This window comes from Cupriavidus sp. YAF13 (assembly GCF_052113425.1).
Taxonomy (GTDB): domain Bacteria; phylum Pseudomonadota; class Gammaproteobacteria; order Burkholderiales; family Burkholderiaceae; genus Cupriavidus.
This window is the reverse complement of the sequence record NZ_JBFRDD010000010.1, coordinates 55178-111492: the sequence shown is the minus strand read 5'-3', so window position 1 is coordinate 111492 and position 56315 is coordinate 55178. Positions and strand designations below refer to the sequence as shown.

The following is a 56315-nucleotide window of genomic DNA, read 5'->3' as shown; positions in this document are numbered from 1 at the left end:
GCCCGCCACCGGCGCGGGCACCGCCGCCGCCAGCAAGGCCATCGGCGTCACCAGCAGGCTGACCAGCGGGATTGCCACTGCATTGGCCAGCGGCGAAATCACCGAGATCTGCTGGAACAGCAGCAAGGTCAGCGGCACCAGCCCGATAGTGACGGACCATTGCGTGCGCGCGGCCTGCCCAAGGCTGGCGCAAACACGCTGCCAACGCGTCAGCGCGGACTGATTGGCCGGTTGCGCCGCCGCCAGGAAGATCACGCCCACCGCGCCGAAGGAAAGCCAGAAGCCGGGCGACAGCACAGCCCAGGGGTCGAGCCCGATCGCCACGAACGCCGCCCAGGCCAGCGCCAGCGAGGCCGGCGGCGTGCGCCCGCTCCAGAGTGCCAGCGCCGCCACCACCAGCATCGACACGGTGCGCAGCGCCGGCACCTGCATGCCCGCCAGCAGGCCGTAGACGAGGGCCGCGATCACCGCGCCCACCAGCGCGGCGCGGCGCGCCGGCCACCACAGCGGCAAGGGCCGCGGCAGCCATCGCCCGAGCCCGAACGAATGCCGCCACAGCCAATGAACCAAGCTGGAGAACAGGCCGGAAATCATGGTGATATGCAAGCCGGAAATGCTGATCAGGTGGCCGATGCCGGTGCGCGTGAACAAGGTCCAGTCCCGCTGCTGGATGCCTTGCTGATCGCCCACCACGAGGGCCGCCAGCACCGGGGCGAAGCGAGCATCGGCTGGCAGGCTTTGCAAGACGTGATCGCGCACCTGCGCCCGCCATCGCGCGATCCGCCACGCCAGCCGTTCGCCGACAGCGTCCTGCGGCTCGCCGATGGCATCGCGCACATGGCCAGTGGCGCCAAGCCCGGCCGCCATCAGCCAGAACTCGTAATCGAAGCCATGCGGGTTGGCCAGGCCATGAGGCTGTCGCAAGCGCACGGTGAAGACGTAGCGCTCGCCCGGCCGCAAGCCGGCCGGGGCATCCTCCCAGCCCAGCAAGACGCGGGGCGGCATGCCAGCCGCATCGTCGAGCGCGAACACGAAGCGCTGGCCGCGCGCGGCCTGCGCCGGCAGCCCGGCCACCACGCCACTCACCTGCAGGTCGACCCCTTCCAGCCCAGGCGCGAGCCGCTCTGCCAGACGAACCTCGGCGCGCCACGCCGAACAGCCGAAACCAGCCAGCAGCGACAACGCGATCCAGGCCACCCGCGCCCAGCCAGGCCGGCGCGTGCGCAGGCCCAGCGCGAGCGTGGCCGCCAGGAGCCCGGCAGCCGCCAACGCCCACACCGCGCCGCCACGCGGCAGCGAGCCTTGTTGCTGCAGCCACCAGCAGCCCGCCACGAAGGCGAGCAAAGACAGACGCATGTGGACTCCCCAACGGGTAGATGGGATATCGGATGCGTCTGCTTATACGGCCGTCACCGGCCGCCAGACTTGTCAGGATGAAACGGGTTGGTTGCCGATTGTTTCGGCCGGGGCCAAAGCAGGCAATGCCGAGGGGAACATGGTTGACGCGAACGCGCCCAGCCGCGGCAAGGCGGCCACGGAGTTGCGCCACATCGCCTGCGCCAGCGGCACGGCATCCAGCCCGCGCAACTCGCCCAGCACGCGCGCCACGCCGGCCACTTCGGCAGGCGTGTTGCGCGCCTTGTGCTGCTCGCCGAACTGGTCGTCGGACAGCCAGGCGGGCGCGATGTCGGGTGCGTCGGTTTCCAGCACGATGGCGTCGAGCGGCAGGTCCACCGCCAGGCGCCGGATCTGGTTGGCGCGGCTGAAGGTCAGGTTGCCGCCGAAACCCAGCTTGAGGCCCTGGTCGATAAATCCCCGCGCCTGCTGCACACTGCCGTTGAAAGCATGGGCAATGCCCTGGCGCACGCCGATGCGGCGCAACTGGGCCGCCACCTGGTCCTGCGACTTACGCACATGCAGCAGCACCGGCAAGTCCAGCTCGCGCGCAATCTTGAGTTGCTCGGCGTAGATCCAGGCCTGGTGCGCGGCATCGAGGCCGGGCACGAAGAAATCGAGCCCGATCTCGCCGATACCGACGAAGCGCGGATCGGCCAGCGAGGCTTGCGCCTCGCTGCGCAAGGCGTCGAGGTCGGCCTGGCCCGCGCCCGGCGTGCACAGCGGATGGATCCCCAGCGCGTAGACGCAGCTAGCGTGGCGATGCGCCAGCGCCCGCACCGCGGCAAAATTCGACACGGCCACGGCCGGCAGCACGATGCCCGTCACCCCCGCCGTGGCAGCGGCGGCGGCAACGGTGTCACGGTCGGCATCGAATTCGCCCGCGTCGAGGTGGCAATGCGTATCGATCCACATGGTGGGTTCCGCTGGCGCCAGGGCGCTCAGCGCTCGCGGTGGATATGCCCGTCGCGCAGTCGCAGCACGCGATCGCAGCGGCTGGCCAGGTCGAGGTCATGGGTCACGATGACAAAACTGGTGCCCAGCGTGCGCGACAGCTCCAGCATCAGGTCGTAGACGCCGCCCGCGGTATGGTCGTCCAGGTTGCCGGTGGGCTCGTCCGCCAGCACACAGGCCGGGCCGCCCACCAGCGCGCGGGCGATCGCCACCCGCTGGCGCTCGCCGCCCGACAGCTCGCCGGGCCGGTGCTGCGCCCGGTCGCCCAGGCCCACGCGCTCCAGCACCGTCATCGCCGCCGCGCGCGCCTCGGGCTGGCGCAGCCCGCGGATGCGCATCGGCATGGCCACATTATCCAGCGCGGTGAACTCGGGCAGCAGGTGGTGGAACTGGTAGATGAAGCCCAGCTCGCGGTTGCGCACGATATTGCGCTCGCTCTCGCGCAGCGCGGTGAAGGGCCGGCCCTTCAAGGCGACCCGCCCGCTGTCCGGGTTATCGAGCCCGCCCAGCACATGCAGCAGCGTGCTCTTGCCGGAGCCGGAAGCGCCCACGATGGCGACTTTCTCGCCCGCATCCACCCGGACATCCACGCCCTTGAGCACGGTCACGTCCAGGCCGCCCTGGCGGAAGCGCTTGGTCAGGCCTTCGGCCAGCAGCACCGGCGTATCCGAGCCGGCCTTGCCAGCGGCGTCAGCGGCATTGCCGGCCGGTGCGGCGCGCATCAGGGTTTCACTCATAGCGCAGCGCCTCCGCCGGGTTGACGCGGGCGGCACGCCAGCTTGGGTAGAGCGTGGCCAGGATGGACAGCACGAAGGAGACGATACCGATGGTCGCAATGTCGTTCACGCGGGGATCCGAGGGCAGTTCGCTAATGAAATAGATGTCGCGCGGCAGGAACTGCACATGCAGCAGCTGTTCGATAAAGGGCACGATCACATCGATGTTGAAGGCGATCAAGGCGCCGCCGGCAACCCCCGCCAGCGTGCCGATAAAGCCAATGGCAACGCCCTGCACGATAAAGATCTTGGTGATCGAGCTCGGCTGGGCGCCCATGGTGCGCAGGATGGCGATGTCAGCCTGCTTGTCCGTCACGGTCATGACCAGCGTGGACACCAGGTTGAAGGCCGCCACCGCGATGATCAGCGTCAGGATGATGAACATCATGCGCTTCTCGGTCTGTACCGCGGCAAACCAGTTGCGGTTCTGCTTGGACCAGTCCCGCAGGTAAAGCTCGCCCGAGAGCGTGCCGGCCAGCTGGTCGGCTACCTGGGGCGCACGCTGCATGTCCGTCAGTTTCAAACGCACGCCGGTGGGCCCGGCGAGGCGGAACATGGCTTCGGCGTCGCGGATATTGATCAGCGCCAGCGCATTGTCGAACTCGAAATGGCCGGACGAGAACACGCCCACCACCGTGAACTGCTTGAGCCTCGGCAGCACGCCGGCCGGCGTGATGGTGCCCTGCGGCACCACCAGCGTGACCTTGTCGCCCACCTGCACGCCCATCGCGTTGGCCAGCTCATTGCCCAGGGCAATGCCGAACTCGCCCGGAAGCAGCTGCTCCATGCTGCCGCCCCGGAACTGCTTGCCGATATCGGAAACCTTGGGCTCTTCCGAAGGCTCGACCCCGCGCAGCAGCACGCCGCGCACGGCGTCCTCGCGGGTCAGCATAGCCTGCGCGGCCACATAGGGCGCAGCACCGATCACTTCCTTGTTGCGCATCGCCTCGGCGGCGGTCTTCTGCCAGTCGGGCAGCGCCCCGGGGCCGACCACCTCGATGTGCGACAGCACCGAGAGCATGCGATCCCGCACTTCTTTCTGGAAACCGTTCATCACCGACAGCACCACGATCAGCGCCGCCACGCCCAGCGCAATGCCGAGCATGGAAATCATCGAGATAAAGGAAATAAAGGTGTTGCGGCTGGCGCGCTTGCTTGCGCGGGTGTATCGCCAACCGATCTGCCACTCGTAAGGAAAGTTCAAGAGGGTTCCTGTTGTTAAGGAGAAACGCCGGCGCCACACCGCCGACGCCGCTGATGACTTGCCGGCCGCACACCCGGGGCGCCGCTCGCGCCACTGTCGCCACTGTCGCAACCGAGGCCGGGGACGATATTTCCGCCGCCAGCCAGCCGCAAGTTTACAATCTCGGCACCATGATGACGCACCTGACCCTGATTGTGCCCTTTTCTGTCCCGCCCGGCGCCGCGATCGACGCCGACGGCGGGGGCAACGACGCCATGCTCGAAGCCCTGCTGCGGCAGTTGGAGTTGCCGGCGCTGGGAAAGTTGCTCACGCGCGCCAGCCCCGGCCCGCGCGAGCGGCACGACGACCCCTTCCTGCGCGCGCTGCCGCATGAGCGCTGGCTGGCCGGGCGCGCCAGGCTCGACACAGCCCGTGTGCCCAGCGCCCCGTACATGCGCCTGGCCGACATGACCGCCGCCGGCGCCAGTGCCACGGTGGACGATGGCCAGGCCTGGGCCTGCCTGCAGCCGGTGCATATCCACGCCGCGCGCGACCACCTGGTGCTGATGGATCCGGCCCAGCTGCATATCCGGGCCGAGGAGTCCGCCGCCCTGCACGCCGCGGTGGCGGCGCTGCTGCAGGAATCCGGCATTGTGCTTGAGACACCGCACCCGGCGCGCTGGTACATCCCGCAAGCCGTATTCGGGCCACTTGTGGCCGCCAGCCCGCTGCGCGCCACCGGCCGCAATATCGATGTGTGGATGCAAGCCGGCGAGCGCGCCCGCGACTGGCGCCGGATCCAGAACGAAATCCAGATGACCTGGTACGACCATCCGGTGAACCAGGCCAGGGAGGCTGCGGGAGAGTTCTCCGTCAATTCGGTCTGGCTCCACGGCGGCGGCACCCTGCAGCCGGTGCCGCGCCTGGCGGACACGGTATTGACCAGCGACGCCTTCCTGCGCGGCGTGGCGCTGGCCGGCGGCGCGGCATGCCAGCCCCAGCCGCCGCGTTTCAAGGCAATCCAGGCGATGCAGGGCAGCGCCATGGTGCTGCTGGAGGACGCCATCGAGTCCCATATCGCCCAGGACTGGGGCCTGTGGATCGAGCGCATGCACACGCTCGACGCCGAATGGTTCGCGCCCGCCCTGGCCGCCCTTGAAGCCGGGCAGTTGCAGGCGGTCACGCTGATGCTGTCCGGCGACAACCACTACGCCGAGTTCACCGTGCGCCGCGCCGACCTGCGCAAGTTCTGGCGCGGCCTGGGCCAGCGCGGCGACTGGCGCGCGCTGCTGTCCGACCTCGCCTATGCCGCCTGATCCCCTGGTTTTCCGCAAGACCCCGCAATGACAAAAATCGCCGTTCGTTCCTTTTCCGCCGAATATGCCGGCAAGCTGGCCGGGATCGGCCTGCATCCCACGCTGGCGCGCATCCTCTCGGCACGGGGCGTACGCGAGCCGGCCGAGCTCGCCACCGAGCTGCCCGGCCTGGTGCCGCCGGCGGCCATGAAAGGCATCGACCACGCGGCCACCTACCTGGCCGACGCCATCGCCGCGGGCCGGCGCCTGCTGATCGTGGCGGACTATGACTGCGACGGCGCCACCGCCTGCGCGGTAGGCGTGCGCGGTTTGCGCATGCTGGGGGCGCGCATCGACTACATCGTGCCCAACCGCTTCGAGTACGGCTACGGCCTGACCCCGGAGATCGTGGCCCTGGCCGCCAAGCAGCAGCCGGATGTGATCGTGACGGTGGACAACGGCATTGCCAGCGTCGACGGCGTGGCGGCGGCCAATGCGCTCGGCATCGACGTGGTGGTGACCGACCACCACTTGCCCGGCGACCAGCTGCCCGACGCGGCCGTGATCGTCAACCCCAACCAGCCCGGCTGCGAATTCCCCAGCAAGAACCTGGCGGGCGTGGGCGTGATGTTCTACGTGCTGCTGGCCTTGCGTGCCGAACTGCGCCGCCGCGGCGTGTTCGACGCGCAGACCCAGCCGCGCCTGGACACCCTGCTGGACCTGGTGGCGCTAGGCACCGTCGCCGACGTGGTCAAGCTCGACAGCAACAACCGCATCCTGGTGGCGCAGGGCCTCAAGCGCATGCGCGCCGGCCGCATGCACGCCGGCGTGGCCGCCCTCTTCCGCGCCGCCGGGCGCGAGGCCACGCGCGCCAACACCTTCGACCTGGGCTTTGGCGTGGGCCCGCGCCTGAACGCCGCAGGGCGGCTGGCCGACATGTCGCTCGGCATCGAATGCCTGCTGACCGACGACGCCAACCGCGCCTGGGAAATCGCCCAGGAACTCGACGGCATGAACCGCGAGCGGCGCGATATCGAAGCTGGCATGCAGCAGGAAGCCTTGCAGATCCTGGAAGGCCCGCTGGGCGCGCTGGATCCGGCCGCGCGCTTTACCGTCAGCGTGTTCAACGACACCTGGCACCAGGGCGTGATCGGCATCGTGGCCTCGCGGCTCAAGGAAAAATACCATCGCCCCACCATCACCTTCGCCCCGGGCGACGAAGACACGATCAAAGGATCGGGCCGCTCCATCCCGGGCTTTCACCTGCGCGATGCGCTGGACCTGGTGTCCAAGCGCCATCCCGGCCTGCTGAAGAAGTTTGGCGGCCACGCCATGGCGGCCGGACTGACCCTCGGCGCCGACAGCTTCGGGCAGTTCATGGAAGCGTTCGAGGCGGTGGGGCGCGAATGGCTGAGCGACGAGCAGCTGGCGCGGGTAATCGAGACCGATGGCGACATCGAGGATGCCTGCTTCAGCCCGGAATTCGTCTCGCTGCTGGAGCAGCAGGTCTGGGGCCAGGGCTTCCCTGCGCCCACCTTCTGCGGCGAGTTCGACGTGCTGCGCCAGAGCGTGCTCAAGGGCAAGCACCTGAAGCTGCAGCTGGGGCGCGGCAGCCAGCGCTTCGACGCGATCTGGTTCAACCATGCGGATTCGCTGGGCGCCAGCGCGCTGGTGGCCTACCGGCTCGACAACAATACCTTCAACGGCATCACACGGGTGCAGATGGTGATCGAGCACGCGCAGTAGCGCGCCCGCCCAGCGGGTGGCTTAGCCGCGCGACGGCAGCAGCCCCACCGGATCCACCGGTTTGCCGTTGTTGCGTACCTCGAAATGCAGCTCGCTGTCGGCCGTGCCCATGCGCCCGACCTCCTGCCCGCCGGATACCTGCGCGCCCTCGCTGACCGAGGGCTTGTCCAGGTTGCCATACACCGTCAGCCAGTTGTCGTCGTGCTTGATGATCACCAGCATGCCGTAGCCGCGCAGGTCGCCGACGTGGATGGCCTTGCCGGCGGCGGCCGCGCGCACCACGCTGCCGGGCGCCGTGTTGATGCGCAGGCCCTTGCTGGCAGGCGGCCCGTAGCCGGCGGTCACGCGGCCGTCGGCCGGCCATTGCAGGCGGATGCTGGTGGCGGGCGCGCGCGACGGCGCGCTGTTGTCCACCCGCGGCGTGTCCCCGACCGCCACCGGGCCGTTGCCGGCCCCCGTGCCGGCGCTGGCGCCAGCCGGCGGGCGGACCCGCAGCAGTTGCCCGACTTCGATCCGGTCCGCGCTGGGCAGCTGGTTCCAGCGCACCAGGTCGCGCACGGCGCGCTTGTGCCGCCGGGCCACGGTGTACAAGGTGTCGCCGCTCTGCACCCGGTAGTAGCCATCCGGCGCGGGTTCGCTGGCCAGGGTGCCGCAGCCGGCGGCCAGGCACGCCGCAGCGGCGGCGGCCAGCAGGCCAAGCGCGCGGCGCCGCGCGCTCGTCTTGTCGTGGTTGCTTTGCTTCATCACGTACTTATCGTCCCTCCCTGTCCTTAACTTGAAGCCTGCCTGGTGGCCGGTCTTGGGCCGACGGCACGTTCGAGTCTGCCATGATGCACCCGCAACTGTAGACCCTCCAGGGGGCAAACCGTTCGAAATCGCGCAACAGACACGATCACAACCGGGGCAAAAGCCCCCGATCCGCTATAATTCAAGGTTTTGAAAGCGCAGGAACATCATGGAAGCAGAACGCCTCAACGCCATCTCCGGTGCCATCTCTGATCTCCGTTCGCGAACGGAAGATCTACGGGGGTATCTTTGACTACGATGTCAAAGTAGGACGACTCGACGAAGTCAACGGCGAACTCGAGGACCCCGAGGTCTGGAACAACCCCAAGCGGGCCCAGGATCTCGGCAAGGAAAAGAAGATGCTGGAGGGCGTGGTCAGCGTGCTCGGCAAGCTCACGGACGACCTTAGCGGCGCCGACGAGCTGTTCGAGCTCGCCCGCGAAGAAGGCGACGACGACACGCTGGAAGCCATCGAAACCGACGTTGCCGGCTTCGAGGCCATCGTCGCCGACATGGAATTCCGCCGCATGTTCTCCGGCGAAATGGACCAGGCCAACGCCTTTATCGACATCCAGGCCGGCGCCGGCGGCACCGAAGCCTGCGACTGGGCCTCGATGCTGCTGCGCCAGTACCTGAAGTACTGCGAGCGCAAGGGCTTCAAGGCCGAAGTGCTGGAAGAGTCGGAGGGCGACGTGGCGGGCATCAAGAGCGCCACGATCAAGGTCGAGGGCGAGTACGCGTTCGGCTACCTGCGCACGGAAACCGGCGTGCACCGCCTGGTGCGCAAGTCGCCGTTCGATTCGTCGGGCGGCCGCCACACGTCGTTCTCGTCGGTCTTCGTCTACCCCGAGGTCGACGAATCGTTCGAGGTCGACGTCAATCCGGCGGACCTGCGCGTGGATACCTACCGTGCCTCCGGCGCGGGCGGCCAGCACATCAACAAGACCGATTCGGCCGTGCGGATCACGCACATCCCGACCGGCATTGTGGTGCAGTGCCAGAACGACCGCTCGCAGCACCGCAACCGCGCCGAAGCCATGTCGATGCTGAAGTCGCGCCTGTATGAGCACGAAATGCGCAAGCGCCAGGCCGAAGCCGACAAGCTGGAGTCGTCCAAGACCGATGTGGGCTGGGGCCACCAGATCCGCTCGTACGTGCTGGACCAGAGCCGCATCAAGGATCTGCGCACCAACGTGGAAATGTCCAACACGCAGAAGGTGCTGGACGGCGACCTGGATCCCTTCATCGTAGCCAGCCTGAAGCAAGGGCTGTAACACGCAGCGGCGCCGCGCCGCCGCCACGCGCTCCCGGCAGGGATCGGCGTGTGGCGGCGGCAGGTGCGGCCACTCACCTGCCGGGACAATCTTGACCATGACCGCAGCATCGACCGCAGCAACGCATCTGATCATCATCACGGGCACCTCGCGCGGGCTCGGTGCCTCGCTGACGCAGGCATTGCTCAAACCGGGCAACCGCCTGGTGTGCGTGTCCCGCAGCCGCAATCCCGAGCTGGAACGGGCGGCGTCCGCCAGCGGCGTCAAGGTAGCCTGGCACTTGCAAGACCTCTCCCAAGCTGGCCCGTCGGCAACCTGGCTCGGCAGCGTCCTCGATGTCGTCGAGGAGACGCTTGCCAGCGTCACGCTGATCCTGAACGCGGGCGTGATCGATCCGATCGGCCCCATCGCCAATCTGCGCGAACCGGCGGTGGTGCAGCATCTGCTGACCAACCTGGCCACGCCGATGACCATGACCGCGGCCTTCCTCTCGCACACCGAGCGCTTTGGCTGCCCGCGCAAGATCCTGGCGATCTCCTCCGGCGCGGCGCGCCGCCCGGTCGAAGGCTGGAGCGCGTATTGCGCTGGCAAGGCGGGCCTGGACATGTTCGTGCGCTCCATCAACGCCGAATACGCGCAGGCGCCGGCCGAACGCGCCGTGCGCGCGGTAGCGCTGGCGCCGGGCGTGGTCGATACCGGCATGCAGGCCACCATCCGCAACGCCGACTTTGCGCAGGTGCAGCGCTTCCGCGACCTCAAGGACAACGATCAGCTGGCCTCGGCCGACGACACCGCGCAGCGTATCGCTGCGTACCTGCAGCGGCCTGACTTCGGCAGCACCGAGCTCGACGACATCCGCAATACATGAACCTCGCGCGGGCCTGGCCCGAGCGACCCACCAAGACATCATGACCGAATCCAACCGCGCTCCCGCCGAGACCAACGTCCCGGCCGCAGCCGACGAAAACAAGATCATCGCGGAACGGCGCGAGAAGCTCCAGGCCCTGCGTCAGCAAGGCCCGGCCTTCCCCAACGACTTCCGCCCGACCCACCAGGCCGCCGCGCTGCACACGCAGTACAGCGAGACCGAGCAGGCCGTGCTCGAAGCCACCCCGGTGGAAGTCGCCATCGCCGGGCGCATGATGCTCAAGCGCGTGATGGGCAAGGCCAGCTTTGCCACCGTGCAGGACGGCTCGGGCCGCATCCAGTTCTACATCAGCCGCGATGCGATCGGTGAAGACGTGTACGCCGCCTTCAAGAAGTGGGACCTGGGCGATATCGTGGCGGCCCGCGGCACGCTGATGAAGACCAAGACTGGTGAGCTGTCGGTGGCGGTGACCGAACTGCGCCTGCTGTCCAAGAGCCTGCGCCCCCTGCCCGGCGACTACTACGGCCTGGCCGACCAGGAACAGAAATACCGCCAGCGCTATGTGGACCTGATCGTGTCGCCGGAAACGCGCGCCACCTTCCGCGCCCGCACCAACGCCATCAGCTCGCTGCGCCGGCACATGGCCAGCAACGACTTCATGGAAGTCGAAACGCCGATGCTGCACCCGATCCCGGGCGGCGCCACGGCCAAGCCGTTCATCACCCACCACAACGCGCTGGACATGCAGATGTTCCTGCGCATCGCGCCCGAGCTGTACCTGAAGCGCCTGGTGGTGGGCGGTTTCGAGCGCGTGTTCGAGATCAACCGCAACTTCCGCAACGAGGGGGTGAGCCCGCGCCACAACCCTGAGTTCACCATGATGGAGTTCTACGCGGCCTACACGGACTACCGCTGGCTGATGGACTTCACCGAGGACCTGATCCGCCAGGCCGCGATCGACGCGCGCGGCAGCGCCGTGCTGACCTACCAGGACCGCGAGCTGGACCTGTCCAAGCCGTTCCATCGCCTCACCATCACGCAGGCCATCCAGAAGTTCGCGCCGCAATATACCGACGCGCAACTGGCCGACACGGAATTCCTGCGCGCCGAGCTGAAGAAGTTCGGCATCAACACCGGCGCCCCGCAATTCCTTAATGCGGGCCTGGGCACGCTGCAACTGGTGCTGTTCGAGGAAACCGCCGAAAGCCAGCTGTGGGAGCCGACGTTCATCATCGACTACCCGGTGGAAGTCTCGCCGCTGGCGCGCGCCTCGGATACCCAGCCGGGCATCACCGAGCGCTTCGAGCTGTTCATCACCGGCCGCGAGATCGCCAACGGGTTCTCCGAGCTGAACGACGCCGAAGACCAGGCCGAGCGCTTCCGCAAGCAGGTTGACCAGAAGGATGCTGGCGACGAAGAAGCGATGTACTTCGACGCCGACTACATCCGTGCGCTGGAATACGGCATGCCCCCGACGGGCGGCTGCGGCATCGGCATCGACCGCCTGGTGATGTTGCTGACCGACAGCCCGAACATCCGCGACGTCATCTTGTTCCCGCATCTGCGCCGCGAGGACTGACGCGGCGCGGCAGCCTCGCCGGGCTGCCTCGCACAGCAAAAAGCCCCACCAATGTTTGGTGGGGCTTTTTGCTTGTGGCTGCGAGCTTGTTACAAACACAGCCCGCGAAGGCCATGCAGTTTCGCTGCCAAGCCTATGATTTAAAAGAAAATTTCAGACTACAGAAACTTACAAAATCAAACGGAAAATGGCAGTGAATTGGGCCAAACTAGGTCCATCGAACCGCTAGCCATCAGTACCGCTGACCGGCTGCGTTTGCGAGGAAAATAATATGTCGAATCCAACCTTGCACCAATCCAACGAGCCTGCCATGCCCGCTTCCCTGCCCACCCAACGCCGCCTGCATCCGCTGGTCGGCGCCGCCGCGGTAGCCATCGTGATCGCCAGCCTGACCGCGGTCGCCGCCATGACTGGCGTGCTGCCTACCAGCAAGGCCACGCAGGGAACGCAGCAATCCCTGACTGCGCCTGTCGCCGCCAATGCCACCGTCAATGGCGCCGACACCGCGCAACTGCCGGCACCGGGCAGCACCACGCGGCCGCCCGAGACCGCGAACCTGGCACAAGCGCCCATCGCCCCGGCCGCACCGGCACCGGCACCGGCACCCGCTGCACGCCGCGCCCAGGAGCGCAGCAGCGCCAGCCGCGATGCAGGCTATGGTCCCGCGCCCAGCCGCAATGACAACGGCGCCTATGCCGAACGCCAGCCGGCGCAAGGCAGCGCGTATGCCGGCCGCGTCGTAGCCATCACCCCGATCGAAGCGCCCAAGCCGGCCAGTGGCCTGGGCGCCGTCGGCGGCGCGGTCATCGGCGGCCTGCTCGGCAACCAGATCGGCAAGGGCAATGGCCGTATCCTGGGCACCGTGGCCGGTGCTGTGGGCGGCGGCTTTGCCGGCAACCAGATCGAGAAGACCGTGCGCAAGGACACCAGCTACCAGGTCCGCGTGCAGATGGACAACGGCAGCCACCGCACCTTCACGTATCAAGCCGACCCGGGCGTGCAAGTCGGGGAACGTGTGCACATGCAGGATGGCCAGCTGGTCGCTGGCTGAGCCGGCATCCGCAACAGCAAAAAAAAACCGCGTGAGACGCGGTTTTTTTTCGTTCCAGCCTTTATTCCGCTTCTTCAATCCAGGCGGATTGAATCGCTTCCAGGATCTTCTCGCCCGAGCGATCGGCCACATCGGCAAAGCCGTCCAGCTCCATGACCCAGCGGTGCAGGTCGGTGAAGCGGATGGTGGTGGGATCCACGTCCGGGTACTTGTCGTACAGGGCGGCGGCGATGTCGTAGGTGTCGGTCCACTTCATGGGAATTCTCTCCGGTCAGCTCTGGTCAGGCCAGCAAGTCAGCGAGCGCGCCGCGCTCAATGCTCTTCCTTGGCATGGTTGATCGTGTACTTGGGGATCTGCACGGTGAGGTCGCCGTCGGCCACCAGGGCCTGGCAGGACAGGCGCGAGTTGGGCTCCAGGCCCCAGGCCTTGTCGAGCAGGTCTTCCTCTTTTTCTTCGGCCTCTTCCAGCGAGTTGAAGCCCTCGCGCACCACCACGTGGCAGGTGGTGCACGCGCAAGACTTCTCGCAGGCGTGCTCGATCTCGATGCCGTTGCTGAGCAACGCGTCGCAAATGCTGGTGCCGGCTTTGGCTTCGAACACGGCCCCTTCGGGGCAGAGTTCGACGTGGGGCAATACGATGATCTGTGGCATGGAATGTCCTGGGATATAAATAGGGTGCGATTGGCCTCGGGGATCAGCCCAGGTCCTGCACCTTGCGGCCGGCCAGCGCGCTCTTGATCGAGCGGTCCATCCGGCGGGCAGCGAATTCGTCGGTGCCGCGGGACAGCGCTTCCACCGCCGTCTTGATGGCGTGGTGATCTTCGCCTGCGGCAACGTCGCTCGCGGCCGCGATCAGGCGCTCCACGTCGGCGCGCTCCTCGGCCGAGAGCAGGTCGCCATCGAGTTCCAGCGCGCGGCGCGTGGCTTCGATAAGGCGCGCGGCATCCACGCGTTCCTCCGCCAGCGCACGGCTCTTCATGTCGTGCTCGGCTTCGCGGAAGCTGTCCTGCAGCATGCGCGCGATCTCGTCGTCGGCAAGGCCGTAGGACGGCTTGACAGCGATAGTCGCCTCCACGCCCGATTGCGTCTCGCGCGCGAAGACCGACAGCAGCCCGTCGGCGTCAACCTGGTACGTCACGCGAATGCGTGCCGCGCCGGCTACCATCGGCGGAATGCCGCGCAACTCGAAACGCGCCAGCGAGCGGCAATCGCTCGCCAGTTCGCGCTCGCCTTGCAGCACGTGGATGGCGATGGCCGTCTGGCCGTCCTTGAACGTGGTGAATTCCTGCGCGCGGGCAACCGGGATGGTGCTGTTGCGCGGGATGATCTTCTCGACCAGGCCACCCATGGTTTCCACGCCCAGTGACAGCGGGATCACGTCCAGCAGCAGCCAGTCCTCGCCGGGGGCGCCGTTGCCGGCCAGCAGGTTGGCCTGCATGGCCGCGCCCAGGGCCACGACCTTGTCCGGATCGAGGTTGGTCAGCGGCGGCTGGCCGAAGAAGTCTCCCACCGCCTTGCGGATCGAGGGGATGCGGGTTGCGCCGCCAACCAGCACGACGCCCTTGACCTCGTCCGCCGCGACGCCGGCATCGCGCAGCGCCTTGCGCACAGGCGACAGGGTCTTTTGCACCAGCGGCGCGGTCAGCTCGACAAAGGTCGAGGCCGAGAGCGTCAGGTGCACGATCTCGCCGCTGTTCAGCACGGCATCGATCACGGTCGAATCGGCCGCCGACAACGCTTCCTTGGCCGCGCGGGAGCGCACCATCAGCAGGCGCATATCCTCGGCAGACAGCGGTTGCAGGTTAGCCTGCTCGACGATCCAGCACATCAGGCGCTGGTCGAAATCGTCGCCACCCAGGGCGGAATCGCCGCCGGTGGCCAGCACTTCGAACACGCCCCGGCTGAGCTTGAGGATGGAGATATCGAAGGTGCCGCCGCCGAGGTCGTACACCGCGTAGATGCCCTCGGAAGCATTGTCCAGGCCATAGGCGATGGCAGCCGCGGTGGGCTCGTTGAGCAAGCGCAACACTTCAAGGCCCGCGAGCTGCGCGGCATCCTTGGTGGCCTGGCGCTGGGCGTCGTCGAAATAGGCGGGCACCGTAATCACCGCGCCGACGAGTTCGTCGCCGAGCGAATCCTCGGCACGCTGGCGCAGCGTGGCCAGGATTTCCGCCGAGACTTCCACCGGACTCTTCACGCCGGCCACGGTCTTGATCTGCACCATGCCGSGCGCATCGACGAAATCGTAGGGGCTGTGCTCGATATGCGCGACGTCGCGCAAGCCGCGCCCCATGAAGCGCTTGACCGAGACGATGGTGTTCTTGGGGTCGTGCACCGCTTCTTCCTGCGCGCGGTAGCCGATCTGCGCACCCTTGGGCAGGTAGCGCACGACCGAAGGCAGCAACGCGCGGCCGCTTTCGTCGGTCAGGACTTCGGGAATGCTGTTGCGAACCGCTGCCACCAGCGAATTGGTGGTGCCAAGGTCGATGCCGACCGCGAGCCGCTTCTGGTGAGGTGCCGGCGACATGCCGGGTTCGGAGATCTGGAGCAATGCCATGATGAATCTTCTTTAATCGTGCGGTGGCAAAAACGGCCCGTCACACAGGCCGGCTTTGCGCCGGGGCGCCATTGTGGCATGGCTGAGGTGAACTTGCCTGGCGGCGCTGGGGTCCCTCGGGGACCCTAGCCTTCCAGGCGCTCGATCGCCTCGCTGGTGTCGTGCTCGATTTTCTCGATGAACATCAATTGCCTGGCCGCGCTGCCGGCACCCGCGTTATCGCCGGCATCGAGCAGCGCACCCAGCGCCGCGTGGCGCTCGCGCTTCTCGCCACGCAGCTCACGCAGCAGCGCATCGAGGCGCGCGACATCTTTCTCTTCAACCGCTTCCTGGAGGGCCTCGCGCCATTCCATCTGCTGCATCAGGAAGGCGGGCGCCATGGCGGTATTGCTCTCGGCCTGGATGTCCACGCCACGCAGCGTCAGCAGGTAGATCGCGCGCTTGAGCGGCTGGCGCAGCGTGCGGTACGCCTCGTTGGCATGCGCGGCCCATTGCATGGCCACGCGCCGCTCCGCATCGCCGGCATTGGCGAAGCGGTCCGGATGCGCCTGCGATTGCACGGTCAGGTAGGCTGCGTCCAGCGCCCCCTCGTCGACTGCATATCCGACCGGCAGGCCGAATAGCGCGAAATAATCGTCTTTCAACACCTTCCCCAACAAAAAGGAGCGGCTGCGCCGCCCCTTTGAACTGCCTTCAGCGTGAAAGCGGCACGCTGACCGCGCGGCACAGGCCGCAGCAATGTGGCGGCTGATCCGGTCAGGCGGCGCGCTTCGCGCTGCTGCCCGCCCAATCCGCCGGCGGCTCCGCCCGATCACATTTCAGGCAGTTCACCAGCGCGCCCATCCTGGCCGCCCGCCCCTGCGGCGTCAGCGTCCATGGACGCATCTGCCAGGGCGGGTCATGGCGCATATGCTGGCCATGCCCGCAATCGAGTTCCGCCACCCAGTGGCTTTCCTCGTCCTGGTGAAAGCCGACAATGCTGCGTTTCATCGTATCCGGCGTGCTGATGCCAGCACGCTCAAACCCGGAACGACTCTCCGCAACCGCACTCATCCTTGACGTTGGGGTTGTTGAAACGAAACCCCTCGTTCAAGCCTTCACGCGCAAAATCGAGCTCGGTGCCATCGATATACGGCAAGCTCTTGGGATCGACGATCACCTTGATGCCGTGCGACTCGAACACGCTGTCTTCCGGCAACAGGTCGTCGACGTACTCCAGCTTGTAGGCCAGGCCCGAGCAGCCGGTGGTCTTGACGCCGAGGCGCAGGCCAACGCCCTTGCCGCGGCGGTCCAGGTAGCGCGCCACATGCTTGGCGGCCTTCTCGGTAAGCGTGATCATCGCTGCTTCATCCCTTGATTGAACGCGGAACTCAGGCGGCCTTCTGCTCGGCGCCTTCGTGCTTCTTCTTGTAGTCCTCGACCGCTGCCTTGATGGCATCTTCGGCCAGGATGGAGCAGTGGATCTTCACCGGCGGCAACGCCAGTTCTTCGGCGATGTGCGTATTCTTGATTTCCAGTGCCTGATCCACGGTCTTGCCCTTGACCCATTCGGTCACGAGCGAGGAGGACGCGATGGCCGAGCCGCAGCCATAGGTCTTGAACTTGGCGTCTTCGATCACGCCAGCTTCGTTGACCTTGATCTGCAGCTTCATGACGTCGCCGCAAGCGGGCGCGCCAACCATGCCGGTGCCCACCGCGTCGTCGTTCTTATCGAACGAGCCAACATTGCGGGGGTTTTCATAGTGGTCGAGAACCTTGGTGCTGTATGACATTTTGGCTACCTCTTGGCGTATCGGTATTTATGGGGTCTTGCGTGGGTCTTGGCGCTTGGTGCTTAGTGCGCTGCCCACTGGATGGAATTCAGGTCCACACCGTCCTTGAACATTTCCCACAGCGGCGACAAATCGCGCAGCTTGGAGATCTTGCTCTTGAGCAGTTCCACGGTGTAATCGACTTCTTCCTCGGTGGTGAAACGGCCCACCGTGAAGCGGATCGAACTGTGCGCGAGTTCGTCGTTGCGGCCCAGGGCGCGCAGCACGTACGAAGGCTCCAGCGACGCCGAGGTGCAGGCCGAACCCGACGACACCGCCACGTCCTTGATCGCCATGATCAGCGATTCGCCTTCGACGAAGTTGAAGCTGACATTGAGGTTATGCGGCACGCGTTGTTCCAGGTCGCCGTTCAGGTAGACCTCTTCCATGCCCGACAGGCCACGCCACAGGCGATCGCGCAGCATGCGGATACGCTCGTTTTCCGTAGCCATTTCCTCGCGGGCGATGCGGAAGGCTTCGCCCATGCCCACGATCTGATGCGTGGCCAGCGTGCCCGAACGCATGCCGCGCTCGTGACCGCCGCCGTGCATCTGCGCTTCCAGGCGCACGCGCGGCTTGCGGCGTACGTACAGCGCGCCCACGCCCTTCGGGCCGTAGGTCTTGTGTGCCGAGAACGACATCAGGTCGCACTTCAGCGTGTTCAGGTCGATCGCCACCTTGCCGGTGGCCTGGGCCGCGTCGCAATGGAAGATGATGCCCTTGGCGCGGCAGATCTCGCCGATCTGCGCCACGTCCTGGATCACCCCGATCTCGTTGTTGACCAGCATCACCGACACCAGGATCGTGTCAGGGCGGATCGCCGCCTTGAGCACTTCGATGTCGACCAGGCCGTTTTCCTGCACGTCGAGGTAGGTCACCTCGAAGCCCTGGCGCTCCAGCTCACGGGTGGTGTCGAGCACAGCCTTGTGCTCGGTCTTCACCGTGATCAGGTGCTTGCCCTTGCCCGAATAGAAATTGGCCGCGCCCTTGATGGCGAGGTTGTTGGACTCGGTTGCGCCCGATGTCCACACGATCTCGCGCGGATCGGCGCCCACCAGTGCCGCCACCTGCTCACGCGCTTCTTCCACCGCGCGCTCGGCATCCCAGCCGTAGGCGTGGCTGCGCGAAGCCGGATTGCCGAACTGTTCACGCAAGTACGGAATCATCTTGTCCGCCACGCGCGGGTCTACCGGCGTGGTGGCTGAGTAATCCATGTAGATGGGGAAATGTGGGGTGCTCATCGTTATGACTGCCTTTTAGGGACCGCTATGCTTGACGTTGCTCTCTATTCTCTCGCCGGCTGCCCGTCTTACGACTGAGCCAGGCTGAAAACCGAATTCACCACCCGCGGACGCGCGGGCTTTTCCTGCTTGTCCGCCTTGCCGATCGGCGCGGCCACGGTTTGCGCCGCCGACTCCTCGCGCATGTCGTGCAACACCGCGGGACACTTGGCGCGCTGCTGGTCGACCAGGTTCTTCAGGGAGACGGAATCGAGATACTCGACCATTTTCTGGTTCAGCGTGGCCCACAGCTCGTGGGTCATGCAGCGACCGGTTCCCTCATCTCCGTTACAATTACCCTTTCCGCCGCATTGCGTGGCGTCGAGCGGCTCATCGACTGCGATGATGATATCGGCCACCGTCACGTCTTCCGCCTTGCGGGCAAGACTGTAGCCGCCGCCCGGGCCGCGCACGCTTTCCACGATCTCGTGGCGGCGCAGCTTACCGAACAGCTGCTCTAGGTAAGAGAGGGATATTTTCTGGCGCTGGCTGATGCCCGCTAGCGTAACGGGGCCCTGATCCTGGCGCATGGCCAGGTCAATCATGGCGGTTACCGCGAAGCGGCCTTTGGTCGTCAGTCTCATGATGCTGGGGAGTACTTGATCATTTTGGTCAAGTATAAAAGAAGTCGACTAATTCAGTCAAGTACCCCTGCCGCATCGCATCAAACCCGCCCCTGCTCCGCCGAGGCCGTGCCAACGGGCGCGCGCGGCGGCACGATCAGCGACCAGGGGTGTTTCAGGATGCGCCGCCGCACGGCCGAACTTAGCGCCCGGCGATCCACCCGGCGCAGGCTGCGTGAGCCCAGCGCCATATTGAAGGCCAGCGCGAAACTCACAGCAACGTTCAGCAGCCCCATCAGCGCAATGCCCGCCACCGCCAGCCAGAACGACGGCAGCTTCAGCACAGCGAAGCCCAGCACGCCGATCGCGGTGCCCACCGAGCCGGTCGACAAGGTGACGTGCCGCACTTCCATGTGGGGGCCGAAGAAGCTGAGTATCTCCGGCCCCAGCCCGARCAGCAGCCCCAGCGACACATTGGCGGCGATCCCCGACATATTGCGCTTCCAGAAGTCCGCCATCCGCGTGGCTCCCTGCGCACCCAGCACATAGCGCAGGCGGCGGTTGTACACCATCACGTCATGCACCTTGTGCAGCGCGAACCAGTTGTCGGCCCAGCCCGCCACCAGGCTGGACAGCCACAAGAGTACCCCGGTAAAGATGGCGTAGACCGGCGTGGGGCCAAGGATGGAAAACGACTCGATGGTGGCGATCGCCTTGGCGGGTGTGATCAGGTTGGCGCCCAGGATGCGGTTGGCAAGCCACTGGATGCCCATCGCCACCGGGAACACCACCGCCAGGTTGCCGAAAATCGCCGCGGCGTTTGAGCGGATCATGGCGATGGTGTCGTCAACGAAGATCTCCCGGCCCTCCGGCCTGCCGACCGCATCGAGCCGGTGCGCCAGTGCCGGGCCGGTCATCGCCGGCTGCTTGGTGGCCAGTGTGAAATGCGCGAAGTGGATCACCAGGAAGCTGCCCGCATAGTTGAGCGAGGCCAGCAGGCCCTCGATGAACTTGTCCAGGTGCAGCCCATAGATCAGGAACTTGAGATAGACCGTGCCAACGGTGATCAAGCCGCCACCGGCGGCGGCCCGCATCAGCTCGCGATACTCGCGGCGATCGCGCGTGATGTAGTGCTCGCCGGTCTCGGCCGAGCGCTCAACCACCTTGCGCGCCAGTTGCGAAAACGAGGTGCCCGCCAGGTGCCCGATACTGCGCCGCGCCTGGGTGGAGCGGATCAGCGCCGCGATCAGGTGGGCATGCCGGCCGCGCCGCTGCGGCTCGACCCAGGTCGCCAGCAACAGCTCGATGCGCGCGAGCCGGACCTTCATGCGCTCGATCTGGAACACCACCTCCACCGAAACGCCGTTCTCCTCCAAGTCGTCGTACACGCGCTGAGCCGCCTGGTGGCAGCCATCGAGCAGCGCGCGGAAATAGTTGAGCCGGTGCGCGAAAGCCTCGCCGCCGTGCGCCGCCTCCTCCTCTTCGCACAAGGCTTGCACGGCGCTGTCCAGCCGAAAAAACGGCGTGTCCTGCACCTTGCCCTTGAGGCGCGAACGGATTGCCTGGCTCAGTCCGGTAGCACGCACCTGGCTGACCAGCACCTGGATGCTGGTGGCCAGCGTGCGGTCGAAACGATCCCATTCGGGCGGCGCGGCGGCTTCGCCCCGCGCTTGCGGATCGTCGGCGCGTAGCACGGCACCCAGCCGATCGAGCAGGTCGCCATCGAGCGCCTCGACCCAGTCGGCATCGTTGCCATCGATAAACAGCAGTGCGAACAGGCCCGCCATATCGCTACGGTTGGGCGGCGGCGGCAGGAACCGCGCCTGCAAGCGGTTCAGCACCTCGCTCCAGAAGCCCGGGTGGGAAGCCACACCGGTGTCGCACAGCAGGGTGACCGGATCGTTATCGCGCACGATGGAACGCACCATGCGGGCAAAGCGTCCCGCCACTTCCGGATTGCGGCCAAGCACCTGCAGCAGGTAGCGCAGCCGCACGTGCTCCCGGCGGCTCTTGTCAGCCGCCACGCCTTCGGCGCCCGGCAGCCCGTCGCGCCGGATCCAGTAGCCCAGCTCGATCAGCCAGCCGTTGCGGTCGGCCAGCGGCGCCTCCGGGTCCGCTGCCGCCAGGATTGCGTCGAGTTGCAGGCTGGCATTGCGCGACTCGCGCCATTTGCGGAACAGGGAACGAAACATGAATCCTCGTGAAAGTGATGGAAAGGCTGCAAGGGCGGCCGAGCGCAATCAGGTAGCGCCGCCAAGCCCCTTGGCACGGAGCATGGCGATCACGCCATCGCAGGCGTCCTCGACATAGTCGAGCACGCGCTCGAAGCCATCACCCTCGCCGTAGTAGGGATCCGGCACTTCGTCCGTGGCGTGCCGGCTGGCGAAGCTCATCAGCAGGCGCAGCTTGTCCTGGCTGCCAGGCGGGCAGATGGCACGCAGCGCCGCCAGGTTGTCCTGGTCCATGGCCAGCAGCAGGTCAAAACGGGCGAAATCCTGCACCACGGCCTGGCGCGCGCGTTGCGCGGAGAGGTCGTAGCCACGGGCTAGCGCATGACGCTGGGAGCGCGCATCGGGCGCGCGCCCGATGTGATAGCCATGCGTGCCGGCGGAATCCAGCTCGACCAGATCGGCCAGTCCGACCGCCTCCAGCTTGGCGCGCAGCACGCCCTCGGCGGTCGGAGAACGGCAGATGTTTCCCATGCAACACATCAAGATGGCGTATTTCTTCATAGGGGTGTGGCGCTATCCAGCGCCGAAAGCAAGACGACAAAAGGCGGCACGTGCGACGGGCTTGCAGCCACCGCACCGGGCACGGCTGCCACAACGAAGCCGGATTCTACAGCCCTGCCCGCGGGACCACGCTCACGGGAGCGCCAGCATGCCGGTTGAAGCCACCAGGCAAAAAAGATGACGCGAAGGTGCCGCCCACCGCATAATCGCGCGGTGAACCTCCGCCTCAGCCCACTCCTCCTGGCACCCCTTCTGCTTTGCGCAAGCCTGGCCAACGCCGCCGAGCCATCCGCGGACGCCGCCTCCGGCGCAGGCTGCGAAAGCCTGCTCACCGTGGTCCGGCATAGCCTGGAGAAAGAAATCGGTGCCGCCTGCCCTGCCTCGGCCCCTGCCCCTGTCCCTGCCTCGGCACCGGCGCCAGCCACCACATGCGCCGCGCAACGCGAACCGCTGCGCGCCATCGTGGACTTCATCAGCACGCGCGAGGCCGCCAGCGCGGACAAGTGCGACACCCTGCTGGAAGTCAACAAGCGTTTGCGCTCGCTGCCCCCGAAGGTCTGATAAGACTAGCAGGCAAGCAGGCAAATCGGCTCAGGGCAGCTTGGCCGCCAGCACATCCAGCTTTTCGATAGAAGGCGGCTTGGCGAACAGGTCGGGCGCCTTGGCCATCAGGGCCTCGGCCACCTTGCCCGACAGATGGGCGTTGCGCCCGGCCTCATCGGCAAACGCATCGAAGATGCCGAACGTGGATGGCCCGAGCCGCAGCGCAAACCATGCCGTGGTGCCGGCTTCGGCCTGCACCAGCGGCAAGCCGGCGAGCAGGAATTCCTCGACTTCCTTTTCCTTGCCGGGCTTCGCATGCAGCGGAACCCACAGAGCGAGCTTGACCATGGAACATCTCCTCACCACTGTCCGGGATTCCAACTATAGGCGGTAGCCAAGCCGCGCGCCTGCATCCCGCAGGCGTGTGGCCGAGGCAGGGCCCACGCCCTCAGGACGCGGCCGCGGCAGGCGGCGGCAGGTGCTCCCCATCGCCGCTGGCGCCAAAGACCTGGCGCTTGAGCTTGGCCAGCTGGTCGCGCACCTGCCCGGCCTTCTCGAACTCGAGATTCTTGGCGTGCTCGAACATCTGCTTCTCCAGCCGCTTGATCTCCTTCGCAACCTGCTTCTCGCTCATGTCCTCGTACTTGGCGCGCTCCTCCGCGGCCAGCAGCTCGGCCTTGACCTCGCCAGGGTCGTAGACCCCGTCGATGATGTCCTTGATGCGCTTGACCACGCCGCGCGGCACGATGCCATTGGCTTCGTTGAACGCGATCTGCTTGGCGCGGCGGCGTTCCGTCTCACCGATCGCCCGCTTCATCGAATCGGTCATCCGGTCCGCGTACAGGATGGCGGTGCCGTTGACGTTACGGGCTGCGCGGCCGATGGTCTGGATCAACGAACGCTCGGCGCGCAGGAAGCCTTCCTTGTCGGCGTCGAGAATCGCCACCAGCGAGACTTCCGGAATATCCAGGCCCTCGCGCAGCAGGTTGATGCCGACCAGCACGTCGAAGGTACCCAGGCGGAGGTCGCGAATGATCTCCACGCGCTCCACCGTATCGATGTCCGAGTGCAGGTAACGCACCTTGACGCCGTTCTCGGTCAGGAACTCCGTGAGCTGCTCGGACATGCGCTTGGTCAGCGTGGTCACCAGCACGCGCTCGCCGACGGAGACCTTCTGGTGGATCTCGGACAGCAGGTCGTCGACCTGCGTGGTCGCGGGACGCACGTGGATGATCGGATCAACCAGGCCGGTGGGCCGGACCACCTGCTCCACCACCTGGCCCGCATGCTCGTTCTCGTAATTGGACGGCGTGGCGGAGACAAACATCACCTGCCGCATCTTGCCCTCGAACTCCGAGAACTTGAGGGGGCGGTTGTCCAGGGCGGACGGCAGCCGGAAGCCATAGTCGACCAAGGTCGTCTTGCGCGCCTTGTCGCCGTTGTACATGCCGTTGAACTGCCCCATCAGCACGTGCGACTCGTCCAGGAACATCAACGCGTCCTGCGGCAGGTAGTCGACCAGCGTTGGCGGCGGATCGCCCGGCTTGGCGCCCGACAGGTGCCGCGAGTAGTTTTCGATGCCCTTGCAGAACCCGAGTTCGGAGAGCATTTCCAGGTCGAAGCGGGAGCGCTGCTCCAGCCGCTGCGCCTCCACCAGCTTGTTCTCCTTATAGAAGAAGTCCAGGCGCTCGCGCAGCTCTACCTTGATGTCCTCGATCGCCCGCAGCACGGTCTCGCGCGGGGTCACGTAGTGGCTCGACGGATAGACCGTGAACCTCGGGATCTTCTGCCGCACCCGCCCGGTGAGCGGGTCGAAGAACTGCAGGGAATCGATCTCGTCGTCGAACATGTCGACGCGCACCGCCAGCTCGGCATGCTCGGCCGGGAAGATATCCAGCGTATCGCCGCGCACGCGGAAGGTGCCGCGCTGGAAATCGGTCTCGTTGCGCGTGTACTGCATGGCGATCAGGCGTGCGATCACATCGCGCTGGCTGATCTTGTCACCGGTGCGCAGCGTCAGGATCATCTTGTGGTACTCGGACGGGTTGCCGATACCGTAGATGGCCGACACGCTGGCCACGATGATGGTGTCGCGCCGCTCCAGCAGGCTCTTGGTGGCCGACAGCCGCATCTGCTCGATATGCTCGTTGATCGAGGAATCCTTCTCGATGAACAGGTCGCGCTGCGGCACGTAGGCTTCTGGCTGGTAGTAGTCGTAGTAGCTGACGAAATACTCCACCGCATTGCGCGGGAAGAACTCGCGGAACTCGGAATACAGCTGTGCGGCCAGCGTCTTGTTGGGCGCGAACACGATGGCCGGACGGCCCATGCGGGCAATCACGTTGGCCATGGTGAAGGTCTTGCCCGAACCGGTCACCCCCAGCAGGGTCTGGTAAGACAGGCCGTCCTCCACCCCCTCGACCAGCTGGCGGATCGCCTCGGGCTGATCGCCCGCCGGCAGATAGGGCTGGTAAAGCTGGAACGGCGAGCCGGGAAAGGTCGCGAACTTCTCTTCATCCAGCGCGGGCGCGACTTCAACGAGATTCGACATAAGCTGGTAGGGGAAAACCTCAGGAAAACGGGCAGATACGCTAGAATCTTGGGGTTGGCGGCCCGGTATCAAGATGGGGGCCGCCCGCACTCCCGAGCGCAGTCCGGAGCATTCTACGCCTTCCCGTTTTGTTACATAGCTGACCACGAGATCCCAAATGAGTTTGTTTTCTGCCGTCGAGATGGCCCCGCGCGACCCGATCCTGGGCCTGAATGAAGCCTTCAATGCCGATACCCGTGCCACCAAGGTCAATCTGGGTGTTGGCGTGTACTTCACCGACGAAGGGAAAATCCCTCTGCTGCGCGCCGTGCAGGAAGCCGAAAAGGCCCGCCTGACCACCGCCACCCCGCGTGGCTACCTGCCGATCGAAGGCATCGCCGCCTATGACCAGGCCGTGCAGACCCTGCTGTTCGGCAAGGAATCGCCGCTGATCACCGAAGGCCGCGTTGTGACTGCTCAGGCACTCGGCGGCACCGGCGCGCTGAAGATCGGCGCCGACTTCCTCAAGCGCCTGTACCCGGACGCCAAGGTCGCCATCAGCGACCCGAGCTGGGAAAACCACCGCGCCCTGTTCGAGGCAGCCGGTTTCCCCGTGATCAACTACGCCTACTACGATGCTGCCAGCCACGGCCTGAATTTCGCCGGCATGGTGGAGTCGCTCAAGTCGTACGCCGCCAACACCATCGTGGTGCTGCACGCCTGCTGCCACAACCCGACCGGCGTCGACCTGTCGGCCGAGCAGTGGAAGCAAGTCGTGGAACTGATCAAGGAACGCAACCTGATCCCGTTCCTCGACATGGCCTACCAGGGCTTCGCGGAAGGCATCGAGCCGGACGGCGCCGCCGTGCGCCTGTTCGCCGAATCCGGCCTGCCTTTCTTCGTGTCGAGCTCGTTCTCGAAGAGCTTCTCGCTGTACGGCGAGCGCGTGGGCGCACTGTCGATCGTCACCACGGGCAAGGAAGAAGCCCAGCGCGTGATGTCGCAGGTCAAGCGCGTCATCCGCACCAACTACTCCAACCCGCCGACCCACGGCGGCACCGTGGTCGCCACCGTGCTGAACAGCCCGGAACTGCGCGCCATGTGGGAGCAGGAACTGGGCGAGATGCGCGACCGGATCAAGCTGATGCGCCATGCGCTGGTGGACAAGCTGGCCGCCAAGGGCGTGCCGGGCGACTTCTCCTTCGTCAAGTCCCAGCGCGGCATGTTCTCGTACTCGGGCCTGAACTCGGCCCAGGTCGACGTGCTGCGCAACGAGCACGGCATCTACGCCGTGGGCACCGGCCGCATCTGCGTGGCCGCGCTGAACAGCCGCAACATCGATGCGGTGGTCAACGCCATCGCCGCCGTGCTGTAACGCAAAACGCGTAAAAGTGCACAAAAAGGCGACTTCGGTCGCCTTTTTCGTATCTCATGGCAATTTTTCACGTTCTTTTGCATTTGTCATCGAGAAGTACGGTGTTTGTCCTATTGTCTTTTTCCGACGCGAGCGTACCTTAGGGTATATGCTGCATCGCACGATCGTTCGATTACGCGCATAATCGGTAACACATTAGCAACTGTATTTGTTGTATTTGTATTGTCCAGGCGTTGAATTCCAGCTTCGCCCCCAGCCTGATAGGGACCACGTCATGCTTTACCAGCTGCATGAATTCCAGCGCTCGATGCTGCACCCGCTTACCGCATGGGCGCAGGCTACGGCCAAGACCTTTACCAACCCCCTGAGCCCGATGTCCCTGGTGCCCGGCGCCACGCGACTCGCCGCCGGCTACGAGTTGCTGTACCGACTCGGCAAGGAATACGAAAAACCCGAATTCGATATCAAGTCGGTACGCTCCAACGGCCGGGACATCCCGATCGTCGAACAGACCATCATCGAAAAGCCCTTCTGCAAGCTGGTGCGCTTCAAGCGCTATGCGGACGATCCGGAGACCATCAAGCTGCTCAAGGATGAGCCGGTGGTGCTGGTGTGCGCCCCCCTGTCGGGCCACCATGCCACGCTGCTGCGCGATACCGTGAAGACCTTGCTGCAGGACCACAAGGTCTATGTGACCGACTGGATCGATGCCCGCATGGTCCCGATCGAGGACGGCCGTTTCCGCCTGGCGGACTATATCCACTACATCCAGGACTTCATCCGCCATATCGGCGCTGAGAACCTGCATGTGATCTCCGTGTGCCAGCCTACCGTGCCGGTGCTCGCGGCCATCTCCCTGCTGGCATCCGCTGGCGAGAAGACGCCAAAGACCATGACCATGATGGGCGGCCCGATCGACGCACGGCGCAGCCCGACGGCCGTGAACTCGCTCGCGACCAACAAGTCGTTCGAGTGGTTCGAGAACAATGTGATCTATACGGTGCCGGCGAATTACCCGGGCCATGGCCGCAAGGTGTATCCGGGCTTCCTCCAGCACGCTGGCTTCGTGGCGATGAACCCCGACCGCCACCTGTCCTCGCACTACGATTACTACCTGAACCTGGTCGAGGGCGATGCCGACGACGCGGAAGCCCACGTGCGCTTCTACGACGAGTACAACGCCGTGCTCGACATGGACGCCGAGTACTACCTCGACACCATCCGCGAAGTGTTCCAGGAATTCCGGCTTGCCAACGGCACCTGGGAGATCGATGGCCAGCCGGTGCGCCCGCAGGACATCAAGGGCACCGCGCTACTGACGATCGAGGGCGAGCTGGACGACATTTCGGGCGCCGGCCAGACCGCCGCCGCGCATGAGCTCTGCGCGGGCATTCCGAAAACGCGCAAGCAACACATCACGGCTGCCAAGTGCGGCCACTACGGGATCTTCTCCGGCCGCCGCTGGCGCCAGGAGATTTACCCGGAGCTGCGCGATTTCGTGCTCAAGCATCGTTGAGCCACGGCGGTTAAACCGCATGCCGCACCCATGAAAAACGCCCGCAAGCCGCGGGCGTTTTCTTTTGGGGCCGCAAGTTGCCTCAGCGGCGTTCCAGGTAAGCCAGCAGCATATCGGTGTGCAATTCGGCAAAGCGCTCATGCTCATCCTGCGCCGCCACGTCGCGCCCGATCACCGCGCTGATGGTGTAACGGTTGGACAGCACATAGTAGCCAAGCGCGGAGATCGTCAGGTAGAGCTGCGAGACATCGACGTTGTCGCGGAACACGCCCTGCCGCTGGCCCCGCTTGACGATTTCCGCAAGCACGTTAACCACGGGGTTGATCAACTGGTGCAGCTGGGTGGACTTCTTCAGATGGCGCGCCTCGTGCAGGTTCTCGCTGTTGACCAGGCGGATGAACTCGGGATTGCGGTAGTACCAGTCCCAGACAAAGCGAGCCAGCGTGCGGACCGCCGCGACGGGATCCTCCTCGACGATGTGCAACTGCTCCTCAGCGGCGCGAAACTCCGCATATTGTTTTTCAAGGACGGCCAGGAACAAGCCTTCCTTGCTGCCATAGTAGTAATACAGCATGCGCTCGTTGGTCTCGGCGCGGCGCGCGATCTGGTCGACGCGCGCCCCTGCCAGGCCACCCTTGGCAAATTCCTCGGTGGCTGCATCAAGGATGCGGCGGCGTGTTCCCTCGGGGTCCCGCTTGGTTCTGGTTTCGTTTCGCATGCGACGGCTGGTGAATCGTTGCGCGGATTATGGCACAGGGCAACTTGCGCGCAGCGGCCCCGGCAAAGGGCGCATCATCGCGCGTTTCTGCACTGCGGCGAAATCGGGGATAATCCCTGCCGCGTGCCCGTTCCGGCCAGGAAAAAAGAGAACGGCATCCGCGCCGTACCCGCAAACCCCAAAAGCTGTCGTGACCGCCATTTCCCAGACCCTCGCCGATCGCCTCGAAGCCCTGCTGCCGCAGACCCAATGCACCAAGTGCGGCTTCGACGGCTGCCGTCCCTATGCCGAAGCCATGGCAGCGGGCGAAGCAGCCTGCAATCGCTGCCCGCCGGGCGGGGAAGAGGGCATCCGCCGCCTGTCGGCGCTGCTCGGCACGCCGCTGCAGCCGCTGGACCCGGAGCGGGGCGTGGAGCAGGCGCGCGCGGTGGCAGTGATCGACGAAGCGCTGTGCATCGGCTGCACGCTATGCATCCAGGCTTGCCCGGTCGACGCCATCGTTGGCGCGCCCAAACAGATGCATACCGTGCTGGCGGACTGGTGCACCGGTTGCGACCTCTGCGTGGCCCCCTGCCCCGTCGACTGCATTGCCATGGTTCCCGTCAGCGCGCAGCGCACCGGCTGGGCCGCCTGGTCGCAGGCGCAAGCGGACGAGGCCCACGCGCGCTACCTCGCCCGCCGCTCGCGGCTCGTGAGCGAGCGCGAGGAGAACGATGCGCGCTTAGCGGCCAAGGCCGCCGCCAAACTGCAGGCGCTGCAAGCCGAAGCCCCGCAAAGTGAAGAGGAACGCTCGGCGCAGGCACGCAAGCAGGCCATCATCCAGGCCGCCATCGAGCGGGCGCGCCTGAAGCAACAAGCGGTGCAGCCACGCAATACCGAGAACGTCTCCCCTGCCGTGCAGGCACAGATCGACGCCGCCGAGGCCCGCCGCGCCAAGGCCGGCCTCACCGCCACACCGTGCCAGCCCGATCCGGATGCCGTGCCCGGCTCCAACCCAGCCCCCAAGGACTCATGAACGCTGCCAAGTGCCGCGCCCTGTTCGAGACACTGCGCGAAGTCAACCCGACCCCGGTCACCGAGCTGGAATACAGCTCGCCGTTCGAGCTGCTGATTGCCGTGCTGCTGTCCGCGCAGGCCACTGACGTGGGCGTGAACAAGGCCACGCGCAAGCTCTACCCCGTGGCGCACAGCCCTGAGCAGATGCTGGCGCTGGGCGAGAACGGGCTGATCGAGTACATCAAGACCATCGGCCTGTACAAGACCAAGGCCAAGCATGTCATCGCGACCTGCCGCATCCTGGTCGAGCAGCACGGCGGCCAGGTGCCGCGCGACCGGGCCGCGCTGGAGGCTCTGCCGGGCGTGGGCCGCAAGACGGCCAACGTGGTACTCAATACCGCGTTCGGCGAGGCCACCATTGCCGTCGACACGCATATTTTCCGGGTAGCCAACCGCACCGGCCTGGCGCCCGGCAAGAACGTGCAAGTGGTGGAGCAGAAGCTGCTCAAGACCGTGCCACAGGAGTTCATGCACGATGCGCACCACTGGCTGATCCTCCATGGGCGCTATGTCTGCAAGGCGCGCAAGCCCGAGTGCTGGCACTGCGCGATCGAGCCGCTGTGCGAATACCGCGAGAAGACCGAGGCGCCGCGCATCTGAGCAAAGGCACAACGGACAGGCAAAAAAAGACCCGCGCGAGGCGGGTCTCTGTCTATCTGGAAGTGCTTGCGCTCAAACGATGCGGCAGGCTTCGTCGAACGACAGGCGCGGGCTGCGCGGGAACAGCTTGTCGGCCTCGCCATAGCCCAGGTTCACGAGGAAATTGACCGACCACTTGCCATCGGCGAAGAAGGCGGCATTCACCTTGCCAGCATCGAAACCAGCCATCGGGCCGCAATCCAGGCCGAGGGCACGCGCGGCCAGGATGAAATAGCCACCTTGCAGCGAGCTGTTCATCAGCGCATCGCGGGCGATCTTTTCCGGCTGGCCGGCGTACCACGAACGCGCATCAGCGTGCGGGAACAGCTTGGGCAGCTGATCGTGGAAAGCGTTATCGAATGCGACGATGGCGGTGACCGGTGCCGAGCGGGTCTTCTCGACGTTGCCTGCGGACACGCACTCGACCAGGCGAGCCTTTTCCGCCGCGCTCTTGACGAACACGATGCGGGCCGGCGAACCGTTGGCAGCCGTCGGGCCAAACTTCATCGCGTCATAGATCTGGTGAAGCACGGCATCGTCCACCTGGCGGTCTTGCCACACGTTGTGGGTACGCGCTTCGGTAAACAGCTGGGCGATTGCAACCTGGTCGATCGGTTTCATGCGGTCGGTTCCTGAACAAGAAGTGAGAAGCGGATTGTATCGAAGACGCCGCCCTCGCCACGCAAGCGATTTGAGCAAGGGGTTCAATTCTGTTGCACATCCTGCGCGCCGGAACCCTTGCTGGTCAGCCAAAGCACGCCCGCCAAGATCAAGCCGCCGCCCAACGCCTGCGTCATCCCGACATGCTCCCCGAGCAAAAGCGCCGCCAACACCACTGTCACCACCGGCTCCAGGGTGGACAACATCGAAGCCCGCGCCGCGCCGAGCCGTTGCAAGCCGGCGAAGAAGGTCAGGATCGCCAGGACCGTGGACAGCAACGCGATCGCCAGCAGCGCCAGCCAGCCTGCGGCGCTCAGCGGGAACTGCGGCGGCACGCCAGCGCCCGCGCGCAACACCCCAGCCACGACATAGACCACCGCGGCCGCACTGCACACCACGGTGGTAGTGGCCAGCGGATTGACGCCCGCCGTCACGCGCGCACCCACGATGATGTACACCGAGTAGATCGCGGCCGAGGCCAGGCCAAGCCCGATGCCCAGCGCCGAGCCCTGGCCGCCCCCCACCGTTAGCCCCGCACCCACCGAGCACAGCACGAGCGCGATCACGGATGCGGTGCCGAGCCGTTCCTTGAGGAAAACGGCGGCGAGGATGGTGACAAAGAGCGGATACAGGTAAAGCAGCAGGGCCACCAGGCTGGCCTGGGCATGATTGAGCGCGGTGAAAAAGCAGAACGACTGGCCAACATAGCCGATGCCGCCCATGGCAGCCAGAGCCAACACCTTGCGCCAGCCCGGCAGGCTGACGCCGCGCAGGCGCATCGCCAGCGCCAGGGCGCCCGCGGCCAGCACGAAACGCACCGCCAGCAGGCCGTAGACATCGGTGCCCGCGTCGTAAGCAAAGCGCGCGAAGATGGCCATGGCGCCAAAGGCGCTGGCCGACAGGGCGATCAGCAACACGCCCGCGAGTTGCTCGCGGGCGTGTTGCTGAGGCTGCCGGACACGGGCGGCGGAGGAACGGGGAGCGGACATGGTGGCGCGCTGGCAGGAAATGGACCCGGCGACGCCGGGCAACGCCGCATTCTAGTGGCTGGCAGGCCGATTCGGTCAGCTTGCGAGGGGGCCGCTTCGCGCTGCGCTGCAGCAGTGGAAGCGCTCGTTTACAATAGCGCCATCATGTTCAATCCCTCCCGCGAAGAAGTCCGCCGTTTTTTCTGTGAAGCCTGGCAGAAGCAACGCGCAGGCAGCGTCCTCACCCCGCTCGAAGTCATTGCGGTCGACTGGATCGGCGAGCATCCTGAGTATCACAGCCTGCTCACCGACACGGAAGGCGCGCTGGCTCAGGACTACACGCCTGAAGGCGGCCAGACCAATCCCTTCCTGCACCTGGCCATGCACCTGTCGATCTCCGAGCAGGTATCCATCGACCAGCCCCCCGGCATCCGCCGCGCGTACGAATCCCTGGCGCAGCGCCTGGATTCACCGCACGAAGCGCAGCATCAGGTCATGGAATGCCTCGGCGAAATGCTCTGGCAGGCGCAACGCACAGGCATGCCGCCGGATGGCGAGCAATACATTGCCTCGATCCAGCGCCGCGCTACCCGCTAGGTGACGTCCCAGCCCTGCCCGGGCTGCGTACAAATCATCACAAGATTCTGCCGCATGGCGTGATAGGCACGTGATAGGCTGTACCGCGTCGCAATACCCTGCCGCGTGCGCATCACCTCTTCACGAGGGTGCGCTGCCGCCTCCCATGCTGCTCAGCACGCTCAAGCCCGAGATCTGCCGCGCCACGGCCAGGCCCCCCGCGCTCCTGCTCGCCCTCGCCCTCTTGGCCGCCGGGCCGCTATCGAGCCATGCTGCCGTGGCGCTGCTGCAACCGCCGAAGGTGGTCGACGGCACCAAGCCCCTGACCCTGACCTTGTTGCTCAGCGCCGACGGTGCGAACCGCAGCTTCCTGGTCCCCCAGGCGATCGACGTCACGGTTTCGGCCGATCTGCAGGCCCCTGTCAGGCTCAGCATGCAGCGTGTCAGCGCCGGCCCCTCGACGATCAAGTTGCGCAAGGGCGAGCACCGCACGGTCGAGTACAGTGCGCCATTGCCGCCCAACCTGCGCGGCGTGGTCCGGCTGGATCCCGTGGACATCGACGCCGCGCCCGTGCTGGTCACGCTCAATCGCGCCCCGCGCGCCGAGGATCCGCCGTCGGCCCAGGTCGCGGCGACCCCGGCACCCACCACAAGCGCCGAAAGAAGCACCTCGCCTGTGCCGGTTGTCCCTGTCATTCCGGTCGCCGCCGCCAGCCAGGCGTCGCCCGTCCCGGCAGACCTGCGAGACGAGGGCCGGCTGACCTTCAACGATCCGATGTACTTCATGGTCGGGGCGCACGGCGGGGCCAACGCCAAGTTCCAGTTCAGCTTCAAGTTCCGCATCTACCAAGGCGAGAATCCGGCTTCGCACGGTTTGCTCGAGAACCTGTACTTCGGCTACACGCAGTTTTCCCTGTGGGATCTGTCGAGCGACTCACGGCCGTTCCGCGACACCAACTACCGCCCGAGCCTGTTCTATTACCTGCCGGATACCGGCGTGCAGAACCGCGTGATCAGCCGGCTCTCGCTTGCGGCTGGCCTGGAACATGAGTCGAATGGCCGCGATGGCGCCCAGTCGCGCAGCATCAATATGGTGTTCGTCAAACCCACGTTTTACCTGGGGGACATGAGCAACTGGCACTGGAGTGTGTCGCCCAAGCTGTACTACTACGTCGAGAAGAACGACAACACTGACATTGCCAGCTATCGCGGCTACATGGACCTGAAGCTGGCCTATGGCAAGCCGGACTCATGGGAGTTCGCTACCACCCTGCGCAAAGGCACGCAGAAGTATTACGGCAGCGTCGACGCATCGGTGACGTATCCGTTGGCCAGGCTGATCCCCGGCACGGCGGGTTACCTGATGGCAGGCTATTTCGTCGGCTATGGCGAGAGCTTGCTGGACTACAACCGCAAGCTGCCTTGGCAATTCCGGCTGGGATACGCGCTGTCACGCTGACGCGCGGACGCGCCTAGCCGGCCAGCGGCTTGCCGCCAGCCTTCAGCCGTGCATTGGCTACCGCCGCGGCAAACTGGCCCTGCCCATGCCAGCCGGTGGCCCGCCCCAGCCTCTTGCCCTTGTGGAAGAACATGAAGACCGGAATGCCGTGCAGGCCGAATCGCTTGCCCATATCCGGGTGCGCATAGACATTGGCGTGCAGCCAGTGCAGCTCCAGCGCCCGCACCGGGTCTGGATTGGACAGCATGGCTTTTTTCGCCATTTCGCAATTGAAGCAGTCCACGCCCCAGAAAAAAACGCAGACCAGCGCGTCGCCAGCAGCAGCGATGGCGCCATCGATGCCGGCGCTGTCCACCTCGCGCATGCCGAACGCGTCGAAGGCGCGATGGTCGAGGTGCGCCGCCGGATCCACGGCGGTGTCGGGCGTGGCGGGGTTGCCTGGCTCTGTGGACATGGACATCTCCAGCAATGAAAAACGCCCGGGCCAGCGGCACCGGGCGTTGCTTGTGCCAGCCCGCCGGGCGGACCGCAAAGAGGTGGCGCTTACTTGGGCGCGGACACCGTGACCAGCGCCGGGCGCAGCACGCGATCGGCGATCGTGTAGCCGCGCTGCAGCACCGTGACCACGGTGTTCGGCTCCTGCGGCGCCGGCACCATCGAAATGGCCTGGTGGCGGTGCGGGTCGAACTTCTCGCCAACCGGGTTCAGCTCGACGATCTTGCCCTTCTCGAAGGCGCTGACGAGCTGGCGGGCTGTCAGTTCGACCCCTTCGCGCAGCTTGGCGATATCGCCCGACCCGTCGGCCAGCGCCGCCTGCAGGCTGTCCATCACAGGCAGCAGGTAGTCGGCAAAGGTCTCGATAGCAAATTTATGGGCCTTGGCGACGTCTTCCTGGGCACGGCGGCGGATGTTCTCGCCTTCCGCGGTAGCCCGCAGAAACATGTCGTAGTTTTCCTTGGCCTTGGCTTCAAGCGCGGCCAACTGGGCCGCCACGTCCACGGTGGCGGCGTTATCGGCCTGGCCGGCCGGGGCGGTGTTCAGCTCCTCGCTGGCTGGCGTGAGCGGCGGCGTGGTGGATGGCGTCTGCTTCTGTTCTTCCATGTCGATCCGTATCAAACAAAGGCGCGGCCTGTCTAGCGCAGGCCGCCGGGTGGTCAATCGGCAAATGTAGCCTGCAATTGGTGGCAGGCCCCCGGATTTTCAAGTGCGCACCGCGACGGTGCAGTGAAATACAAGGTTACAAAGAGGGGGTCTACGGAAATAGGGGTCATATTGCTTTGCTGCAGCGCACCCCCTAAGATGAAACCGTATAAAAATGACAAAAATAACGGGGTCGAAGATGCAATTCAAGTGGGGCCACTCTCGAAAGGTTAGCCATGCATAAGCTGCCTGTTCTGACGGTCTTCCTTCTCGCCGCATTATCGGTGATGACAGTCTTCATCTGCCTCTCCGGCGCCTTCACGCCGCGAGACACCGAATACGGCAGTGGCAAGGCGGTATTCAAACACTACATCATTCCCTACGTTCGCTGACCCGGCCGGGGAGTCCGTACAGCCTGAATCGCTGTCCGCCTCATCCCCTGACGCCGTCGATCTGGCGGCGATCGCGCTTGGTCGGGCGCCCCTGCAGCTTCGATGCAGGCTCCACGTTAAGCCGCCGATTCTCGGCATCCTGCCGCCGGCGCGCCTCGCTGGCCTCGGTTTCCGCATAAAGCGTCTGGGCTACCGCGGCCGGGCCGCGTACCGCTGCAATGCCTTTTACGACCACTTCCCAGCGCTGCTGATGCGCCTCGAGGACGACGGTGTCGCCCGGCTTGACCTCGCGCGAATTCTTGCATGCCTGGCCGTTGACCTGCACCTTGCCACGGTCCACCGCCTCGGCAGCCAGCGAGCGAGTCTTGAAGAAGCGCGCGCACCACAGCCATTTGTCGATGCGCAGGCGGGCATCGGCCTCGAAAGATACACTCATGTCGTCACCTCCATCCGTTGGGCAGCGCCACGCTCATGCCGCGGCGCCACGCGTCTGCGCGTGCGTGCGGCGGGCCTCCAGCTCATGCGGATGCGGCAGCCGCAGCGGCCAGCCCTGCAAGTGCTGCAAGCCAATCTCCGCCAGCCCGGCAATCCAGCTCTCCGAATCGTTGAGGCAGGGAATGTAGTGGAACACCTTGCCGCCTGCCACATGGAACTCGGAGCGCCCTTCCATGGCGATCTCTTCCAGCGTCTCCAGGCAATCGGCCGGAAAGCCCGGGCAAAACACGTCTACCCGGCCAGTGCCGACCTTGCCGAGTTCCTGCAGGGTGGGCGCGGTATAGGGCTGCAGCCACTCCGCCTTGCCAAAGCGTGACTGAAAGGTGACCTGGTACTGCCCGGGCTGCAGGCCCAGCGCCTCGCCCAGCAGGCGCCCGGTCTTGAGGCACTCGCAATGGTAGGGGTCGCCGAGCTCCAGCGTGCGGCGCGGCACGCCGTGAAACGACAGGATCAGCTTGTCGCCCCGCGCGAAATCCGGCGTGCCATGCTGCGCCCAGTATGCCCCCACCTGCTGGTGCAAGGCGGCAAGATAGGCCGGATGGTCGTGGAAATGCTTGACCAGCCGCAGCTCCGGCTGGTTTCGCCACTGCTTGAGTACCCGGAACACCTCGTCGAAGCCCGTCGCCGTGGTGGTGCCGGAGTACTGTGGATATAGCGGCAGCAGCAGGATGCGCTCGGTCCCCTGGCGGCGCAGCGCTTCCAGCACCGAGCCGATCGACGGATTGCCGTACCGCATGGCGCACGCCACTGTCACCTCATGGCCTTGCTGGTTCAGCAGCAGTTGCAAGGCGTGAGCCTGGCGCTCGGTGTGCACCAGCAGCGGGGAACCCGTCATATGCGCCTCCCGCAGCCAGATCGACTCGTACTTCATCGCCGAAGCGCGCGAGCGCAGCGGCACGATGATGCCGTACAGCAGCGGTAGCCACGCCGCGCGTGGGATCTCCACGACGCGCGGGTCGGACAGGAACTGCTTGAGGTAGCTGCCGACCGCCTTCGGCGTTGGCGCATCCGGGGTGCCGAGGTTGATCAGCAGGATGGCCGTGCGCGGCGCCTGGCCATGCTGGTAGGCCGGTTCAGGGGTAAACGTCATGTAATTTCCGGTGTGGCGGGGCGGCGCGGGCACAGGACGCGCGGCCGCCAGGTTTCGCCGAGCTTACAGGATGCGGGGAACAGGCAGTTTGTAAGACAGGGCCGAGCCAACACTAGTTCTGGCTGAGCGCGCTGGACAACAGGCGCGCGGTGATGTCGACGATCGGGATCACCCGTTCGTAGGCCATGCGGGTCGGCCCGATCACCCCGAGCGTGCCGACGATCTGGCCGTCGACTTCATAGGGCGCGGTGATGACCGCCATGTCTTCGAGCGGCACCAGTTTGCTCTCGCCGCCGATGAAGATCTGCACGCCCTGGGCGTGGCTGGAGACATCGAGCAGCTTGAGCAGGCCGGTCTTGTGCTCGAACACGTCGAACAGGCGGCGCAGCTTTTCCATGCTGGACGACAGGTCTTCCACCTCCAGCAGCTTGCGCTCGCCCGAGATGAAGACATGGTCGTCTTCCCCCTCGGCCATGGCATTGCTCCCCGCCTCCACCGCGGCCTGCATCAGCTGCGACATATCCATGCGCAGCGCCCGCAGCTCGCCGCGCAGGTGGTCGCGCACATTGTCGAAGCTCATGCCGGCAAAGTGCGAGTTGATGAAATTGGCGGCTTCGACCAGTTGCGACGGGGAATACGGCAGCTCGGTCTGGATGATGCGGTTCTGCACGTCGCCCTCGGGGGTGACGATGATCAGCAGGATGCGCTTGTCCGAAAGCCGCATGAATTCGACCTGGCGGAACGCCTGGGCGCGCCTGGGGGTCATCACCACGCCGGCGAACTGCGACAGGTTGGACAAGGTGTGCGCCGCCGACGTGATCATCCGCTGCGGCCCGAGCTGCTGGCCCTCCAGCTGGCCCCGGATCTTGCCGGTCAGCTCGGCCAGGTTGAGCGCGCCATCCAGCGGCTGGGCGGTCAGCATGGTGTCCACGAACAGCCGGTAGCCGCGCGGCGTGGGAATGCGCCCGGCCGAGGTATGCGGGCTGGCAATGAACCCCATTTCCTCCAGGTCGGACATCACATTGCGGATGGTGGCCGGAGACAGGTCGAGCCCCGAGTACTTCGACAAGGTCCGTGAGCCCACGGGCTGCCCCTCGGCGATGTAGCGCTCGATGAGGGTTTTGAGAAGCGTTTTCGCACGTTCATCCATGATGCTCCTGATTTTACGCAAGTTTTCACCATTCGGGCGGCTCATCGGCGATCCGGCCCGGCGCCAAGCGCCCTCCTGCTGACAATGGTCACGGCGGTATGGTCTAATCCCGGCATGTCTTCGCTCCCCAAGCCCGGCGCCGCGCGCGCCCCATTTCGCACCGTCGCCCTGATCGGCAGGTACGCCACAGCCGGCATCGAGGGCCCGCTGGAAGAGCTGGCCGCCTGTATCCTCAGGAACGGCCAGGATGTGGTGTTCGAGCGAGACACGGCCCTGGCCACCGGACTGACCGACTATCCGGCGCTGGCGCCCGACGAGATCGGCAAGCATGCCGATGTGGCGGTGGTGCTCGGCGGCGACGGCACCCTGCTGGGCCTGGCGCGCCAGCTGGCCGGCTACCCGGTGCCGCTGATCGGCGTGAACCACGGGCGCCTTGGCTTCATGACCGACATCCCCTTGCAGGACGTGCACTCGGTGCTGCCCGACATGCTGGCGGGCCGCTACGAGTCCGAGACCCGCATGCTGCTGGAGTCCCAGGTGGTGCGCGACGATGGCGTGATCTTCTCCGCGCTGGCCTTCAACGACGTCGTGGTCAACCGTTCCGGCATTTCCGGCATGGTCGAGCTGGCGGTGTCGGTGGACGGCCACTTCATGTACAACCAGCGCTCCGATGGCCTGATCGTCTCCACGCCGACCGGCTCGACCGCCTATGCGTTGTCGGCGGGCGGCCCGATCCTGCACCCGACCCTGTCGGGCCTGGTGCTGGTGCCGATTGCCCCGCATGCGCTGTCCAACCGCCCGATCGTGCTGCCGCACGATGCCGAGGTGTCGATCGAGGTCGCCACGGCGCGTGACGCCAGCGTGAACTTCGACATGCAGTCGCTGACCTCGCTCTTGCCCGGCGACCGCATCGTGGTGCGGCGCTCGGCCAAGACCGTCAACCTGCTGCACCCGATCGGCTACAACTATTACGCCACGCTGCGCAAGAAGCTGCACTGGCACGAGTACCCGAGCGAAGACAACCGGCTCTGATCCGCCCCGGCCCGCACCGATCCGGCCCAGATCCGTCCCCTGACATCACCCAGCCCCGACCCGTCGACCACGATGCTGCGCAGCCTGTCCATCCGCGATTTCGTCATTGTCGATACCCTCGACCTCGACTTCTCCCCGGGCTTCACCGTCTTCACCGGCGAGACCGGCGCCGGCAAGTCGATCCTGATCGATGCGCTGGCCCTGGTGCTGGGTGAGCGCGCCGACGCCGGCGTGGTCCGCGAAGGCGCCGCCCGGGCCAGCATCAGCGCCACCTTTTCCACCCCGGCCGGGCTCGACGCCTGGCTGGCCGAACACGATCTCACCGGCGACGAAGGCACGGTGCTGCTGCGCCGCACGGTCGACGCCAGCGGGCGCGGCAAGGCCTTTATCAATGGCGCCGCCGCCACGCTGGGCCAGCTGCGCGACATCGGCGACCGCCTGGTCGATATCCACGGCCAGCATGCCCATCAGTTGCTGCTGCGCCCGGACGCCCAGCGCCTGCTGCTCGATGCCCATGCCGGGCTCACCGCGCAAGCCGGTGCGGTGGCCGAAGCCTGGCGCTCGTGGCGCGCGTGCGTGCGCCAGCGCGAAAACGTCGAGCACCGCTCGCGCGAGATGCAGCTGGAACGCGAGCGGCTCGAATGGCAGGTCGGCGAGCTCGAGAAGCTGGCGCCGCAACCCGGCGAATGGGAAGACATCCAGGCCGAGTACAACCGGCTGTCGCACGCCGCCGGGCTGATCGAGGGCAGCCGCGCCGCGCTCGAGGCGCTGTCCGAGGCCGATGGCTCGGTGCTGTCCGGGCTTAACAGCGTGGTGCAGCGCCTGCGGCAGATGGCCGACGTCGACCCCGCGCTGGGCGACGTACTGGCGGCGCTGGACCCGGCGCTGGTCCAGGTCGAGGAGGCCGCGCACTCGCTCAACCGCTATGTCGACCGGATCGACCTGGACCCCGAACGCTTGCAGGTGGTGGAGGCGCGCATGCAGGCGCTGCACACCACCGCACGCAAGTACCGGATGCCGCCCGAGCAGTTGCCGGACGAACTGATGGCGCGCCGCCAGCAACTGGACGATCTCCAGTCCGCCCAGGACCTGAACAAGGCGATGGCGCGCGAGGCCGCGGCCCGCGCCGCCTACCTCACCATCGCCCAGCACCTCGGCGCCGCACGCAAGGTGGCGGCCGAAAGCCTGTCGGCCGCCGTGACGGATGCCATGCAGGGCCTGTCCATGGCGGGCGGCAGTTTCGCGGTGGCGCTGCACCCGCTCGACGAAGGGCAGAGCCACGGCCTGGAACAGGTCGAGTTCCTGGTGGCAGGCCATGCCGGCGTCAGCGCGCGCCCCCTGGCCAAAGTGGCGTCGGGCGGCGAGCTGGCCCGGATCAGCCTGGCAATTTCCGTCATTACCAGCGAAGCCGCGCCCACCCCCACCCTGATCTTCGACGAAGTCGACACCGGCATCGGCGGCGCGGTGGCCGAGGTAGTGGGCCGCCGCCTGCAGGAACTCGGCCGCGCCCGCCAGGTGTTGTGCGTGACCCACCTGCCGCAGGTGGCCGCCCAGGCCGGCGCCCACCTGCTGGTCAGCAAGGAGACCAGCCAGCGCGACGGCACAGGCTCGGTCACCCGCTCGCGCATCCGTGCCCTCGACGCCGCCGGCCGCGTGGTCGAAACCGCACGCATGCTGGGCGGGACCACGGTGACGGCCACCACAGTGCAACATGCCGAGGAGATGCTCGCGCAAGGCCTGCGCGGCACCACCGGCACGGCCCGGGAGGCGCGCCGCTCGCGGCGCAGCGCAGGCTGATAGCCTGCGCCCTGGCCCGTAACCATTCAGGAGTTTCCCCATGTCACTCGGCAAACAGCCGCACTCCCGCTCACTGGCTCGCCCGCTGCGGATCACCGCCGCCTGCGGCCTGCTGGCCCTGCTGGCCCTGACCGCTTGCCAGGCGCAGCAGCGCCCGTCGGCGCCACCGCTCAACAGCATCAGCGCCGATCGCGCCGTCGGCGATATCATGGTGCGGTTCTCCGCGCCGCCGGTCACCGTGTCCGAAGACGCCGATCGCTTGCTGGCCTCGATTGCCGGGCCGATCCGCTTCGTCGTCAAGCGGCCCATGTCGGGCGGCGTGTGGTTGGTCACCGCGATCTCCGCGTCGGCCGATGCGACGATCGACCAGGCGCTTGCCACGCTGCGCGGCACCCCTCGCATCGAACTGGCCGAACCTGACCGCGTGCTCAAGCCGAACCGCACCCAGCCCATCGGCCGCGACATGCCGCCGAGCTGAATCCGGCGGTGGCCCGGTTTCTGTCGTCGGAATGCATGGCTTGGACGTTGAAGGCTGAAGGTTGAAGGCTGAAAGTTGAATGCTGTAACCGCGGTCAGTCCGAAGCGGGCTCAACGGGAGAACCTAGACATGCAGGAACAGCGTCAATTCCAATCTGGCGAAACGCGGCGCGTGGCGCCCCATGCCGCCCTGCTGCTGGCACTGGGCGCCGCCCTCTGGCTGGGTGTGCCGGCCGCAGCCGGCGCGGCCCCCGACCCCGCCGCGCGCCCCGCGCCGCATTACACCGGCAACTTCATCGTGCGCTGGCGTGACGGCAGCACAAGCACAACCACCGGCGCGAACGTCACCAGCGCGAGCGACCGCGCTGCTGCCAGCGGCTTGTCCGAGCGCATGCTGAGCGTGCGCCAGAGCACCGGCGTGGCGCTTTCGGTCAAGCGCCAGATGGGCGGCAGCTTGCAACTGCTGAGCGTCTCCGGCAGCGATGCCGCCGACCCGGAAGGCACCGCCGCCCGGCTGCGCCAGGATCCGCGCATTGCGGAAGTGGTGCCGGACCGCTGGCTGCGGCTGCACGACACCGTGCCCAACGATCCCGAGTTCGCGCTCAACCAGCCCTACCTCGGCACCCCTGCCCAGGTGGTGGGCGGCGTGAACCTGCCCCCCGCATGGGACCGCACGCGCGGCAGCAGCAGCCTGGTGATCGCCGTGCTCGATACCGGCTACCTGCCGCACCCCGATCTCGCCGGCCGCATTGTGCCCGGCTATGACTTCATTACCGACCCGAAGATCGCCAACGACCCTGATGGCCGGGACGCGGATCCCACCGACGCCGGCGACGGCGTGCCGGCGGGCTTCATCTGCCCAGGCACCACCACGGCGACCACGACCGCAACCAACAATAGCTGGCACGGCACCCGCGTGGCAGGCACGCTTGGCGCACTCACCAATAACGGGGTGAACATCGCCGGTGTGGACTGGAACGCCCGCATCCAGCCGGTGCGCGTCTCCGGCCGCTGCGGCGCGCTGCTCTCGGACACCGTGGATGGCATGCGCTGGGCTGGCGGCCTCTCCGTACCCAATGCGCCGGCCAACCCCACCCCGGCGCGCGTGATCAACGTGAGCCTGGGCGGCGGGACCTGCTCCAGCATCGAGCAACAAGCCGTGGCCGACCTCGCCGCGAATGGCGTGGTGGTGGTTGCCGCCACGGGCAACAGCGCCGGCGCGGTCGAGGCGCCTGCCGACTGCACCGGCGTGGTCGCCGTAACGGCACATGCCAATGACGGCGAGAACGCCAGCTATGCCAACGTGGGGCCGCAGGTTGCGCTGAGCGCGCCCGGCGGCGGCTGTGGCAACTCCAAGGTATCGGGGGGCAAATGCACAGTGGCGGAGTCGTTCATCCGGACCCTCTCCAATGACGGCACCACCTCGCTTGGCAACTACAACGTCATCAACTCGCAAGGCACCAGCTTTGCCGCGCCGCTGGTATCGGGCGTGGTGTCGCTGATGCTCGCCGCGAACCCGGCCCTCACACCTGCCCAGGTGCTTGCCACCTTGAAGAGTTCGGCGCGGCCCCATCCGGCTGGCACCTATTGCACGGCCGCAGCCAATGCCGGCATCTGCGGCGCGGGCCTGCTCGATGCCAATGCCGCCGTGGCCGCCGGCACGCAGGTGGTCCAGCCGGCGCCCGCCGCGCCCGCCGCCTCGTCGGGTGGTGGTGGTGGCGCGATTTCGTGGCCGCTCGCGCTCGGGCTGGGCGCGCTTGGCTTGCTGCTGAACTGGGTCGGACGCCGCCGGCGCCCGGCGCCCGGCGCGGTCGCGCTGAAACCACGCCGAAAACACGCCGAAACCACGCAAAGACCGCGCTGAATTTGCGGCGACCACGGGGCACCGTCCGGCCTGCGCCGGCCGCGCCCCTTGCCCGCGCGCCTATGCCGGCGGCTCGCCCCGGCGGCGCTGCCACCACTCCTGCACCAGCCATAGCCCCAGGCCGGCCAGCGCGCCGGCCGCGTGCGAGATGCGCACGACCCCGAACCCCCACTGCGCGTCGAACACCACGGGCGCGAGCCACGACTGCTCAAGCCAGGTCTTGACCAACACGCCAAGGCAGAGCGCCACGCCGAGCACGCGCGACACGCCGCTGCCATAGAGCAGCCTCAGCCCGCCCCACAGGGCCAGCCCGTGCAGCGCGCCGGACAACCCGCCGTACCAGCCCACCGACGGCACCCGGCATAACGCCAGCTGCACCGCGACGCCGCAGGCGAGCAGGACCGCCAGCATTGCGGCGGCGCGCGCCTCGCGGCCGATCAGCAGGAACAGGCCCGCTGCTGCCAGCAGGTCCGCCAGCCAATGCTGCCAGCCAAGGTGGACCCACATTGCCGTCAGCAGCCGCCACCACTGGCCCCCCACGCCGCGGCCCATGACCGCATCGCGCAGATAGAGCCCGTGCGCGTGCAGCCACGGAATAAAGGTAAAAGCGGCACCCAGGGCGGCCGTGAGCGCCAATACGGCCAGCACGCCCGGCCATCCCGGCTGGCGCGCCGCGCCAGCCGCCTGCGCGTTCATTTGCCGCCGCCGGCAACCGGCTCGCCGAACACCGCTTGCCAGAGGGTGCGCACGTGTTCCGCCTGCGGCGCCACCGCGGCCGGCGCTACCCGTGCGTGGACCTGCCCGTCCAGGCGCAACTGGTGCTGGCGGGCACGGAACAGGCGATAGGCGTCGCCCACTTCGCGCGCCAGCGTGGCATCGATCAGGCCGATTTCGCCGGCCGTGCGCAGCAGCGCGATATTGCCGGCATTGCGCGTGAGCGCGGGATGATCGTGGCTGTGCAGCAGCACGAGGTATTGCACCGTGAATTCGATGTCAACCATGCCGCCGCGATCATGCTTGAGGTCGAACAATCCGTTTGGGTTGGGATGCCCATCGGCCACCTTGTGGCGCATGGCGACGATCTCGCCGCGCAGCGTGGCGGCGTCGCGTGGCTGGCGCAGGATCTCGTCGCGCAGGCTTTCGAAATGCGCGCCGATCTCGGGGTCGCCCGCGCAAAAACGCGCGCGGGTAAGGGCCTGGTGCTCCCACACCCATGCGGTGTTGTCGCCCTCGCGCTGCTGGTAGCGGCGAAAGCCCTCGAAGCTGGTCACCAGCAGCCCGGCCTCGCCGTTGGGGCGCAGGCGCGTGTCGACATCGAACAGCGTGCCGGCGGCGGTATGGCTGGTCAGCCAGGTGATCAGGCGGCGCGCGTAGGCGGCATAGACGTCAGGCGCGCGCTCGTGCTCGTCTTCGTAGAGGAAGATGATGTCGAGGTCGGAGGCATAGCCCAGCTCCTTGCCGCCCAACTTGCCGTAGGCAATCACGGCAAAGCGCGGCTGCTCGGCGTGCCGCGTGGCAAGCTGGCGCCAGACCGCCTGCAGGGTCACGTCGAGCATGGCGTCGGCCAGGTCCGACAGCCGGTCGGCGATCTGCTCCACCGTCAGCATGCCTTGCAGGTCTTGCAGCAGGATGCGGAAGGTCTCGGCGTGGTGCTCGCGGCGCAGGATGTCCATCTGCGCTTCGATCTGCCCGTCGGCCGCGTCGAGGCGCGCGGCCAGGCGGCTGCGAAAGCCGGTCCAGTCAGGCGCGCCCGCCAGGGCATCGCTGTCGAGCAGTTCGTCAAGCAGTTGCGGGTGGCGGGTCAGGTAGGCGGCGGCCCAGCTCGATGCGTGCAGCGTGTCGGCCACGCGCGCCATCGCCTGCGGGTACTCGGAAAGCAGCGACAGATAGGACGCGCGGCGGCTGATGGCATCCAGGAAATCGACAAAGCGGGCGATGGTGCGGTCGGCATCTTCCTGGCGCGAGGCCAGGTCAAGCGCGCGGTTGACCAGCAGGTCAAAGCGCACGCGGCTGGGCTCGGACAACRCGCGGTAGCGCAGCGAGGCGCCGATGGCGCGCAAGCGGTCGAGCAGCCCGGTGCAATCGCCGAAGCCGGCTGAGGCCAGGCGCTCGCACGGCGGTTCATCCTGTTCTTCCTGTATCAACGCCGGCCACAACGCCTCGCACGGTGCGTGCGCTTCATCGGGGTCCGAGAAGGTGGCCTCGAACTGTTGCGCCACCGGATCCTGCAGCGACGCCAGCCGCTCGAGCAAGGCCGGCCAGTCGGCGCAGCCCATCATCTTCGCCACCGCCAGTTGCTCCTCTTCCGAGGTTGGCAGGTGGTGTGTCTGGGCATCGTCGCGATACTGCAGGCGGTGCTCGAGCTGGCGCAGGAAGCGGTAGGCATGCGCCAGTTGCTCGGCCTGGCCCGCAGGCAATAGCCCATGCTCCACCGCCACCGTCAACACCTCCAGGGTGGGCCGGATGCGCAGTGCCGGGTCCTGGCCGCCGCGGATCAGCTGGAAGACCTGGGCCATGAACTCGATCTCGCGAATGCCACCGCGGCCGAGCTTGATATTGAAGGCACGCTGGTTGACGCGCTGGCCGCCGCCTGGCGCCGCCAGCCCGCCGCTGCGCTTGGCCGCCTCGGCGCGGATCTGCGCGTGCAGCGAGCGGATCGCCGCGATCACGCCGTAATCGAGGTAGCGGCGGAAGACGAAGGGCGTGGTCAGGCTGGCCAGTTGCGCGGCGGTACGCTGCGCATGCGGGGTATCCAGCGCCGACACCACCCTGCCCTTGATCCAGGCGTAGCGCTCCCACTCGCGGCCCTGCACCATCAGGTATTGCTCCAGCATGCCGAAGCTGCAGGCCAGCGGTCCGGCGTCGCCGTTGGGGCGCAGGCGCATGTCGACGCGGAACACGTAGCCATCTCCGGTCACGTCGGCCAGCAGGTTGATCAGGCGCCGTCCCAGGCGGATGAAATATTCGTGATTGGACAGGCTGCGTTGCCCGCCACGCGTGTCGCCGTCTTCGTCGTACAGGAAGATCAGGTCGATATCGGACGACACATTGAGCTCGCGGCCACCCAGCTTGCCCATGCCGACCACCACCAGCTCCTGGACTTCCCCGCTGCTCTCCCCGACTGGACGGCCGTAGGTCGGGGCGAGGTCCGCTTCGAGCATGGCCAGGCCGTATTGGATGCCGAGCTCGGCCAGATCCGTCATCGCACCGGTGACTTCGCCCAGCGTCGACTGCCCGCGCAGATCGCGCTCGATCACCACGCACATCACTTCCGCACGCAAGCGGCGCAGCGCGCGCTTGACGGCGTCGTCCACATCGGCCGACGGCTCATGCAGGACCTTGAGCCGCGCCTCCATCCAGGCGCGCGTGAGCAGCTGGTCGCGCGCGAGCGCGACGATTTCGGCCAGCTCGGGACGGGCCTGCACCATGCGGCGGGTGTAATGGGAATAGGCGGGCGAGTACAATGCCATGCCGGCGCAGTCGACCGGCACGAGTTCCACGGCGGCTACCACCGCGAACGGGCCGGTGGCCATGTCGGCCACAGCCTGCCTGGCAGCGCTGGAAGTGTTGCCGGGCGCATGTTCGCTGGCAGCGCCATCGGTTGCAGCGGTATCGGGCGCGGCTGCGGAACTCGTCGGATCAGTGGAAGTCATTCCTGTTACTTGGTAGCGCGTGAGCCGGCCCCGGGGCCGGCGCGCGCGTTATGCACGGCCGGTCAGGCACCGAATTGGAGAGCGCCTAGTATTGTCGGATAATCTGCGCATGTCCAGCCGCGCCACCCCACCTGCCGATCCCTCCGCCGCCACCGCCGGCGGCACGCCGGCACTCGAAGGGGCCGCCGGTGCAGGCTCCCCCCCATCGCAGCAAGGCAACCTGCGCGCGCTTGCGTTTGCGCGTGCTTGCGGCCGCGCCCTGCTCGCAGGCTTGCGCCATCCCGTCTGGCGCGGCCTGGGACGCGTGCTGGTGCGCCTGGCCCTGGCGCTGGTGCTGCTGGCGCTGCTCGCCGGGCTGCTGATCCGCTTCGTGCTCTGGCCGCAGGCCTCGGCCGCCCGCACCTGGCTCGAGCAGCGCGGCTCGGTGGCGCTCGCGGCCCATTTGAGCATCGGCCAGCTGGATACCTACTGGGATGGCTGGCACCCCGCTTTCCATGCCCGCGACGTCAAGGCCGTCGATGCCGAGCAGCGCGTGCTGCTGGCGGCGGGCGAGCTTGACGGCAAGCTGTCATGGCGCTCGCTGTTCAGCATGGACGTGCTGTTCCAGCGGATCTCCGCCAGCCGGACCGACCTGCTGATCCGCCGCTCCGCCGACGGCAAGCTCAAGGTAGCCGGCATGGCCGTGGACACCACCGGCGCCCAGCCGCAGGACAACCGGCTGTTCGACTGGCTGCTGGCCCAGGGCAAAGTCGAGCTCACCGACGGCAAGCTGCGCTGGCTCGACGACAAGAACAAGCTGCCGCAACTGGATGTGGGCGACATTCAGCTCAGCGTGCAGCGCCACGGCTCGCGCCACACGTTCAAGCTCGAAGCGCAGTCGGCCACGCTTGCGCCACGCCCGCTCGTGGTGCAGGCGGACTTCCGCCATGAATACCTGCATCGCACCGGCGACTGGCACAACTGGTACGGGCAGGCCAGCTGGGACCTTGGCCGGCTGGAACTGCCGGTGCTGCAACGCTATCTCGCGGTCTTCGACCGGGTCACGCGCGGCACCTTCAGCACCGACGGCACCATCGAATTTCGCGGTGGCCAGATCACCCGCAGCCAGGCCCGGCTGCGCGCCAGCAGCGTGGACCTGAAGCTCTCCGGCGCGCCCGAGGCGCTCAAGCTCGCCAGTGCCCAGGCCTTTGTCCTGCACCGCGCCGGGCGCGACCGCGACAACATCCTCACTATCGACACCCTGCTGTGGCAGCCAGAGCCCGCGGAAGGGCCGGCCGTGCCGCCGGCACAGCAAGCGCAGGCGGCCTCCGCAGCCGCGGCCTCCCCCGGCGGCGCCAGCGGGGCTGCCGGTCTGGCCAGCGGCGAAGGCGCCTGGCGCGAAGGCATGCGCAAGGTAGTGGTCGGCTGGGCCACCGACAACAAGGGCGCCTTGCGCAAGTTCACGCTCAAGGCACCCACCTTCGACCTGAACACCGTGCGCGCGCTGGCCACCTCGCTGCCGCTCGACACCGCTTTGTCGCGCCAGCTGCGCGCGCTCCAGCCCTCCGGCCATGTCGACAACCTGGACGTGAACTGGACCCGGGATCGCCAGGGCATGCTGAGCCGCCGCGATGGCCAGCGCCACTTCAACGTGCAGGGCACGCTGCGCAGCGTCTCGGTGCTTGGCCAGCCCGCCAACCCGCCCGTCGGCGCGAATGGCAAGCCCCATCTGGGCGTGCCGGGCTTTTCGCGGATCTCCGGCAGCTTCAGTTTCGACGAACGCCAGGGCAGCGCCCGTTTTGAAGGCAACAACGCCGCGCTGATGCTGCCGGGCATGTTCGAGGATCCGCGCCTGTCGTTCGACCAGATCAATGGCGAGGTGCGCTGGACCAACGACAACGGCAAGCTGGCGGTGCGCACCGACGGCGTGCAATTCGCCAACGCGGATACCGCCGGCAGCGTACGGGGCACATGGCACGCCGGTGGCGACGGGCACGGCGGCATTGCCGACCTGACCGGCGAACTGACCCGCGCCCAGGTCAGCCGCGTGCCGCGCTACCTGCCCATGGGCATACCCGCCTCCACGCGCCAGTACCTGGCTGGCGCCCTGGTCGGCGGCGAAGCCAGCGACGTCAAGTTCCTGGTCAAGGGCGACCTGGAGCACTTCCCCTTCCACAGCCCGTTCGAGGGCGCCGGCGACTTCCGGGTCGAGGTGCCAATCCGGCATGTCAGCTACCAGATCGCGCCCCATGTGAGCGCGCCGGCGGGCAGCGCCGCCAGCGCCAGCAATGGCGGCAAGGCCTGGCCTAACTTCACCGACATCAGCGGCCACTTGCTGTTCGAGCGCGGCGGCCTGTCGTTCGTCGCGCAGCGCGCCAGCGTGCAAGGCGCCACCGGCGTCACGCTGCAGGACGTCAATGGCCGCATCGCCGACCTCGGCGAGCATGGCCGCCTGGTGCTGGACGGCAGCGCCAGCGGGTCGATGGCAGGCTTCCTGCGCTTCGTCGCCGCCAGCCCGGTGCGCGACTGGACCGGCCAGGTGCTGACGGATATGCGCGCCCAGGGCAACGGCGAGCTTCGGCTCAAGCTTGACCTGCCCCTCACCGAGGCGCAGGCAACCAAGGTCGACGGCCAGTTCCGGCTGCCCGGCAACGAGGTGGTGCTGATACCGCAATTGCCAGTGCTGGCCGGCACCACGGGCGTCGTCGCCTTCAACGAGCACGGCTTCCAGCTCAACGACCTGCGCGCCCGCTTCCTGGGCGGCGAGATCCGCGCCGGCGGGGGCAGCCAGCCCGACGGCACGATCCGGGTCAATGCCGGTGGCAACCTTACCTCGCAGGGCATCCGCGAGGCGTTTGGCGCCTCGCCCGCGGCCGGGCTGGTACAGAAACTGGAAGGCAGCACCGCCTACAGCGCTGTGATCAGCGTGCGCGATCACCAGCCCGTGATCACGGTCGCGTCGGAGCTGGCCGGGCTGGCGCTGAACCTGCCCGCGCCGATGGCCAAGAGCGCGGCGCAGGCCGTGCCATCGCACTTTGAGCTGCGCCCGGCCGCCGCCCGCGCCGGCAGCGAGGAAATGCTGGTGCAGTATGGCAACGTGCTCAATGCGCGCTACCTGCTGCGCCGCAATGGCGACGCCGTGGAAGTGCAGGCTGGCGGGATCGGCATCGAGCAGCCCGCGCCGCAGCCCGCCAGCGGCGTCACCGCGGCGCTTACGGCCAGCCGCTTCGACCTGGACGCGTGGCGCACGCTGCTGGCGGAAGCCGGCAAGGCCAGTGCAGGCAATGCCGCGCCGGTGTCCGCCTACCTGCCCGAGCGCATTTCCGCGCGCACGCGCACGCTGCACGCTTTTGGCCGCGAGCTCGACGATGTCGTGCTCGAGGCCACCCGCGAAAGCGCTGGCTGGGACATGCAGATCGAGTCCCGCCAAGTGGCGGGGACCATGCGCTGGCGCAGCGATGCCGCCACGCCGGCAGGCGCGCTCACGCTGCGCCTGTCGCACCTGAACCTCCCCGACACGGGCGACGCCGCCAACGCCGCCGACCCGCTCGACGGCAACACCGGCGACCTGCCCGCGCTGGACCTGGTGGCCGACCGGTTCGAGCTGCACGGCCGCGACTTCGGCAAGCTGGAGGTCAAGGCGCGCGCCAGCGAAGACGGCGGCGAGCCCGTGTGGACGCTGGACCGTCTGGTCATCGAGCAGCCGGGCGCGACATTCACCGGCAGCGGCAGCTGGCGCTTGCCGCGCCGGATGCGCGAAGGCGCTGCCGCCGAGCGCCGCACGCTGCTCGACTTCAAGCTCGACGTGCGCAATGGCGGCCAGGTGCTCGAACGCATGGGCCTGCCCCATATGCTGGCTGATGGCCACGGCACCTTCGAAGGCCGGATCGCATGGCGCGGCTCGCCGCTGTCGATCGACTACCCCACCTTGTCGGGCCGGATGAAGCTGCAGCTGGAGAACGGCCAGATCCTCAGCGTGGACCCGGGCGCGGCCAAGCTGCTGGGCGTGCTTAGCCTGCAAGGCCTGATGCGGCTGGCCACCTTCGACTTCCGCGGCGTGGCGGGCCAGGGCATGGTGTTCGACGAGATCACCAGCACCGGCACGATCGAGAATGGCGTGGCCAGCACCAAGGACTTCGCGCTCAAGGGCGGGCAGCTGCGCGCCTCGATGACCGGCAGCGCGAACATCCCGCGCGAAACGCAGGACCTGGACGTGACGGTAGTGCCGCGCATCAACGCCACCTCCGCCTCGGTGGCTGCGGCGTTCATCAATCCCGCGCTCGGCATCGGCACACTGGCGGCCCAGTTGCTGTTCGCCGACGAATTCTCCAAGGCCTTCAGCCGCCGCTTCCGTATCAGCGGTGGCTGGGCGAACCCGCAGATCACCAAAGTGGGGGAGAATAAATCCGACTCGCCGCCCGTGCAGGGTTTGTTCAATCATGTCTACCCGGCGCCATAACCGCGACTGGCCCTGCCGTCCGAGCCCCGCCGCGCAGCCGCCGCAAGCCAAGGAAACCGCTTCATGACCGCAAACGCCTCCGCATCAGCACCCAGCGCGGCCCCCGGCGCGACCCCTTTTCGCGTCGCGGCCATCCAGACCATCAGCGGGGTTTCGCCCGAGGCCAACCTGGCCCGCGCCGACGCGCTGATCGCGCAGGCCGCCAAGGGCGGCGCCGAGCTGGTGCTGCTGCCGGAGTACTTCTGCATGATGGGCCTGCGCGAAGGCGACAAGGTGGCGATCCGCGAGCGCGACGGCGACGGGCCGATCCAGTCATTCCTGGCCGATGCCGCGCGCCGCCACCGGATCTGGCTGGTCGGCGGCACCCTGCCCTTGTGGTGCGAGGACGAGGCCCGCGTCTACAACACGTCGCTCGTCTACGACCCGCGCGGCGAACGCGTGGCGCGCTACGACAAGATCCACCTGTTCGGCTTCACGCGCGGCACTGAAAGCTACGACGAATCGCGTACCATCCTGGCCGGCCAGACCCCGGTCAGCTTCGAGGCGCCCTGTGGACGGGTCGCCATGTCGGTCTGCTATGACCTGCGCTTCCCGGAGCTCTACCGCCAGCTCGCCGAGAGCGGCGGCACCAGCTTGATTTTGATGCCGGCCGCCTTCACCTACACCACCGGCCAGGCGCACTGGGAGATCCTGCTGCGCGCCCGCGCTATCGAAAACCAGTGCTATGTGCTGGCTGCCGCACAGGGCGGGAAGCATGAGAACGGACGGCGCACCTGGGGCCACTCGATGCTGATCGATCCCTGGGGCGAGGTGATGGGGGTGCTGCCGGAAGGCGAAGGCGTGGTGAGCGGGCTGATCGACCCCGCGCGCCTGGACGAGGTGCGGCAGAACCTGCCTGCGCTGCGCCATCGGGTGCTGTAGCATGTACAAGCAATGACCTGGCCGATTCCCCGGAATCGCCAGCATCCCAGATTTTTATGCGGCGGCGCCATTTCGCCACCGCGGCACGACGATAAAGGACAACCATGAACGCCGGCGACCTCGGAATCCGCAACCTCGCCACCGCCCAGCAACTGCTGCTGGCGCCCTACGGCCTGGACGAAACCAACCTGCAGCGCGTGCTGGCGGACATCTTCACGCATAAGGTCGACTACGCCGACCTCTACTTCCAGTACACCCGCAACGAGGCGTGGAGCCTGGAAGAAGGTATCGTCAAGTCGGGCAGCTTCAGCATCGACCAGGGCGTTGGCGTGCGTGCCGTGTCCGGCGACAAGACCGCCTTTGCCTACTCCGACGACATCAGCCTGGACGCCTTGCTCAAGGCCGGCGCCGCGACCCGCACCATCGGCCGCGCCGGCAGCGGCCGCGTCAAGGTGGCGAGCAAGATGGCCTCCCAGGGCGGGCGCAACCTGTACTCGCCCAATGACCCGCTGGACTCGATGGACGCCGCCGAAAAGGTGGCGCTGCTCGAGCGCGTGGAACGCATGGCCCGCGCCAAGGACCCGCGCGTGGTGCAGGTGATGGCAGGCCTGGCCGGTGAGTACGACGTGGTACTGGTGGCGCGCAGCGACGGCGTGATCGCCGCCGACGTGCGCCCGCTGGTGCGGGTCTCGGTCACGGTGATCGCCGAGCAGAACGGGCGCCGCGAGATCGGCTCCTCCGGCGGCGGCGGGCGCTATGCCTACGGCTATTTCACCGATGAGCTGCTGCGCCAGTACGTGGACGAGGCCGTGGCCTCGGCGCTCGTCAACCTCGAGGCGCGTCCGGCTCCGGCCGGTGCCATGACCGTCGTGCTCGGCCCGGGCTGGCCCGGCGTGCTGCTGCACGAGGCCATCGGCCACGGCCTGGAAGGCGACTTCAACCGCAAGGGTTCGTCGGCCTTCGCCGGCCGCATGGGCGAGCGCGTGGCGGCCAAGGGCGTGACCGTGGTGGACGACGGCACGCTGGCCAACCGCCGCGGCTCGCTCAACCTCGACGACGAGGGCAACCCGACTCAGTGCACCACACTGATCGAGGACGGTATCCTCAAGGGCTATATCCAGGACACGCTCAACGCGCGCCTGATGAAGATGCCGGTGACCGGCAACGCGCGCCGCGAGAGCTACGCCGCGCTGCCGATGCCGCGCATGACCAACACCTATATGCTCAACGGCAACCGYGACCCGCAGGAGATCATCGCCAGCGTCAAGCGCGGCCTCTACGCGGTCAACTTCGGCGGCGGCCAGGTCGATATCACCAACGGCAAGTTCGTCTTCTCCGCCAGCGAGGCCTACCTGATCGAGGACGGCAAGATCACCGCCCCGGTCAAGGGCGCCACCCTGGTCGGCAATGGCCCGGAATCGCTCAAGGACGTCACCATGATCGGCAACGACATGCGCCTGGACTCGGGCGTGGGCGTGTGCGGCAAGGAAGGCCAGAGCGTGCCGGTGGGCGTGGGCCAGCCGACCCTGCGCATCGAGAACATGACGGTGGGCGGCACGGCCTGATTGCCGTCCCGCAGGTCCCGCACGTCGGGCGCGGCGCCTTGCCGTTCAGGGCCGCGCCTCGTAGATCAGGTTGAACGGCGTTTGCGCCGCCCGGCGAAAACGCGAAAAACCGCCCTGCTGCACCACCGACCGCATGCGTGCCTCGCCCGACTGGGCCCCCAGGCACAGGCCCACCTCCTGCGAGCGAGACGCTGGCGTGCAGATGAAGGTCGAGGCCGAGTAAAAGACCCGCCCGATCGGGTTCAGGTTGTCTTCGAGCCGGTCGTTGGCGAAAGGCTCGACGATCATCCAGGTGCCATCCGGGCGCAAGGTCTCGCGCACATGCGCGGCGGCGCCGACCGGATCGCCCATATCGTGCAGGCAGTCGAACACGGCCACCAGGTCGTAATCCTTGCCGCCATATTCCTTGGCTTTTGCCACCTGGAAATGCACGCGGTCCTGCACGCCGGCGCGCGCCGCCGCTTCGGTGGCGAAGCGGATCGACGGCTCGTGGTAGTCAAAGCCGTAGAACTCCGATGCCGGATACGCCTGCGCCATGATGATGGTAGAGGCGCCATGCCCGCAGCCCACGTCGGCCACGCGAGCGCCGGCCCGCAGCTTGGCCTGCACATCCTCCAGCGCGGGAATCCATTCCGCTGTCAGGTGCGCCGCATAGCCCGGGCGGAAAAACCGCTCGGTGCCGTGAAACAGTGACGGATCGTGTTCATGCCAGCCCAGCCCGCGCCCATTGCGAAAGGCGTCCACGATCTTGGGAATCGCCTTGAACTGCGCGACGGCGATCTGGAAGGCGCCGGGAATAAAGGCAGGGCTGCCCTCCTGGGCCAGCGCGAAGGCCTGCTCCTCGGTCAGGCTGAACAGATCGGTGGCCGGATCGTACGCGACATAGCCGCTGGCCGCCTGCGCGGACAGCCACTCGAGCAGGTAGCGCTCATCGGTATGGGTTTTCTCGGCCAGCACCTGCGCTGTCATCGGTTTCTCGGCCAAGGCTTTGTAAAGGCCCAGCGTATCGCCGACCACGATGGTGGCAGCATGCATCACCGCGCCCAGATCCTGGACGAACTGCCCCATGAAGGCGTTTAGCCTCCCCTCATCGATCGCCATGATGCTTCCCTCCCCCTCGCCTCAGCCCCGCGTGCCTGAGCTGCCCGGCACGCCGCGTTCGCCTGTTTTCCCCCGGGCAAACCCGTGCAGGTGCCGCCGCCGCACTGCGGTGCGCGCTGGCGACGCCTATACTGGCCTCATTCATGTTGGTTCACGCACGGGATGGCGCCAATACGCAGCATTGCGTAGCTGCGCGCCACCCAAGGCCGCCGCAATGCTCACATCCAGCCGCTGCCAGGATGGCCAGGCGCTCTCCATGCTCGCCAGGCTGACCGCGCGCGAGCAGCAGGTGCTGCGCTGGCTGGCGCACGGCAAGACCGACCGCGAAATCGCGGGCATGCTCGGTATCAGCGCCCGCACGGTGCAAAAGCACCTGCAGCATGTGTACGTGAAGCTAGGCGTGGAAAACCGCACCGCCGCCGTGATGCGCGGGCTGGAACTGGATCCGGGCCCCGCCATGGAACGGCCGGAAATTGTGGCCGGGCCGATGCCGGACGCTTGCCAAGCCCCTTAAAACGCGCTATAAAGATGCTTCGTTACTCGATGGTCAACGGCCTCAGCCGGCAGAATTGGCAAGGCCAGCGCAATTTTCTGCCATCTCGTGACGCGTTGCCGCAAATAACCGACGCCATTTGAGCCGCATCCCATCCATGTCCGCTAAGTTTTATTTTTACTTTTTTAGCGATCTCGCACCGCTGGCGGATGGAGAGGGACGATCGTAAGTGCCTCCAGAATTCAAAAAAAAGCCGCCAGCGAACCTGGCGGCTTTTTTTATACCGGCCCGCACCCAGCTCTAGCCCAGACACCCCAAACACACGACCCTACAAAATCCGGAGCCATCATGCTGAAGAACACCGACGACCTGCGCATTCGCGAACTCAAGGAATTGTTGCCCCCGGCGCACCTGATCCGCGAGTTCGGCTGCTCCGAAAAGGCGTCCGACGTGATCTACGGCGCGCGCCAGTCCATGCACCGGATCCTGCACGGCATGGATGACCGCCTGATCGTGATCATCGGCCCCTGCTCCATCCACGACACCCGCGCCGCGCTCGAGTACGCCAAGCTGCTCAAGGTCCAGCGCGACCGTTTCGCCGGGGAGCTGGAGGTCGTGATGCGGGTGTATTTCGAAAAGCCGCGCACCACCGTGGGCTGGAAGGGGCTGATCAACGACCCGCACATGGACGGCAGCTTCAAGATCAACGACGGCTTGCGCACCGCGCGCGAGCTGCTGCTGAACATCAGCGAACTGGGCGTGCCGACCGGTACCGAATACCTCGACATGATCAGCCCGCAATACATCGCCGACCTGG

Annotated in this window: 52 protein-coding genes (2 of these 52 running past the window's edge); 23 read left to right on the top strand and 29 right to left on the bottom strand. The window is 66.8% G+C overall.

The annotated features are described in order from the left end of the window. The 4 genes from AB4061_RS11160 to AB4061_RS11145 form a co-directional block, all read right to left on the bottom strand. Nucleotides 1-1356: the 5' portion of a DNA internalization-related competence protein ComEC/Rec2 gene (locus AB4061_RS11160; RefSeq protein WP_441633660.1), read on the bottom strand. 1083 nt of this gene lie to the left of the window's left edge; 1356 of the gene's 2439 nt are visible here — the first part of the coding sequence; its start codon is at nucleotides 1354-1356; its stop codon lies off the left edge, out of view. Nucleotides 1357-1428: 72 nt separating this feature from the next. Further along, nucleotides 1429-2310 carry a TatD family hydrolase gene (locus AB4061_RS11155; RefSeq protein WP_441633658.1) on the bottom strand — a complete coding sequence of 294 codons (882 nt, stop codon included), beginning with the start codon at nucleotides 2308-2310 and terminating at the stop codon, nucleotides 1429-1431. A 26-nt stretch (nucleotides 2311-2336) separates the two neighbouring features. Then, nucleotides 2337-3086 (bottom strand): lipoprotein-releasing ABC transporter ATP-binding protein LolD, encoded by a 750-nt coding sequence (lolD, locus tag AB4061_RS11150; RefSeq protein ID WP_441633656.1) that lies wholly within the window; start codon nucleotides 3084-3086, stop codon nucleotides 2337-2339. Continuing rightward, nucleotides 3079-4329, bottom strand: coding sequence for a lipoprotein-releasing ABC transporter permease subunit (locus tag AB4061_RS11145; protein ID WP_441633654.1), 1251 nt, complete (start codon nucleotides 4327-4329; stop codon nucleotides 3079-3081). Before AB4061_RS11145 ends, lolD begins: the two co-directional genes overlap by 8 nt. Nucleotides 4330-4499: 170 nt before the next feature. Here AB4061_RS11145 and AB4061_RS11140 point away from each other — a divergent pair, with 170 nt between their 5' ends. Both AB4061_RS11140 and recJ read left to right on the top strand, forming a co-directional pair. After that, nucleotides 4500-5624, top strand: coding sequence for a hypothetical protein (locus AB4061_RS11140; RefSeq protein ID WP_441633652.1), 1125 nt, complete (start codon nucleotides 4500-4502; stop codon nucleotides 5622-5624). A gap of 27 nt (nucleotides 5625-5651) precedes the next feature. Then, entirely contained in the window at nucleotides 5652-7349 is a 1698-nt protein-coding gene (gene recJ / locus AB4061_RS11135; RefSeq protein ID WP_441633650.1) for a single-stranded-DNA-specific exonuclease RecJ, read from the top strand. 21 nt (nucleotides 7350-7370) lie between these two features. On the opposite strand, the gene AB4061_RS11130 is transcribed toward recJ, so the two are convergent. Further along, complete coding sequence (locus AB4061_RS11130; protein WP_441633648.1) at nucleotides 7371-8093, bottom strand: peptidoglycan DD-metalloendopeptidase family protein; 723 nt, start codon at nucleotides 8091-8093, stop codon at nucleotides 7371-7373. A 211-nt stretch (nucleotides 8094-8304) separates the two neighbouring features. Here AB4061_RS11130 and prfB point away from each other — a divergent pair. The 4 genes from prfB to AB4061_RS11110 all read left to right on the top strand — a co-directional run bounded on the left by prfB (nucleotide 8305) and on the right by AB4061_RS11110 (nucleotide 12907). Continuing rightward, nucleotides 8305-9409 (top strand): peptide chain release factor 2 gene (gene prfB, locus AB4061_RS11125; RefSeq protein WP_441633646.1). Its coding sequence is split into 2 segments (ribosomal slippage): nucleotides 8305-8385 and nucleotides 8387-9409, totalling 1104 coding nucleotides; the frame shifts between segments, so codons are not numbered across the junction. A 97-nt stretch (nucleotides 9410-9506) separates the two neighbouring features. Beyond that, nucleotides 9507-10277, top strand: coding sequence for an SDR family oxidoreductase (locus tag AB4061_RS11120; protein ID WP_441633644.1), 771 nt, complete (start codon nucleotides 9507-9509; stop codon nucleotides 10275-10277). Nucleotides 10278-10317: 40 nt separating this feature from the next. Next, complete coding sequence (lysS, locus tag AB4061_RS11115; protein ID WP_043344898.1) at nucleotides 10318-11856, top strand: lysine--tRNA ligase; 1539 nt, start codon at nucleotides 10318-10320, stop codon at nucleotides 11854-11856. Between the two features lie 271 nt (nucleotides 11857-12127). After that, nucleotides 12128-12907: a glycine zipper 2TM domain-containing protein gene (locus tag AB4061_RS11110; RefSeq protein WP_441633641.1), complete on the top strand. Its 780-nt coding sequence runs from the start codon at nucleotides 12128-12130 to the stop codon at nucleotides 12905-12907. Nucleotides 12908-12968: 61 nt separating this feature from the next. On the opposite strand, the gene iscX is transcribed toward AB4061_RS11110, so the two are convergent. The 11 genes from iscX to AB4061_RS11055 form a co-directional block, all read right to left on the bottom strand. Next, nucleotides 12969-13163 (bottom strand): Fe-S cluster assembly protein IscX, encoded by a 195-nt coding sequence (gene iscX, locus AB4061_RS11105; protein WP_006160183.1) that lies wholly within the window; start codon nucleotides 13161-13163, stop codon nucleotides 12969-12971. A gap of 56 nt (nucleotides 13164-13219) precedes the next feature. Continuing rightward, nucleotides 13220-13558: an ISC system 2Fe-2S type ferredoxin gene (fdx, locus tag AB4061_RS11100; protein WP_441633639.1), complete on the bottom strand. Its 339-nt coding sequence runs from the start codon at nucleotides 13556-13558 to the stop codon at nucleotides 13220-13222. Nucleotides 13559-13601: 43 nt separating this feature from the next. Then, nucleotides 13602-15464, bottom strand: coding sequence for a Fe-S protein assembly chaperone HscA (gene hscA, locus AB4061_RS11095; protein WP_441633637.1), 1863 nt, complete (start codon nucleotides 15462-15464; stop codon nucleotides 13602-13604). A gap of 125 nt (nucleotides 15465-15589) precedes the next feature. Next, the gene (gene hscB / locus AB4061_RS11090) at nucleotides 15590-16108 is read right to left on the bottom strand and encodes a Fe-S protein assembly co-chaperone HscB (protein WP_441633635.1); all 519 of its coding nucleotides are present in this window, start codon (nucleotides 16106-16108) and stop codon (nucleotides 15590-15592) included. Between the two features lie 112 nt (nucleotides 16109-16220). Next, a complete protein-coding gene (locus AB4061_RS11085) occupies nucleotides 16221-16454 on the bottom strand; it encodes a DUF3565 domain-containing protein (protein WP_441633633.1) in 234 nt (77 codons plus the stop codon). Nucleotides 16455-16482: 28 nt separating this feature from the next. Beyond that, nucleotides 16483-16803, bottom strand: coding sequence for an iron-sulfur cluster assembly protein IscA (gene iscA / locus AB4061_RS11080; protein ID WP_017229301.1), 321 nt, complete (start codon nucleotides 16801-16803; stop codon nucleotides 16483-16485). A 31-nt stretch (nucleotides 16804-16834) separates the two neighbouring features. Beyond that, nucleotides 16835-17236 carry a Fe-S cluster assembly scaffold IscU gene (iscU, locus tag AB4061_RS11075; protein ID WP_006160178.1) on the bottom strand — a complete coding sequence of 134 codons (402 nt, stop codon included), beginning with the start codon at nucleotides 17234-17236 and terminating at the stop codon, nucleotides 16835-16837. Between the two features lie 62 nt (nucleotides 17237-17298). After that, entirely contained in the window at nucleotides 17299-18522 is a 1224-nt protein-coding gene (locus tag AB4061_RS11070) for an IscS subfamily cysteine desulfurase (RefSeq protein ID WP_441633762.1), read from the bottom strand. 62 nt (nucleotides 18523-18584) lie between these two features. Then, a complete protein-coding gene (iscR, locus tag AB4061_RS11065) occupies nucleotides 18585-19139 on the bottom strand; it encodes a Fe-S cluster assembly transcriptional regulator IscR (protein WP_174422841.1) in 555 nt (184 codons plus the stop codon). Between the two features lie 80 nt (nucleotides 19140-19219). Beyond that, entirely contained in the window at nucleotides 19220-21310 is a 2091-nt protein-coding gene (locus tag AB4061_RS11060) for a site-specific recombinase (RefSeq protein WP_441633630.1), read from the bottom strand. 48 nt (nucleotides 21311-21358) lie between these two features. Then, nucleotides 21359-21850: a low molecular weight protein-tyrosine-phosphatase gene (locus AB4061_RS11055; protein ID WP_441633628.1), complete on the bottom strand. Its 492-nt coding sequence runs from the start codon at nucleotides 21848-21850 to the stop codon at nucleotides 21359-21361. Nucleotides 21851-22063: 213 nt separating this feature from the next. Here AB4061_RS11055 and AB4061_RS11050 point away from each other — a divergent pair, with 213 nt between their 5' ends. Further along, nucleotides 22064-22411, top strand: a complete 348-nt coding sequence (locus AB4061_RS11050; protein WP_441633626.1) for a hypothetical protein — start codon at nucleotides 22064-22066, stop codon at nucleotides 22409-22411. 30 nt (nucleotides 22412-22441) lie between these two features. Here AB4061_RS11050 and AB4061_RS11045 read toward each other — a convergent pair whose 3' ends face one another. Together AB4061_RS11045 and uvrB are read right to left on the bottom strand one after the other, a co-directional pair. Then, nucleotides 22442-22741 (bottom strand): putative quinol monooxygenase, encoded by a 300-nt coding sequence (locus tag AB4061_RS11045; protein WP_441633624.1) that lies wholly within the window; start codon nucleotides 22739-22741, stop codon nucleotides 22442-22444. A 100-nt stretch (nucleotides 22742-22841) separates the two neighbouring features. Then, a complete protein-coding gene (uvrB, locus tag AB4061_RS11040; protein WP_441633621.1) occupies nucleotides 22842-24944 on the bottom strand; it encodes an excinuclease ABC subunit UvrB in 2103 nt (700 codons plus the stop codon). A gap of 157 nt (nucleotides 24945-25101) precedes the next feature. Here uvrB and AB4061_RS11035 point away from each other — a divergent pair, with 157 nt between their 5' ends. After that, on the top strand, nucleotides 25102-26298 hold the full coding sequence (locus AB4061_RS11035) for an amino acid aminotransferase (protein ID WP_043344875.1): 1197 nt from the start codon (nucleotides 25102-25104) through the stop codon (nucleotides 26296-26298). A gap of 274 nt (nucleotides 26299-26572) precedes the next feature. Beyond that, on the top strand, nucleotides 26573-27814 hold the full coding sequence (locus tag AB4061_RS11030; RefSeq protein WP_441633618.1) for a polyhydroxyalkanoate depolymerase: 1242 nt from the start codon (nucleotides 26573-26575) through the stop codon (nucleotides 27812-27814). A gap of 82 nt (nucleotides 27815-27896) precedes the next feature. Here the strand turns inward: AB4061_RS11030 and AB4061_RS11025 are convergent, their stop codons facing one another. Further along, complete coding sequence (locus AB4061_RS11025) at nucleotides 27897-28532, bottom strand: TetR/AcrR family transcriptional regulator (protein ID WP_441633616.1); 636 nt, start codon at nucleotides 28530-28532, stop codon at nucleotides 27897-27899. 190 nt (nucleotides 28533-28722) lie between these two features. On the opposite strand from AB4061_RS11025, the gene rsxB reads away from it, so the two are divergent. Continuing rightward, nucleotides 28723-29547 carry an electron transport complex subunit RsxB gene (gene rsxB, locus AB4061_RS11020; RefSeq protein ID WP_441633614.1) on the top strand — a complete coding sequence of 275 codons (825 nt, stop codon included), beginning with the start codon at nucleotides 28723-28725 and terminating at the stop codon, nucleotides 29545-29547. Next, nucleotides 29544-30188: an endonuclease III gene (nth, locus tag AB4061_RS11015; protein WP_441633612.1), complete on the top strand. Its 645-nt coding sequence runs from the start codon at nucleotides 29544-29546 to the stop codon at nucleotides 30186-30188. The genes rsxB and nth overlap by 4 nt, the downstream gene beginning before the upstream one ends. A 72-nt stretch (nucleotides 30189-30260) precedes the next feature. Here nth and AB4061_RS11010 read toward each other — a convergent pair whose 3' ends face one another. Both AB4061_RS11010 and AB4061_RS11005 read right to left on the bottom strand, forming a co-directional pair. After that, nucleotides 30261-30848: a malonic semialdehyde reductase gene (locus tag AB4061_RS11010; RefSeq protein WP_043344864.1), complete on the bottom strand. Its 588-nt coding sequence runs from the start codon at nucleotides 30846-30848 to the stop codon at nucleotides 30261-30263. 83 nt (nucleotides 30849-30931) lie between these two features. Then, a complete protein-coding gene (locus tag AB4061_RS11005; protein ID WP_441633610.1) occupies nucleotides 30932-31876 on the bottom strand; it encodes a DMT family transporter in 945 nt (314 codons plus the stop codon). Between the two features lie 144 nt (nucleotides 31877-32020). Between AB4061_RS11005 and AB4061_RS11000 the strand changes: the two genes are divergently transcribed. Beyond that, on the top strand, nucleotides 32021-32452 hold the full coding sequence (locus tag AB4061_RS11000; RefSeq protein ID WP_441633608.1) for a DUF1841 family protein: 432 nt from the start codon (nucleotides 32021-32023) through the stop codon (nucleotides 32450-32452). A gap of 145 nt (nucleotides 32453-32597) precedes the next feature. Continuing rightward, a complete protein-coding gene (locus AB4061_RS10995) occupies nucleotides 32598-33890 on the top strand; it encodes a phospholipase A (protein ID WP_441633606.1) in 1293 nt (430 codons plus the stop codon). A 13-nt stretch (nucleotides 33891-33903) separates the two neighbouring features. Here AB4061_RS10995 and AB4061_RS10990 read toward each other — a convergent pair whose 3' ends face one another. Then, on the bottom strand, nucleotides 33904-34344 hold the full coding sequence (locus AB4061_RS10990) for a thioredoxin family protein (RefSeq protein ID WP_441633604.1): 441 nt from the start codon (nucleotides 34342-34344) through the stop codon (nucleotides 33904-33906). An 89-nt stretch (nucleotides 34345-34433) separates the two neighbouring features. Continuing rightward, nucleotides 34434-34991: a nucleotide exchange factor GrpE gene (grpE, locus tag AB4061_RS10985; RefSeq protein WP_043344862.1), complete on the bottom strand. Its 558-nt coding sequence runs from the start codon at nucleotides 34989-34991 to the stop codon at nucleotides 34434-34436. A gap of 275 nt (nucleotides 34992-35266) precedes the next feature. On the opposite strand from grpE, the gene AB4061_RS10980 reads away from it, so the two are divergent. Further along, a complete protein-coding gene (locus AB4061_RS10980; protein ID WP_006160162.1) occupies nucleotides 35267-35422 on the top strand; it encodes a hypothetical protein in 156 nt (51 codons plus the stop codon). Nucleotides 35423-35462: 40 nt separating this feature from the next. On the opposite strand, the gene AB4061_RS10975 is transcribed toward AB4061_RS10980, so the two are convergent. The 3 genes from AB4061_RS10975 to hrcA all read right to left on the bottom strand — a co-directional run bounded on the left by AB4061_RS10975 (nucleotide 35463) and on the right by hrcA (nucleotide 38157). Further along, nucleotides 35463-35858, bottom strand: coding sequence for an RNA-binding S4 domain-containing protein (locus AB4061_RS10975; protein ID WP_441633602.1), 396 nt, complete (start codon nucleotides 35856-35858; stop codon nucleotides 35463-35465). A 33-nt stretch (nucleotides 35859-35891) separates the two neighbouring features. Further along, nucleotides 35892-37007, bottom strand: a complete 1116-nt coding sequence (gene hemH / locus AB4061_RS10970; protein ID WP_441633600.1) for a ferrochelatase — start codon at nucleotides 37005-37007, stop codon at nucleotides 35892-35894. A 112-nt stretch (nucleotides 37008-37119) separates the two neighbouring features. Beyond that, the gene (gene hrcA / locus AB4061_RS10965; RefSeq protein WP_441633598.1) at nucleotides 37120-38157 is read right to left on the bottom strand and encodes a heat-inducible transcriptional repressor HrcA; all 1038 of its coding nucleotides are present in this window, start codon (nucleotides 38155-38157) and stop codon (nucleotides 37120-37122) included. Between the two features lie 114 nt (nucleotides 38158-38271). Between hrcA and AB4061_RS10960 the strand changes: the two genes are divergently transcribed. From AB4061_RS10960 to AB4061_RS10945, 4 genes are all read left to right on the top strand, one after another. Then, nucleotides 38272-39189, top strand: coding sequence for an NAD kinase (locus AB4061_RS10960; protein WP_174422855.1), 918 nt, complete (start codon nucleotides 38272-38274; stop codon nucleotides 39187-39189). Between the two features lie 72 nt (nucleotides 39190-39261). Further along, on the top strand, nucleotides 39262-40986 hold the full coding sequence (gene recN / locus AB4061_RS10955; protein WP_441633596.1) for a DNA repair protein RecN: 1725 nt from the start codon (nucleotides 39262-39264) through the stop codon (nucleotides 40984-40986). Between the two features lie 40 nt (nucleotides 40987-41026). After that, nucleotides 41027-41464, top strand: coding sequence for a hypothetical protein (locus AB4061_RS10950; RefSeq protein ID WP_441633594.1), 438 nt, complete (start codon nucleotides 41027-41029; stop codon nucleotides 41462-41464). Between the two features lie 129 nt (nucleotides 41465-41593). Continuing rightward, entirely contained in the window at nucleotides 41594-43327 is a 1734-nt protein-coding gene (locus AB4061_RS10945; protein WP_441633592.1) for a S8 family peptidase, read from the top strand. Between the two features lie 60 nt (nucleotides 43328-43387). Here AB4061_RS10945 and rrtA read toward each other — a convergent pair whose 3' ends face one another. Both rrtA and glnE read right to left on the bottom strand, forming a co-directional pair. Then, entirely contained in the window at nucleotides 43388-44023 is a 636-nt protein-coding gene (gene rrtA, locus AB4061_RS10940) for a rhombosortase (protein ID WP_441633590.1), read from the bottom strand. Beyond that, nucleotides 44020-46860 (bottom strand): bifunctional [glutamate--ammonia ligase]-adenylyl-L-tyrosine phosphorylase/[glutamate--ammonia-ligase] adenylyltransferase, encoded by a 2841-nt coding sequence (gene glnE, locus AB4061_RS10935; protein ID WP_441633760.1) that lies wholly within the window; start codon nucleotides 46858-46860, stop codon nucleotides 44020-44022. Before glnE ends, rrtA begins: the two co-directional genes overlap by 4 nt. A gap of 229 nt (nucleotides 46861-47089) precedes the next feature. Between glnE and AB4061_RS10930 the strand changes: the two genes are divergently transcribed. The 3 genes from AB4061_RS10930 (at nucleotide 47090) to tldD (ending at nucleotide 53904) form a co-directional block, all read left to right on the top strand. Beyond that, nucleotides 47090-51418 carry a YhdP family protein gene (locus AB4061_RS10930; RefSeq protein ID WP_441633588.1) on the top strand — a complete coding sequence of 1443 codons (4329 nt, stop codon included), beginning with the start codon at nucleotides 47090-47092 and terminating at the stop codon, nucleotides 51416-51418. Between the two features lie 63 nt (nucleotides 51419-51481). Further along, complete coding sequence (locus tag AB4061_RS10925; protein WP_441633586.1) at nucleotides 51482-52339, top strand: carbon-nitrogen hydrolase family protein; 858 nt, start codon at nucleotides 51482-51484, stop codon at nucleotides 52337-52339. Between the two features lie 104 nt (nucleotides 52340-52443). Beyond that, entirely contained in the window at nucleotides 52444-53904 is a 1461-nt protein-coding gene (tldD, locus tag AB4061_RS10920) for a metalloprotease TldD (protein WP_043344843.1), read from the top strand. Nucleotides 53905-53949: 45 nt separating this feature from the next. Here tldD and AB4061_RS10915 read toward each other — a convergent pair whose 3' ends face one another. Next, nucleotides 53950-55005, bottom strand: a complete 1056-nt coding sequence (locus AB4061_RS10915; RefSeq protein WP_441633583.1) for a class I SAM-dependent methyltransferase — start codon at nucleotides 55003-55005, stop codon at nucleotides 53950-53952. 214 nt (nucleotides 55006-55219) lie between these two features. Here AB4061_RS10915 and AB4061_RS10910 point away from each other — a divergent pair, with 214 nt between their 5' ends. Further along, the gene (locus tag AB4061_RS10910; RefSeq protein WP_441633581.1) at nucleotides 55220-55519 is read left to right on the top strand and encodes a helix-turn-helix domain-containing protein; all 300 of its coding nucleotides are present in this window, start codon (nucleotides 55220-55222) and stop codon (nucleotides 55517-55519) included. Between the two features lie 327 nt (nucleotides 55520-55846). Continuing rightward, on the top strand, nucleotides 55847-56315 hold the start of the coding sequence (aroG, locus tag AB4061_RS10905; protein WP_441633579.1) for a 3-deoxy-7-phosphoheptulonate synthase AroG. 611 nt of this gene lie beyond the right edge of the window; 469 of the gene's 1080 nt are visible here — the first part of the coding sequence; the start codon lies at nucleotides 55847-55849; its stop codon lies beyond the right edge, outside the window.

What these genes read in the sequence shown, in the direction of transcription:
- AB4061_RS11140 (WP_441633652.1), top strand. Translation starts at nt 4,500, where the DNA reads ATGATGACGCACCTGACCCTGATTGTGCCCTTTTCTGTCCCGCCCGGC.
- nth (WP_441633612.1), top strand. Translation starts at nt 29,544, where the DNA reads ATGAACGCTGCCAAGTGCCGCGCCCTGTTCGAGACACTGCGCGAAGTC.
- AB4061_RS11120 (WP_441633644.1), top strand. Translation starts at nt 9,507, where the DNA reads ATGACCGCAGCATCGACCGCAGCAACGCATCTGATCATCATCACGGGC.
- AB4061_RS11030 (WP_441633618.1), top strand. Translation starts at nt 26,573, where the DNA reads ATGCTTTACCAGCTGCATGAATTCCAGCGCTCGATGCTGCACCCGCTT.
- recN (WP_441633596.1), top strand. Translation starts at nt 39,262, where the DNA reads ATGCTGCGCAGCCTGTCCATCCGCGATTTCGTCATTGTCGATACCCTC.
- AB4061_RS10960 (WP_174422855.1), top strand. Translation starts at nt 38,272, where the DNA reads ATGTCTTCGCTCCCCAAGCCCGGCGCCGCGCGCGCCCCATTTCGCACC.
- iscR (WP_174422841.1), bottom strand. Translation starts at nt 19,139, where the DNA reads ATGAGACTGACGACCAAAGGCCGCTTCGCGGTAACCGCCATGATTGAC.
- AB4061_RS10915 (WP_441633583.1), bottom strand. Translation starts at nt 55,005, where the DNA reads ATGGCGATCGATGAGGGGAGGCTAAACGCCTTCATGGGGCAGTTCGTC.
- AB4061_RS10930 (WP_441633588.1), top strand. Translation starts at nt 47,090, where the DNA reads ATGTCCAGCCGCGCCACCCCACCTGCCGATCCCTCCGCCGCCACCGCC.
- iscU (WP_006160178.1), bottom strand. Translation starts at nt 17,236, where the DNA reads ATGTCATACAGCACCAAGGTTCTCGACCACTATGAAAACCCCCGCAAT.
- uvrB (WP_441633621.1), bottom strand. Translation starts at nt 24,944, where the DNA reads ATGTCGAATCTCGTTGAAGTCGCGCCCGCGCTGGATGAAGAGAAGTTC.
- AB4061_RS10945 (WP_441633592.1), top strand. Translation starts at nt 41,594, where the DNA reads ATGCAGGAACAGCGTCAATTCCAATCTGGCGAAACGCGGCGCGTGGCG.
- AB4061_RS10950 (WP_441633594.1), top strand. Translation starts at nt 41,027, where the DNA reads ATGTCACTCGGCAAACAGCCGCACTCCCGCTCACTGGCTCGCCCGCTG.
- rrtA (WP_441633590.1), bottom strand. Translation starts at nt 44,023, where the DNA reads ATGAACGCGCAGGCGGCTGGCGCGGCGCGCCAGCCGGGATGGCCGGGC.
- AB4061_RS10975 (WP_441633602.1), bottom strand. Translation starts at nt 35,858, where the DNA reads ATGAGTGTATCTTTCGAGGCCGATGCCCGCCTGCGCATCGACAAATGG.
- AB4061_RS10995 (WP_441633606.1), top strand. Translation starts at nt 32,598, where the DNA reads ATGCTGCTCAGCACGCTCAAGCCCGAGATCTGCCGCGCCACGGCCAGG.
- AB4061_RS10910 (WP_441633581.1), top strand. Translation starts at nt 55,220, where the DNA reads ATGCTCACATCCAGCCGCTGCCAGGATGGCCAGGCGCTCTCCATGCTC.
- grpE (WP_043344862.1), bottom strand. Translation starts at nt 34,991, where the DNA reads ATGGAAGAACAGAAGCAGACGCCATCCACCACGCCGCCGCTCACGCCA.
- AB4061_RS11155 (WP_441633658.1), bottom strand. Translation starts at nt 2,310, where the DNA reads ATGTGGATCGATACGCATTGCCACCTCGACGCGGGCGAATTCGATGCC.
- AB4061_RS11045 (WP_441633624.1), bottom strand. Translation starts at nt 22,741, where the DNA reads ATGGTCAAGCTCGCTCTGTGGGTTCCGCTGCATGCGAAGCCCGGCAAG.
- lolD (WP_441633656.1), bottom strand. Translation starts at nt 3,086, where the DNA reads ATGAGTGAAACCCTGATGCGCGCCGCACCGGCCGGCAATGCCGCTGAC.
- AB4061_RS11010 (WP_043344864.1), bottom strand. Translation starts at nt 30,848, where the DNA reads ATGAAACCGATCGACCAGGTTGCAATCGCCCAGCTGTTTACCGAAGCG.
- lysS (WP_043344898.1), top strand. Translation starts at nt 10,318, where the DNA reads ATGACCGAATCCAACCGCGCTCCCGCCGAGACCAACGTCCCGGCCGCA.
- AB4061_RS11130 (WP_441633648.1), bottom strand. Translation starts at nt 8,093, where the DNA reads ATGAAGCAAAGCAACCACGACAAGACGAGCGCGCGGCGCCGCGCGCTT.
- AB4061_RS11025 (WP_441633616.1), bottom strand. Translation starts at nt 28,532, where the DNA reads ATGCGAAACGAAACCAGAACCAAGCGGGACCCCGAGGGAACACGCCGC.
- hemH (WP_441633600.1), bottom strand. Translation starts at nt 37,007, where the DNA reads ATGACGTTTACCCCTGAACCGGCCTACCAGCATGGCCAGGCGCCGCGC.
- AB4061_RS11005 (WP_441633610.1), bottom strand. Translation starts at nt 31,876, where the DNA reads ATGTCCGCTCCCCGTTCCTCCGCCGCCCGTGTCCGGCAGCCTCAGCAA.
- AB4061_RS11055 (WP_441633628.1), bottom strand. Translation starts at nt 21,850, where the DNA reads ATGAAGAAATACGCCATCTTGATGTGTTGCATGGGAAACATCTGCCGT.
- AB4061_RS11110 (WP_441633641.1), top strand. Translation starts at nt 12,128, where the DNA reads ATGTCGAATCCAACCTTGCACCAATCCAACGAGCCTGCCATGCCCGCT.
- iscA (WP_017229301.1), bottom strand. Translation starts at nt 16,803, where the DNA reads ATGATCACGCTTACCGAGAAGGCCGCCAAGCATGTGGCGCGCTACCTG.
- AB4061_RS10925 (WP_441633586.1), top strand. Translation starts at nt 51,482, where the DNA reads ATGACCGCAAACGCCTCCGCATCAGCACCCAGCGCGGCCCCCGGCGCG.
- AB4061_RS10980 (WP_006160162.1), top strand. Translation starts at nt 35,267, where the DNA reads ATGCATAAGCTGCCTGTTCTGACGGTCTTCCTTCTCGCCGCATTATCG.
- hrcA (WP_441633598.1), bottom strand. Translation starts at nt 38,157, where the DNA reads ATGGATGAACGTGCGAAAACGCTTCTCAAAACCCTCATCGAGCGCTAC.
- AB4061_RS11085 (WP_441633633.1), bottom strand. Translation starts at nt 16,454, where the DNA reads ATGAAACGCAGCATTGTCGGCTTTCACCAGGACGAGGAAAGCCACTGG.
- fdx (WP_441633639.1), bottom strand. Translation starts at nt 13,558, where the DNA reads ATGCCACAGATCATCGTATTGCCCCACGTCGAACTCTGCCCCGAAGGG.
- AB4061_RS11035 (WP_043344875.1), top strand. Translation starts at nt 25,102, where the DNA reads ATGAGTTTGTTTTCTGCCGTCGAGATGGCCCCGCGCGACCCGATCCTG.
- AB4061_RS11000 (WP_441633608.1), top strand. Translation starts at nt 32,021, where the DNA reads ATGTTCAATCCCTCCCGCGAAGAAGTCCGCCGTTTTTTCTGTGAAGCC.
- iscX (WP_006160183.1), bottom strand. Translation starts at nt 13,163, where the DNA reads ATGAAGTGGACCGACACCTACGACATCGCCGCCGCCCTGTACGACAAG.
- recJ (WP_441633650.1), top strand. Translation starts at nt 5,652, where the DNA reads ATGACAAAAATCGCCGTTCGTTCCTTTTCCGCCGAATATGCCGGCAAG.
- AB4061_RS10990 (WP_441633604.1), bottom strand. Translation starts at nt 34,344, where the DNA reads ATGTCCACAGAGCCAGGCAACCCCGCCACGCCCGACACCGCCGTGGAT.